This is a genomic window from Pseudomonas sp. NFX98 (genome assembly GCF_047784845.1).
Lineage (GTDB): Bacteria > Pseudomonadota > Gammaproteobacteria > Pseudomonadales > Pseudomonadaceae > Aquipseudomonas.
Genome location: NZ_JBLNNF010000003.1, coordinates 230,686 through 288,356, shown reverse-complemented (window position 1 = coordinate 288,356; position 57,671 = coordinate 230,686). Strand labels below are relative to the sequence as shown.

At 59.1% G+C, this 57,671-nt stretch carries 44 protein-coding genes and 1 tRNA gene (2 of these 45 only partly in view); 15 read left to right on the top strand and 30 right to left on the bottom strand.

What is annotated here, in order from left to right; translation table 11 throughout:
* The 4 genes from ACM110_RS05630 to ACM110_RS05615 form a co-directional block, all read left to right on the top strand.
* Positions 1–654, top strand: the 3' portion of a protein-coding gene (locus tag ACM110_RS05630) for a D-2-hydroxyacid dehydrogenase family protein (RefSeq protein ID WP_416126961.1). 294 nt of this gene lie to the left of the window's left edge; only the last 654 of its 948 coding nucleotides appear in the window; the start codon falls outside the window, past its left edge; it ends in the stop codon at positions 652–654.
* A 65-nt stretch (positions 655–719) separates the two neighbouring features.
* On the top strand, positions 720–2,006 hold the full coding sequence (locus ACM110_RS05625; protein ID WP_416126960.1) for an SLC13 family permease: 1,287 nt from the start codon (positions 720–722) through the stop codon (positions 2,004–2,006).
* Between the two features lie 191 nt (positions 2,007–2,197).
* Positions 2,198–2,461: a DUF2790 domain-containing protein gene (locus ACM110_RS05620; RefSeq protein ID WP_416126959.1), complete on the top strand. Its 264-nt coding sequence runs from the start codon at positions 2,198–2,200 to the stop codon at positions 2,459–2,461.
* Between the two features lie 50 nt (positions 2,462–2,511).
* A complete protein-coding gene (locus ACM110_RS05615) occupies positions 2,512–3,357 on the top strand; it encodes a LysR family transcriptional regulator (protein WP_416126958.1) in 846 nt (281 codons plus the stop codon).
* Between the two features lie 15 nt (positions 3,358–3,372).
* Here the strand turns inward: ACM110_RS05615 and ACM110_RS05610 are convergent, their stop codons facing one another.
* Together ACM110_RS05610 and ACM110_RS05605 are read right to left on the bottom strand one after the other, a co-directional pair.
* On the bottom strand, positions 3,373–4,506 hold the full coding sequence (locus ACM110_RS05610; RefSeq protein ID WP_416126957.1) for a CaiB/BaiF CoA transferase family protein: 1,134 nt from the start codon (positions 4,504–4,506) through the stop codon (positions 3,373–3,375).
* A gap of 191 nt (positions 4,507–4,697) precedes the next feature.
* Positions 4,698–6,143, bottom strand: a complete 1,446-nt coding sequence (locus ACM110_RS05605) for a mechanosensitive ion channel domain-containing protein (RefSeq protein WP_416126956.1) — start codon at positions 6,141–6,143, stop codon at positions 4,698–4,700.
* A gap of 219 nt (positions 6,144–6,362) precedes the next feature.
* Between ACM110_RS05605 and ACM110_RS05600 the strand changes: the two genes are divergently transcribed.
* Entirely contained in the window at positions 6,363–7,010 is a 648-nt protein-coding gene (locus ACM110_RS05600) for an MliC family protein (RefSeq protein ID WP_416126955.1), read from the top strand.
* 31 nt (positions 7,011–7,041) lie between these two features.
* Here ACM110_RS05600 and ACM110_RS05595 read toward each other — a convergent pair whose 3' ends face one another.
* The 8 genes from ACM110_RS05595 to fdnG form a co-directional block, all read right to left on the bottom strand.
* Entirely contained in the window at positions 7,042–8,121 is a 1,080-nt protein-coding gene (locus ACM110_RS05595; protein ID WP_416126954.1) for an AI-2E family transporter, read from the bottom strand.
* 98 nt (positions 8,122–8,219) lie between these two features.
* Positions 8,220–8,315: transfer RNA gene (locus ACM110_RS05590), tRNA-Sec, on the bottom strand.
* 6 nt (positions 8,316–8,321) lie between these two features.
* A complete protein-coding gene (gene selB, locus ACM110_RS05585; protein ID WP_416126953.1) occupies positions 8,322–10,229 on the bottom strand; it encodes a selenocysteine-specific translation elongation factor in 1,908 nt (635 codons plus the stop codon).
* Positions 10,226–11,656 (bottom strand): L-seryl-tRNA(Sec) selenium transferase, encoded by a 1,431-nt coding sequence (selA, locus tag ACM110_RS05580; RefSeq protein WP_416126952.1) that lies wholly within the window; start codon positions 11,654–11,656, stop codon positions 10,226–10,228. Before selA ends, selB begins: the two co-directional genes overlap by 4 nt.
* Before the next feature lie 51 nt (positions 11,657–11,707).
* Entirely contained in the window at positions 11,708–12,634 is a 927-nt protein-coding gene (gene fdhE / locus ACM110_RS05575; protein ID WP_416126951.1) for a formate dehydrogenase accessory protein FdhE, read from the bottom strand.
* A 3-nt stretch (positions 12,635–12,637) separates the two neighbouring features.
* A complete protein-coding gene (locus ACM110_RS05570; RefSeq protein ID WP_416126950.1) occupies positions 12,638–13,300 on the bottom strand; it encodes a formate dehydrogenase subunit gamma in 663 nt (220 codons plus the stop codon).
* Complete coding sequence (gene fdxH / locus ACM110_RS05565) at positions 13,297–14,232, bottom strand: formate dehydrogenase subunit beta (protein ID WP_416126949.1); 936 nt, start codon at positions 14,230–14,232, stop codon at positions 13,297–13,299. The genes ACM110_RS05570 and fdxH overlap by 4 nt, the downstream gene beginning before the upstream one ends.
* Positions 14,233–17,298: a formate dehydrogenase-N subunit alpha gene (gene fdnG / locus ACM110_RS05560; protein ID WP_416126948.1), complete on the bottom strand. Its 3,066-nt coding sequence runs from the start codon at positions 17,296–17,298 to the stop codon at positions 14,233–14,235.
* Between the two features lie 287 nt (positions 17,299–17,585).
* On the opposite strand from fdnG, the gene ACM110_RS05555 reads away from it, so the two are divergent.
* The 4 genes from ACM110_RS05555 (at position 17,586) to ACM110_RS05540 (ending at position 21,874) form a co-directional block, all read left to right on the top strand.
* The gene (locus ACM110_RS05555) at positions 17,586–18,740 is read left to right on the top strand and encodes a MalY/PatB family protein (protein WP_416126947.1); all 1,155 of its coding nucleotides are present in this window, start codon (positions 17,586–17,588) and stop codon (positions 18,738–18,740) included.
* A 201-nt stretch (positions 18,741–18,941) separates the two neighbouring features.
* Positions 18,942–19,799, top strand: a complete 858-nt coding sequence (locus tag ACM110_RS05550; RefSeq protein ID WP_416126946.1) for an SDR family oxidoreductase — start codon at positions 18,942–18,944, stop codon at positions 19,797–19,799.
* 86 nt (positions 19,800–19,885) lie between these two features.
* Entirely contained in the window at positions 19,886–20,497 is a 612-nt protein-coding gene (locus ACM110_RS05545; RefSeq protein ID WP_416126945.1) for a Yip1 family protein, read from the top strand.
* Positions 20,498–20,509: 12 nt separating this feature from the next.
* Positions 20,510–21,874, top strand: coding sequence for a cation:proton antiporter (locus tag ACM110_RS05540; RefSeq protein ID WP_416126944.1), 1,365 nt, complete (start codon positions 20,510–20,512; stop codon positions 21,872–21,874).
* Here ACM110_RS05540 and ACM110_RS05535 read toward each other — a convergent pair.
* From ACM110_RS05535 to ACM110_RS05520, 4 genes are all read right to left on the bottom strand, one after another.
* Entirely contained in the window at positions 21,852–23,774 is a 1,923-nt protein-coding gene (locus tag ACM110_RS05535; RefSeq protein WP_416126943.1) for a PAS domain S-box protein, read from the bottom strand. The two genes, ACM110_RS05540 and ACM110_RS05535, sit on opposite strands and share 23 nt — an antisense overlap.
* A 95-nt stretch (positions 23,775–23,869) precedes the next feature.
* Entirely contained in the window at positions 23,870–24,778 is a 909-nt protein-coding gene (locus tag ACM110_RS05530; RefSeq protein ID WP_416126942.1) for a zeta toxin family protein, read from the bottom strand.
* A 125-nt stretch (positions 24,779–24,903) separates the two neighbouring features.
* Positions 24,904–27,183 carry an ATP-dependent DNA helicase gene (locus ACM110_RS05525; protein WP_416126941.1) on the bottom strand — a complete coding sequence of 760 codons (2,280 nt, stop codon included), beginning with the start codon at positions 27,181–27,183 and terminating at the stop codon, positions 24,904–24,906.
* On the bottom strand, positions 27,180–28,847 hold the full coding sequence (locus ACM110_RS05520; RefSeq protein WP_416126940.1) for a VRR-NUC domain-containing protein: 1,668 nt from the start codon (positions 28,845–28,847) through the stop codon (positions 27,180–27,182). Before ACM110_RS05520 ends, ACM110_RS05525 begins: the two co-directional genes overlap by 4 nt.
* A 191-nt stretch (positions 28,848–29,038) precedes the next feature.
* Here ACM110_RS05520 and ACM110_RS05515 point away from each other — a divergent pair, with 191 nt between their 5' ends.
* A complete protein-coding gene (locus tag ACM110_RS05515) occupies positions 29,039–29,263 on the top strand; it encodes a YgdI/YgdR family lipoprotein (RefSeq protein WP_059407112.1) in 225 nt (74 codons plus the stop codon).
* A 135-nt stretch (positions 29,264–29,398) separates the two neighbouring features.
* Here ACM110_RS05515 and ACM110_RS05510 read toward each other — a convergent pair whose 3' ends face one another.
* The 11 genes from ACM110_RS05510 to ACM110_RS05460 all read right to left on the bottom strand — a co-directional run bounded on the left by ACM110_RS05510 (position 29,399) and on the right by ACM110_RS05460 (position 43,344).
* Positions 29,399–31,246, bottom strand: coding sequence for a polyurethanase (locus ACM110_RS05510; RefSeq protein WP_416126939.1), 1,848 nt, complete (start codon positions 31,244–31,246; stop codon positions 29,399–29,401).
* 186 nt (positions 31,247–31,432) lie between these two features.
* Positions 31,433–32,800 (bottom strand): TolC family outer membrane protein, encoded by a 1,368-nt coding sequence (locus tag ACM110_RS05505; RefSeq protein ID WP_416126938.1) that lies wholly within the window; start codon positions 32,798–32,800, stop codon positions 31,433–31,435.
* Between the two features lie 2 nt (positions 32,801–32,802).
* Positions 32,803–34,152, bottom strand: coding sequence for an HlyD family type I secretion periplasmic adaptor subunit (locus ACM110_RS05500; RefSeq protein WP_416126937.1), 1,350 nt, complete (start codon positions 34,150–34,152; stop codon positions 32,803–32,805).
* A complete protein-coding gene (locus ACM110_RS05495) occupies positions 34,149–35,924 on the bottom strand; it encodes a type I secretion system permease/ATPase (RefSeq protein WP_416126936.1) in 1,776 nt (591 codons plus the stop codon). Before ACM110_RS05495 ends, ACM110_RS05500 begins: the two co-directional genes overlap by 4 nt.
* 186 nt (positions 35,925–36,110) lie before the next feature.
* On the bottom strand, positions 36,111–36,530 hold the full coding sequence (locus ACM110_RS05490) for an AprI/Inh family metalloprotease inhibitor (protein ID WP_416126935.1): 420 nt from the start codon (positions 36,528–36,530) through the stop codon (positions 36,111–36,113).
* Between the two features lie 99 nt (positions 36,531–36,629).
* A complete protein-coding gene (locus ACM110_RS05485) occupies positions 36,630–38,087 on the bottom strand; it encodes a serralysin family metalloprotease (RefSeq protein WP_416126934.1) in 1,458 nt (485 codons plus the stop codon).
* Between the two features lie 902 nt (positions 38,088–38,989).
* Positions 38,990–39,448 (bottom strand): REP-associated tyrosine transposase, encoded by a 459-nt coding sequence (locus ACM110_RS05480; RefSeq protein WP_416126933.1) that lies wholly within the window; start codon positions 39,446–39,448, stop codon positions 38,990–38,992.
* Positions 39,449–39,540: 92 nt separating this feature from the next.
* A complete protein-coding gene (locus ACM110_RS05475; RefSeq protein ID WP_416126932.1) occupies positions 39,541–40,626 on the bottom strand; it encodes a polyamine ABC transporter substrate-binding protein in 1,086 nt (361 codons plus the stop codon).
* A 72-nt stretch (positions 40,627–40,698) separates the two neighbouring features.
* Positions 40,699–41,040: a cupin domain-containing protein gene (locus tag ACM110_RS05470; RefSeq protein WP_033054953.1), complete on the bottom strand. Its 342-nt coding sequence runs from the start codon at positions 41,038–41,040 to the stop codon at positions 40,699–40,701.
* A 30-nt stretch (positions 41,041–41,070) separates the two neighbouring features.
* Positions 41,071–42,477 carry an NAD(P)/FAD-dependent oxidoreductase gene (locus ACM110_RS05465; protein WP_416126931.1) on the bottom strand — a complete coding sequence of 469 codons (1,407 nt, stop codon included), beginning with the start codon at positions 42,475–42,477 and terminating at the stop codon, positions 41,071–41,073.
* 51 nt (positions 42,478–42,528) lie between these two features.
* Positions 42,529–43,344 (bottom strand): helix-turn-helix domain-containing protein, encoded by an 816-nt coding sequence (locus ACM110_RS05460; RefSeq protein ID WP_416126930.1) that lies wholly within the window; start codon positions 43,342–43,344, stop codon positions 42,529–42,531.
* Positions 43,345–43,606: 262 nt separating this feature from the next.
* Between ACM110_RS05460 and ACM110_RS05455 the strand changes: the two genes are divergently transcribed.
* Entirely contained in the window at positions 43,607–43,879 is a 273-nt protein-coding gene (locus ACM110_RS05455; protein ID WP_047538622.1) for a DUF1652 domain-containing protein, read from the top strand.
* A gap of 137 nt (positions 43,880–44,016) precedes the next feature.
* Here ACM110_RS05455 and ACM110_RS05450 read toward each other — a convergent pair whose 3' ends face one another.
* On the bottom strand, positions 44,017–46,491 hold the full coding sequence (locus tag ACM110_RS05450; RefSeq protein WP_416126929.1) for a UvrD-helicase domain-containing protein: 2,475 nt from the start codon (positions 46,489–46,491) through the stop codon (positions 44,017–44,019).
* A 279-nt stretch (positions 46,492–46,770) separates the two neighbouring features.
* Between ACM110_RS05450 and ACM110_RS05445 the strand changes: the two genes are divergently transcribed.
* Complete coding sequence (locus ACM110_RS05445; protein ID WP_416126928.1) at positions 46,771–47,466, top strand: pirin family protein; 696 nt, start codon at positions 46,771–46,773, stop codon at positions 47,464–47,466.
* A 116-nt stretch (positions 47,467–47,582) separates the two neighbouring features.
* On the opposite strand, the gene pgm is transcribed toward ACM110_RS05445, so the two are convergent.
* The 4 genes from pgm to ACM110_RS05425 all read right to left on the bottom strand — a co-directional run bounded on the left by pgm (position 47,583) and on the right by ACM110_RS05425 (position 53,845).
* The gene (gene pgm, locus ACM110_RS05440; RefSeq protein ID WP_416126927.1) at positions 47,583–49,229 is read right to left on the bottom strand and encodes a phosphoglucomutase (alpha-D-glucose-1,6-bisphosphate-dependent); all 1,647 of its coding nucleotides are present in this window, start codon (positions 49,227–49,229) and stop codon (positions 47,583–47,585) included.
* Positions 49,230–49,354: 125 nt separating this feature from the next.
* Positions 49,355–50,755 carry a PLP-dependent aminotransferase family protein gene (locus ACM110_RS05435; protein WP_416126926.1) on the bottom strand — a complete coding sequence of 467 codons (1,401 nt, stop codon included), beginning with the start codon at positions 50,753–50,755 and terminating at the stop codon, positions 49,355–49,357.
* A gap of 19 nt (positions 50,756–50,774) precedes the next feature.
* The gene (locus ACM110_RS05430) at positions 50,775–52,259 is read right to left on the bottom strand and encodes a hypothetical protein (protein WP_416126925.1); all 1,485 of its coding nucleotides are present in this window, start codon (positions 52,257–52,259) and stop codon (positions 50,775–50,777) included.
* Between the two features lie 563 nt (positions 52,260–52,822).
* Complete coding sequence (locus ACM110_RS05425; protein WP_416126924.1) at positions 52,823–53,845, bottom strand: zinc-dependent alcohol dehydrogenase family protein; 1,023 nt, start codon at positions 53,843–53,845, stop codon at positions 52,823–52,825.
* A gap of 269 nt (positions 53,846–54,114) precedes the next feature.
* Between ACM110_RS05425 and ACM110_RS05420 the strand changes: the two genes are divergently transcribed.
* The 3 genes from ACM110_RS05420 to ACM110_RS05410 form a co-directional block, all read left to right on the top strand.
* Positions 54,115–55,032, top strand: coding sequence for a LysR family transcriptional regulator (locus tag ACM110_RS05420; RefSeq protein ID WP_338580821.1), 918 nt, complete (start codon positions 54,115–54,117; stop codon positions 55,030–55,032).
* Positions 55,033–55,338: 306 nt separating this feature from the next.
* Entirely contained in the window at positions 55,339–56,592 is a 1,254-nt protein-coding gene (gene mexE / locus ACM110_RS05415; RefSeq protein ID WP_416126923.1) for a multidrug efflux RND transporter periplasmic adaptor subunit MexE, read from the top strand.
* Between the two features lie 15 nt (positions 56,593–56,607).
* Positions 56,608–57,671, top strand: the beginning of a protein-coding gene (locus ACM110_RS05410) for an efflux RND transporter permease subunit (protein WP_416126922.1). Its footprint extends 2,116 nt past the window's final position; only the first 1,064 of its 3,180 coding nucleotides appear in the window; the start codon lies at positions 56,608–56,610; its stop codon lies beyond the right edge, outside the window.

Genomic DNA, 57,671 nt, shown 5'->3' with positions numbered 1-57,671 from the left:
TTCTGCACCAGCGCGGGTGAATTCACCTTTGGCTTGATGATGGCGTTGATGAGAGAAATCCCATGGGTCGACAGCGCCGTCAAACGCGGTGAATGGCCAACGCCAATGACGCGCGTGCTGCGCGGGAAAACGCTGGGCATCGTGGGCATGGGCAATATCGGTCGTTACGTCACACAGGTAGCCCAAGTGTTCGGCATGAATGTCGTAGCGTGGGGGCCGAGGCTGACAGCGCAAGACGCTGCGGCGATGGGTGCCACGGCACTGGAGCTGGATGATCTGATGAGGCAGTCCGACATCGTCTCCGTTCATGCCACGCTGGCCCCCGAATCCCGAGGGCTGATTGACGCACGGCGCCTGGCCTTGATGAAGCCATCAGCCTACATCGTCAACACGGCCCGCGGCCCGATTATCGATGAAGCCGCGTTGGTGCAAACCCTTCAGGAACGTCGTATTGCGGGTGCCGCACTGGACGTGTTCGATCAGGAGCCTTTGCCTCAAGGGCACGCCTTGACGGGTCTGTCGAATGTCATCCTGACGTCCCATCTAGGCTGGCCGACTGATGAGATGTATGCGCAGTTCGCCGACGCCGCGGCTGATGCACTGCTGGGTTGGAAGCAAGGCGTAGATGTCCCGCGTTTCCTGCCTCATCACTGAGTACTCGCTCCTCCCCGGAGCCGATCGGCTCCGGTCTATAACAAGAATAAAAAGAGGAAGTTACGATGCTGACCCTATTGATTTTATTGGCGATCCTGGCATCCATCGGTGTCGGCTACTGGCTTGACATCAACACTGGATTACTGGCGATCGTATTCGCCTATCTACTCAGCGTTTCCATCCCCGGTACGTCGCTGAGCGAACTGATCTCACTCTGGCCTACCAAACTGTTCCTAATCATCTTTGGGGTCACGTTCTTTTTCGGTTTCGCTATCGCGAACGGCACACTTGAGCAAATAGCGAATCGGGTGGTCTATGCGACACGCAACCGTCCGGCCGCGATTCCTTTTGCCTTGTATGGACTGGTGATGCTGGTTTCTGGCGTGGGTCCAGGACACTACGCTGTATTTGTTTTTCTCTCTCCACTGGTGATGGCAATCGCGAGCAAGACCGGCATGAGCCGACTGCTAGGTGCTGTAATTGTCGTATGCGGCGGCATGGCCACCACTTTCAACAGCATCAGCCTTGGTGGTCGCGTAACTCAGGGGATCTTTGAACAAATGGGTTTCGACACCCTTACCGCGGGACTCTTTACACACCAATTGTTGCTGGATTCACTCATCGTCCAGACCGTGCTCTTTTTGGCTGCCTACTTGTTGCTGCAAGGCTACAAGACCAAATGCCTGGTGGCGGATGCTCCGCCCCCTTTAGACGATGTGCAGCGCAAAACGGTAATTCTGGTGCTCGTCATGTTGGGTCTGGTCATCGTACCCAGCCTACTGGCTGCGATCATGCCTGGACAAGCGTTACTGGTAAGTATCAGTTCAGCAGCAGACCCGACATTCATCTCTTTACTGGGTGTGGTCCTGGCGCTGATTTGCAAAATTGGAGATGAACGCAGCGCCCTGGCCAAGGTGCCGTGGTCGATCATCATATTGCTGTGTGGCATGGGGATGCTCATTTCCGTGGCAACGCGAGCGGGCACCATCGATGCCTTGGCTCACTGGCTGGGATTGCATGTCGGAGTCAATTCTGTGGTTTACGCCACCGGAGTCTGCGCGGGAGTCATGAGCTTTTTCTCAAGTACGCTGGGTGTAGTCATGCCAACGTTGTATCCCATTGTGCCTGGTTTGGCCGTACAGACCGGCGTGAGTCCAACGGTGCTATTTTCCGTCATTACTTCCTGCGCAATCATGACCGGGTTTTCACCATTCTCTTCGGCGGGTGCCATGGCGCTTGCAGGCGTTCAAGAAGAAACCGAGCGCAGTAGACTGTTCTATCAACTCTTCATGGTGCCGGTGCTAGGCATAGCAGTTGTATTCGCGCTGGCATTCCTGAGAGAGCTGGGCTGAGCAATGCCATCGAGTGCTAACACAGCATCAGCACAAATGGCGACGGCCAAGGCGTAAGTAACGTTGCGCTTGTGCAAAATTGCATAGAACGTGTGCGTGACCGGGGAATTTCAAGCATAGGGATGTTTCATCAGGCTGATCACAAGCCACCCAACCTGGTTGGCGATATTGATTAACTCTGGAGAAACATCATGAAATTCATAACCGCCCTTGGCACACTTCTGATCGCAAGCGTCAGCGCGTTTGCTTATGCAGATCAGGGCAGCGTACAACCGCCCGTTACCCCTTATAGCTACTCGATGAATCTCGACGTGGCCCACGTGGTCGCAATGGATGAACCTGATCCACCAGCGTGCCAGGTGGTCGAGGCGCATATGACTTACAGTACGACCGCGGGTAGCCTGAAACGGATCAGTTATCGCAAGTTCGCTCAATCATGCAGCGCCCAGAACTGATGATCGCCACGTGACAGGCAGTCACCCTGACTCGACGAAGGAGTTATGTGATGTTTGATTGGGAAGATCTGCGCTACTTCTCGGTGTTTGCCCAAGAACAATCGTTATCCGCAGCCGCTCGCAAGTTGAAGGTCGATCACGCGACGGTGGCGAGGCGAATCAGCGCACTGGAAGCTTCACTGAACCTGAAACTGGTAGACCGTCGCCCCAGGTCCTATGAGCTGACGGCGGACGGTGAGCGTATTGCCAAACTGGGCAGGCGCATGGAAGTCGAATCCTTCGCCGTGGAGCGTAGTGCGCTGGCAGGCCAGGCCGGGGCCGTCGGTGAGGTGACCGTCAGCGCACCACCCGCGCTGGCCTGCTCATTGATCGCGCCGCATCTGGGAAAACTTCGTCAGGAACATCCTCAACTGTCTTTGCAATTGTTGGGCAACCTTGGCAGCGCCTCCCTCACCCGTCGGGAAGCGGACGTTGCCATTCGCTTGAGCCGCCCCACAGAACCCGACTTTGTTGCCCGAAAAGTCGCGACCATTGCGTTTGCCTTATATGGTTCTGCCGACTACCTGGATCGAACACCTGCCGACCAACTGACCTTCATCGCTTATGACGAGAGCATGGAGCAAACCACTCAGCAGTCATGGCTGCTGAAACAGGCCGCTGATCGTCCAATCCTGCTACGCAGCAACGACCTGAACATTCAGGCCATGGCCGCGAAAGCAGGTGTCGGACTTGCAGCACTGCCCTACTTTCTCGGTGAACAATATTCACTGGTACCTGCCGCCATTTCCGGACCCGCGTTAGAGCGCGAAGTATGGCTGGTGACTCACAACGATATTCGTCATACCGCATCGGTGCAGGCTGTCATGACGTTCCTGGCCCAGTGTCTGGCCCGGTAATACCCGCCATCGATATCACTCGCTGACTATTTCTTTCGACTGCCAGACAGCGGCGAAATCATTGCCGTCGAGGACCGCCATGACCTGGGCCGTGTGCGCGCCGCGTGTGGGAATCGCCCCCGGCGTCGTGACCTGGCCATCGAACCGCGGCGCGGGACTGGTTTGCAGCATGCCGTCGCGCTCGAAGTACACGCCTCGCTCCACCATATGCGGATGTTGCGAGGCCTCACGCGGACTCAGCACTGGGGCAAAGCACGCATCGGTGCCTTCGAGCAGATCGCACCAGTGCGCGCGTGGCTGGCTGGCAAACGTATCGGCCAGCAGCCCACGCAGCTCTTCCCAACGGTTCACATCCAATTGTCTGGCGAAACGCGGATCGTCCTGCAAACCCAGTTTTTGCAGCAGCAGCGCGTAGAACTGCGGCTCCATCGACCCCAGCGCCACGTACTGGTCATCGGCGCAGCGATAAGTGGCGTAGAAGTGCGAACCATCGTGGACGCTCTTGCCGCGCTGCTCATTGAGCAGACCACGGCGGGTCAGTGACATCATCAATTGCATCATGTGCGCCGAGCCGTCGACGATGGCGGCATCGACGACGGTGCCTTTGCCAGTCTGTCGCGCACTGAGAACACCGGCCAGCACACCAACAGCGAGGTACAGCGCACCACCGCCGATGTCGCCAATCAGAGTGATCGGTGATGAAGGTGCTTCGCCGGCGGTGCCGCAGTGGTATAGCGCACCCGAGAGCGCGATGTAGTTGTTGTCGTGACCGGCGGCGCTGGCCAAGGGGCCGTTCTGGCCCCAGCCGGTCATGCGTCCGTAGACCAATCGCGGATTGCGTGCCTGACATTCCTGCGGACCGAGGCCAAGTCGCTCCATGACACCGGGGCGCATGCCTTCGATCACGACGTCGGCGCTCTCGATGAGCTTCAGGACCGCTTCGCGCCCTTCGGGGCTTTTCAGATCGGCCACTACCGATCGCTTGCCTCTGTTGAGTGGATTGGTCGGGACGTTGGCTGCACCGGTTACCGAGACTGACCCGGCACGCTCCACGGCGATGACATCCGCGCCCAGATCGGCCAGGTGCATGGCACAGAACGGCCCCGGGCCGATGCCACAGATTTCCACGATTTTGATGCCTGACAGCATGTGTTTTTTTCCTAGTTCGTCGTGAGCTGACAAAGGGGCTGCAATCGCCCGCGATGCGCGAAGCATGGCGAGTACGCTAGCAGAGCCCGCACGTCGAACTTGCCCCCCGGTATGGGGGGCTAAAGTCAGGAAAGGAATCGCGACTGTTGGTTTTCCGGTAAATGGAACCGAAGAGCCGAGCACTTTGCCGATTACATCCGGCTGCGCAGCCACTGCAGAAAACCCTTTTTCTCAATGATCTTCGCTTCTTCCTGCGTCATCGTCCTGGCAATTTGCAGACGGAATTCCAACAACGCCTTCATTGCAACGCCGATATCATGGCGGGCTTCCACGCACGGCCTGAAGAACTCTTTCTCGATCCGGTACAGATGGCAAAACGTCAGGGCAGTGAACTCCGCCGGCAACGCCGTACCCGAGACGATCCCGCCTTCGCCAATCACCTCGCCCGGCCCCATGCGCCCGGCTTCGAACTTGACGCCTGCACGGCTCAAAGCCACCGTCACCACCCCCGATTCGATAATGTACAGGTGTTCGCTGACCTGTCCGGCCGGCAAAATGACTTCGCCCGGCTCAAAGATTTGCCGGGTCATGTTCTGGCTGACGTCATCCTTCTCTTCCTCACTCAACGTGGTCGCGAAAATACTCGTGTTGTCCAGCAGCGAGCGTTGTTTTGACTGCGCCGGGGGTAGGCTCGATTCAACCGTCGACAACCAGTTGATCCCGGCCGCCTGCAAGTGCCGATACGCCAGATCGTACAGCTGATTGCGTACGGTGCGTTTCTGATCCATCGACACCACGAAACCACTGACTTCGTATTCCACGCCATTGCCACCAGTGCTTTTGATCGTCACTTTGGGGGCCGGTTTGGTCAGCAGAATGCGGCAGCCCTGGGATGCCCTTTCAAGCGCATCGAACACCCGGTTCGGGCGCACAAGCGGGCTGATGAGCAAACTGATCGAGACCCCGAACATATCGCTGGGTCGGCTGAAGTTGGTGATCTTGGCCTTGGCCGCCATCGAGTTGGGGATCACGATCATGCTGCCCTGGGACGTTTGCAGGAACGTGGCGCGCCAATCGATATCGGTCACCCGCCCTTCGGTGCCGTCTATGGCGATCCAGTCATCGATTTGATAGGGCTTGGTGGTGTTCAGGACGATTCCGGAAAACACATCGCTAAGCGTGCTTTGCAAGGCCAGACCGACAATGATCGCCAAGGCACCGGACGTCGCCAGAACCCCCTTGACCGGCAAATTGAGCACATAAGCCAGGGCGGCGATGACCGCGACCAGGAAAATCACCGCACCGAGCAAGTCCTGGAGTAGGCGCCCGGTGTGCCCTACCCGATACATCATCACGGCGCCGATCATCACCGTGAGGGTGCGCGCGCCGAACAACCACCACATGATCTGCAGCACCGTGTGCGCAAATTGCAGCGGTGCGTCATCGATCGCGGGCGCCGGCTCCCATGGACTCAAGCCTTCATGGAACAACAGCGCGCTGTACAACGAAAAAATGACCAGCCGCGCGAGCACTTTCCAGGTGTACCGGTGGGAACCGACGACACGCCACATCACCATATCGATCAGGATCAAGCCCAGACCGAAGATCAATGGACGTTCAGAGAACAAGGACAGCATCTGGAATCTCCAGCTCAGGCCAATGATCACCGCTCTGCCGCGGACCCGCTCCGTAAAAGCTAGCATGGTGTTTGCGCCAGCGCCTTCTGCCACCCAGCCGTCAGTCAACGTGGCAAGTTCTGAACACTGACTTACACTGCGATACACCCAACGCGAACGAATGACTATTCAAAGGATCGATAGGTCCCACAGCATTACGGTGATCCGGGTGACACCTACATGAAAACGGTCACAGCCTTTTTCACCACTGTGTTCGCTGCCAGCATCGGCATGGCGACGAGCACCTGTGCCATCGCTGCGTCCTTCACCACCAGCTACGACTGCGCCACGGCGACGGCTTCGGTCGAAAAACTGATCTGTCGCGACTCGCAACTGGCGCAGATGGATATTGAACTGATGCGTCTCTATCGCCTGGCGCTCACGGATCAACACTCGGTACCGCTCCCGGATAAAGTCCTGATCGACCAGCAATTCTGGGTCGAGGAGCGCAATCAGTGCGCTTCGCAGGCAGACATCAAGGCGTGCACGATCCGAAGTTATGCCAAGCGCGCGCACCAGTTGCGCCAAGGCTCGGCAATCGTCAGGACCAAAGACCCCAACAGACTCACCGAAGGCCCCTTGGCGTTTCGCTGCGCCGGGCTGAACGCGCTGCTGGCCGCCACGTTCTTTACCACGCAACCGGGTGTCGTTTACCTGACGTGGGCGAAAAGTGCGATCACGCTGAACCAGGTACCGAGTGATTTCGGCACCCAATACATCGGCAAGGATTTCCAGGGCAGCTACAGCTTCCGGCAGGACGGCAATACCGCGTTGTTCCAGAAGCCGGGCTCAGCGGGTATGAGTTGTACGGCTGAGCCGACCGGCTGATTTGCATGCCGTGCAGTGCTGTCACCGGACTTCATTGCACCGATGGTCGGTCCAGCACCCACTGCCAGAACAATTGGTAACCCACCGCAAGCACCACCGGGCCGATGAACAAACCGATAATCCCACTGGTGACCATGCCGCCGAGGGCGCCGATCAGCACCACCGGCATCGGCACATCGACGCCGCGGCCCAGCAGCAACGGCTTGAGCACGTTGTCCACCAGACCGGCCACGAACACGTAAATGGCAAACACAATGGTGATGGTGTTGGGACCTTCCGTTGCGAAGACATAGGCAATCACCGGCACGGTAATCAGTGTCGCGGGCAATTGCATGATGCCCAGCAACAGGATCGCCAGTGCCAGCAGGCCGGCGCCGGGAACGCCCTTCAACACAAAGCCGAGCCCCACCAGCAACATTTGTATGAAAGCGATACCGACTACGCCGAGCGCCACGGCGCGGATGGTCGCGGTGCACAAGGCGGCGACACTTGCGCCCTTTTCCGGCCCACTGATTCGCGAGGCAATCTGCACCGCCGAGCGGCTGCCGGCCTCACCATAGGCCATGAAAATCCCGGCGATGATCAGCGCGAAAATGAAGGTCAGGAAACCCATGCCGACACCGGCCAACTTGCCCAGCAAGCCGAGGCTGAGACCCTTGATTTGCGGTATGTATTTGGCCGTGAGCCCGGGAAGATCGGTGGCCGCTTGCTGCCAGAGTGCAAACACCTGATTGCCCACCAGCGGCCATTCAGCCACGGATGGCGCCGGTGCCGGAATTTGCACGCCCTCGTCCCTGACGACGCTCATGGCGTTTTCCACGGAGTCGGCGATCGATGTGCCCAGCAGGTAAATCGGCACCATCAGAATGATGATCGCTACCAGCACGATCACCGTTGCAATGCGTCCATCCTTTTGCCCCAACGGGCCTTTCAGTTTTTGTTGCAGCGGGTACAAGGTGATCGCCAGGATCACCGACCACAGCATCAGGTCACGAAACGGGCGGAATATTTCAAAACAGAACAGAACCAGAACGACGATCAGCCCGGCGCGAATCAGCACGTCAAGCAACCCGCGGGACAAGGCCTTCTCTGACAGCGGCATGGGCTCCATGGAGTTCTCCTGGCAGTTCACTGTGAAGGTAGGAAGCTGGTAAGCCCAGCATAGACGTTAAGTCTGTTTTCGCTTGTGATCGCGAGGGGTAACGGAAGTGGCGGAAGGTAGCCGGAGTCGAACCTGCCCGGGAACGGATGCCGTCCCCAACCGGGTTTGAAGCCCGGCCGCGCCACCGGGCGCGATTACCTTCCTTGAAGTCAGTGCTCTGTTCGCCGCGCCAGGGCGTTGTCGTGGCGAATCTGCCGGCGGTCGCCCACTCGCCGTGTCAGGCCGAGGCGGTCGAAGTATTCGAGAATCTGGATGCTGCGCTTGCGGCCCAGACCCACCGCATCGCGAAACGCCGCCACCTCGATCACCGGATTGTCATCGGCCAGTTGCAACAGCATAGCCGCCAAACGCTGGATCGTTGAGGCCGTGTAAAACAGGTCGCGGACCACTTGATGCAGCAAACCCAACCGGGCCATTTTGCGCAGTAATGCACGCACAGTGGCTTCGTCGTGACCCAACTCGCGCACCCACGGCGGATTGAACCCCGCCGCCTCGAACGCCGGTTGCAATGTTTGCCACAGGGCTTCATCCGCTTCACTCAGGCGCACTTGGTGATCGGGCAAATGCAGCCACGGGCCGCTCGCGGCGATGGCGCCACTGGCGAGTAAATCGTCGAGCAAACTCAGAAACGTCGAGCGATCGAGCGCGCTTGCGGAGAATCGTCGCAACCGATCGCGATCCGGCCCCATTTGATCCGGTTCCAGTTCATGAAAACGCGCCAGGTGTTGCACCACTTCGGCCTGCAAAGCCTGCCAACGGCCAGTGCTGAACAAGATCGGTGCCTGCCGGGTTTCGATCAGTTGCACGTCATCGGGCAGTACCCAGTTCGCCCGCGGGTAATTGAACTGGCGCTCCAGACGTTGCGGATCGAGCCCGATTTCGCTATTGGCCAGCAATACCGGCAACACATCTTCCAGGCGAGTGCTGACAGCCAATGCCTGTAATTGCGCCAAACGCTCAGGGCTGCGTCGATGTCGGCTGGGTGCGAACGGATCCAGGACCCGTCCACCGCCCAGCGTGCGCTGTGCGCTTTGGTCGCGAATGATCAACGGATCGCCCTTCACCGCTTGCACCGGCGCGTTCAACAGGATTTGCGCGAACATCCGCTCGCCCGGCGCCAGGCTCGACCCTTCCAGCAAAGCCACGCGCCCCGTCACATCCTGGGTCCCGATATGCACATGCACGGGCTGAAAATGCTCAAGGGCGCGCGGCTCACTCGGCAATAACCGCAAGTCGATGTCCAGGCGCTGGGTCGGCGCGTACAGCCACTCAGACGAAAGCCACTGACCGCGATGAATCTGCTCCAGCGCCAGCCGTTCGCCACTCAGGTTCAACGCCACGCGCTGCCCGGCCAGCGCGACTTCGGCGGCCTGATTCTGCGCGTGCAAACCTCGCACGCGCACGGTTTTGCCGAGCGGACCGAGCATCAGCGTATCGCCCACTGCAACCTGCCCGGACACTGCCGTGCCGGTGACAACGATACCCGCGCCGGCCACGCTGAACGCCCGGTCGATCGCCAGCCGAAAACCACCCTCAGGATTGCGTTGCGCAACTTCGTGTTGAGCTTGCAACAGAGTCCGACGCAAGGTGTCGACGCCCTGCCCGGTCACGCTCGACAGTTCAATCAGCGGCGCATCGGCGTAGGGGCCGGACTTCAACAATTCGCTGACCTGCTCGCGCACCTCTTCGGCCCGTGAAGGGTCGACCCGGTCGCACTTGGTGATCGCCACCACGGCACGTGGAATGCCCAGCAGTTTGACGATGGCCAGATGTTCCCGGGTCTGCGGCATCACGCCGTCATCGGCGGCCACCACCAGCAATACCAGATCGATGCCCTGCGCCCCGGCGAGCATGTTGTGGGTGAAACGTTCATGGCCGGGAACATCGATGAAACCGGTCAGAGGCGCGCCCGGTTCCAGCGCGGCGTAGAGATAACCGAGGTCGATGGTCATCCCCCGCTCACGTTCTTCCCGGCGTCGATCACCGGCCTGGCCGGTCAGTGCCTGGAGCAGCGCAGTCTTGCCGTGGTCGATGTGCCCAGCCGTGCCGACAATCACCCTGCCCGGCCCTCCACATTCAATTGATCAAGTTGCGCCAGCCACGCGGGTTCGTCGTCCAATTGCCGCAGATCCAGCCACAAGGTGTCGTCATCGATACGCCCGAGCACCGGAATAGGCAGCGCACGAAACGCAGCTTCCAGATCCAGCAATGATCGTCCGCGCAACCGCTTGCTGGTATTCGGGCGCAGGCACAATGCGGCGCTCGGCAGGCGCGCCACCGGTTGGCTGCCGCTGCCGATCATCCCTTGTGCCGGCAACGCGCTGACGCTCCAGTTTTCGCCCAACAGCTTGGCCAGCGACGGTTGCAGCCGTTCGGCCTGAGCAAGGATGTCGACCTGTGGCCGGGTCAGCAGACGCAGGCTCGGCAAACGTTCGGCCAGTCGATCCGGATTGCGGTACAAACCCAGCACCGCTTCAAGCGCGGCGAGGGTCAGTTTGTCGACCCGCAATGCGCGTTTGAGCGGGTTCTTCTTGATTTTGCCGATCAAGTCTTTGCGCCCGACAATCAACCCGGCCTGCGGGCCGCCGAGCAATTTGTCGCCACTGAAGGTGACGATGTCCGCGCCATCGAGCAATGCCTGACGCACCGTCGGCTCGGCGGGCAGCCCCCAGCGCGTCAGGTCCAGCAGGCTGCCGCTGCCCAAGTCTTCGAGCAGCGGCAAACCGTGCTGATGGGCCAATTGCGCCAGTTCGGCGGTAGGCACACTCGTGGTGAAACCCTGAATGCTGTAGTTGCTTGCATGCACGCGCATGATCAAACCACTGCGCGGGCCGATGGCGGCTTCGTAGTCGCGGGCATGGGTGCGGTTGGTGGTGCCGACTTCATGCAGTTTTACCCCGGCGCGGGCCATGATGTCGGGAATGCGGAAGGCGCCGCCGATTTCGATCAGCTCGCCTCGGGAAATAATGCCTTCCTTGCGTGCGCCAAGGCTGTTGAGGGTCAGCAGCACTGCGGCGGCATTGTTGTTGACCACCGTCACCGCTTCGGCGCCGGTGAGTTCGCGGATCAAACCCTCGATCAGATCGTCGCGGTCGCCACGTTTGCCGCTGTGCAGGTCGAATTCCAGATTCAGCGGATAGCGTGCGGCCATTTGCACCGCGTCTATGGCTTCATCCGGCAGTAATGCTCGCCCGAGGTTGGTATGCAGTACGGTGCCGGTGAGGTTGAACACCCGGCGTACATGGCTGCGGTGTTGAACCTGAAGTCGTTCGCCTACCCGCCCCGCCAGCACTTCAGGGCTGACTTCAATCGCCTGGACGAGCCCCTGTTGTACAGCTTCGCGTAACTCATCGAGCAATTGTCGCAACGTCGCCAGAAGCGCATCGCGCCCATAGCGCTCGGCCAAAGGCTGGCACGCCGGGTGCCGCAACAAACTGTCGATGGAAGGCAAACGCAGGTTTGGGCTGGCACCGCTGGCGGACATCTGGCGCTCCTGAATTCGAAAGACCGTCGCGCCAGAGTGTAGACGCTGTGGTCACTCGTCTCCCGGAGCCAGCAACAGATTCGGTGCCAGACGCTGATAGCCGTCCTGGGCCAGGCGCATGTCGAGCATCAGGCTGCTCAAGTCCGCCGATAGCGCTTCGGCGTGAGCGTCGTTCTCCAGATAGAGCAATTTCAGATAGCTGTTGCAGCTCGGGCACATTTCGGCCCGCAGCGGTGCCTGATTGGCCGCATGGCGATCATCTTCAAGGCTGAGGTATTCCAGGCCTTTGCTCTGCTCGCAGTACACGCATTTGACCCGCACCACATGCCATTCGCAGGCACACAGGGAACAGACCAGATAACGTAACCCGTTGTGCTTGCCGCGATTTCGAATCACCCCGGCCATGGCAGGCGAACCACAACACGGACATTGGCTGAGGCTGTCGCCGGGCTTGAGTTGCAGATTCGGCGTGCTCAGCAGCCAATGGCTCCAGGCTGCCTGCAAGGCTGCACCGAGAAACGGCACCAACGCCGCCGGCACCAGCGAATACTGGCCGCTGACCAGCGCCACGGCCCAGGCACGACGTTGACCCGCACTGGCGCCGCGCAACGTTGCCAATGCTTCGGTGACAGCGGGTTGAGACGGCATCGCATAGCGTTGCAGTAAGGCGTCGAGATAGCGCTGCCAGTCGTCCTCGCGGGTCAGGCTGTCGGCCGCAAACGGTGGCAAGCCGTGTTGCTGGCACAGTTCGATGCGTTGCGAGTCGAGCGGTTCGCTCAGCGGCGGATCGTCCAGGATCTGCTGCTGCACCCGGCACAAGCCTGCGATCAACAGCAGGTAGTCAGCCAGCGGGTGATCCACGGCCAGTTGCTCAAGGCGTTGTGCGCGCAGGGTGAACAGGTTATGCGGCGGCAGGTGCAGAAACGGCGGCGAACTGGCCGCCGCTTCGATTTGTCCGGGTTCGAGAATGGTTGGCAAGGGTCAGCCCTTTTTCGTGATCGGTCGCTTAGGAGTTTCGTCGCGAATCTCATCCTGGCTAACTTGGCGATACCAGAGTTCATGGTGTTTCTTCGCCCAGGCGCGGCTGACCCAGCCATGCATCATCGCGCTGACCGACCCCTTGATCCAGATGCCGGCGTAGATGTGCACGATGATGCTCAGGATCAGTACAAAACCTGCCAGCGCATGCAGCAGCATCGCCCAGCGAATGCTGGTGATGCCGAAATACGCACTGAAATAGGCACGCCAGATCACCAGTCCGCTGAACAGCAACACCAGCATGCACAGCAGTAAAGTCCAGAACAGCAACTTCTGCCCGGCGTTGTACTTGCCCACCGGTGGGACTTCTTCTTCATTGTTGGCCATCACCCGATCAATGCGTTTTAGCCACAGGCGATCATTGGCGATGAAGAAGTTGGCGCGCCAGAAGCTAAACACCAGACCAAGGAAAAACACGAACATCAGCACACCCATGAACGGGTGCAGAATGCGTGTCCACGGCCCGCCGCCGAACAGGTTGGTCAGCCAGAACATTGCCGGATGGAACAGTGCCAGCCCGGACAGACCCGCCATCAAGAACAGAATCGCCACCAGCCAGTGATTGGTACGCTGGTTGCTGGTGTAGCGCAGGATCGTCTTGTTCATGGCCTGCCCTCCCCGCGTGGATCAAAGGTGTGCACCGCCGGATCGACCTGATGCACCGACGTATCCGGTGGATCCGGGTGCTCATCCTCCTCGACCCGATTCGGTCCGATGCGCACATAGTGGAAGAACCCGGCCAGCACCGCCGCGCCCATGGCGAGCAGCGCCAAGGGTTTGCTGATGCCTTTCCATAGACCCACCAACGGGCTGATCACCGGATCGGCCGGCAGACCTGCATAGATTTTCGGCGTGTCGGCGTGATGCAGCACGTACATCACGTGGGTGCCGCCCACACCTTCGGGGTCGTACAGGCCGGCATTGTCGAAGCCGCGGCTCTTGAGGTCGACGATGCGCTCGGCGGCGTGTTCCTTCATGTCCTCCTTGGTGCCGAATACGATGGCGCCGGTCGGACAGGTTTTCACGCAGGCCGGTTCCAGCCCCACCGCCACCCGGTCCGAACACAGCGTGCATTTGTAGGCTTTGTGGTCCTTTTGCGAAATGCGCGGGATGTTGAATGGGCAACCGGTGATGCAGTAACCGCAACCGATGCAATGGTCCTGATCGAAATCGACGATGCCATTGGCGTGCTTGATGATCGCGCCGGGGCTGGGGCATGCCGCCAGGCAGCCGGGTTCGGCGCAATGCATGCAGCCGTCCTTGCGGATCAGCCATTCGAGGTTGCCGGCGTCGGTTTCGTGTTCAGTGAAGCGCATCAGCGTCCAGGTGTCGGCGGTCAGGTCGTGCGGGTTGTCGTAGGTGCCAAGGTTGTGCCCCACTTCGTCGCGCAACTCGTTCCATTCCGAGCAGGCGACCTGGCAGGCCTTGCAGCCAATGCATTTGGTGGTGTCGATCAGCTTGGCGACTTCCTCCACACCGCGCACCGACGGTGCGGCGGTGGTGGTGGCCGAGCGGGCAATGATGTCTTGGCTGGCCATTTAGACTTTCTCCACGTTGACCAGGAATGACTTGGATTCCGGGGTCTGTGTGTTGCCATCGCCGAGGAACGGCACCAGGGTGTTGGTCAGGTAACCGTGGCGCGTCAGCCCGGTAAAACCCCAGTGCAGCGGAATGCCGATCTGGTGCACCACCTGATTGTTGACCTGTAGCGGACGTATCCGCTTGGTCACCACCGCCACTGCTTCAATGAAGCCGCGCTTGCTGCTGACCCGCACCCGATCACCGGCAACAATGCCTTTTTCCTTGGCCAGCACCTCGCCGATTTCGACGAATTGTTCCGGTTGGATGATCGCGTTGAGCTTGCAGTGCTTGCTCCAGAAGTGGAAATGCTCGGTCAGCCGGTAGCTGGTCGCCGCGTACGGGTAATCCTTGGCCACGCCGAGGGTGACCCACACCGAATCGAAAATCCGCGCCGCCGGGTTGCTGGTGGCTTGCTTGTTGTTCGGGTGCAGCGGGTTGATGCCGATGGGCGTTTCGAACGGCTCGTAGTGTTCGGGGAACGGTCCTTCGTTCATCTTGTCGACGGCGAAGAATCGCGCCACGCCTTCGGGGTTCATGATGAACGGGTTCATCCCCGCTTCCGGCGGTACATCAGCCTTGTAGTCCGGCACATCGGTGCCGGCCCAGGCCTTGCCGTTCCACCACACCAGGCGTTTTTTCGGATCCCACGGTTTGCCTTGCAGGTCCGACGATGCACGGTTGTAGAGAATCCGCCGGTTGGCCGGCCAGGCCCAGGCCCAACCCTGATGCTGATGCATGCCGAACGGATCGTTGTTGTCGCGGCGGGCCATCTGGTTGCCCAGTTCGGTCCAGCTGCCACAGAAAATCCAGCAGCCGGACGCCGTACTGCCGTCGTCCTTGAGCTGGCCGAAACCGGCCAGTTGCGCGTTGGCCTTGATCGCCGCGCCCGTGGCGTCGGTGAAGTCAGTGGTGGCAGAACCGTTGATTTCCTTGGCCAGTTCCTCTGGCGAAGGTTCGTCGGGGATTTTGTACGGCCACGACAGTTTGAGCAGCGGATCCGCAAACTTGCCGCCTTTGGCCTGGTAACGCTCACGCAGACGCAGGAACAACTCGCTCATGATCCGCACGTCGGTGCGCGCTTCGCCAGGGCCGTCGGCGCCTTTCCAGTGCCATTGCAGCCAGCGGCTGCTGTTGACCAGCGAACCGTCCTCTTCGGCGAAACAGGTAGTGGGCAGGCGAATCACCTCGGTCTGGATGCCGGCGCTATCCACATCGTTATACGGGCCGACCTTCTGCCAGAACTCCGACGTCTCGGTGGCCAGCGGATCCATCACCACCAGCCATTTCAGCTTGGCCAGCGCCGCCATCACCCGGTTCTTGTCAGGCAGTGCGGCAATCGGGTTGAAGCCCTGACACATGTAGCCGTTGACCTTGCCTTGCCCCATCAAATCGAACACCTTGAGGATGTCGTACTGGGGGATGTCCAGTTTCGGCAAGTAGTCGTAGGCCCAGTTGTTCTCGACCGTGGCGTTGGCGCCATACCAGGATTTCATCAGGCTGACGTGGAACTTGCTGTAGTTCTGCCAGTAGGACAGTTGCCCCGGTCGCAACGGTTTTTGCGTGCGTTTGGTGATGTAGGCGGCGTAATCCTGTTCGGCATCGCCAGGCAGCGTCAGGTAGCCCGGCAATGAGTTGGACAACAGCCCCAGATCTGTCAGCCCCTGGATATTGGAGTGCCCACGCAAGGCGTTCACGCCCCCGCCCGGCATGCCGACGTTACCCAGCAACAGTTGCACCATCGCCGCGCTGCGAATAATCTGCGCGCCGATCGAGTGCTGGGTCCAGCCCAACGCATACAGAATGGTCATGGTCTTGCCCGGTTGCGAGCAAGTGGCGATCTCCTCCCAGATTTTCTGCATGGCATCGACCGGCATACCGCAAATCTGACTCGCCAGTTCGATGTTGTAGCGGCTGTAATGCTGCTTCATCAATTGATAAACGCAGCGCGGGTCTTGCAGGGTCGTGTCGACCTTGGCAAAACCGTCTTCGCCGAGTTCATAGCCCCAGCCGGATTTATCGGTATAGAGACGCTTGGCCGCGTCGTAGCCACTGAAAATGCCGTCCTCAAAGCCATAGCCGGCTTTGACGATGAACGACACGTCGGTGTAGTTGCGCACGTATTCGTGCTGGATCTTGTCTTCGGTCAGCAGGTAGTTGATCAGCCCGCCCATGAAGGCAATGTCGGTGCCGGTACGAATCGGCGCGTAATAGTCGGCCACCGAAGCGGTCCGGGTAAAACGCGGATCGACCACGATCAGCCGCGCCTTGTTGTGCGCCTTGGCTTCGGTCACCCATTTGAAGCCGCACGGGTGCGCTTCTGCTGCGTTGCCGCCCATCACCAGAACCAGATTCGCGTTGGCGATATCGGTCCAGTGGTTGGTCATGGCACCACGGCCGTACGTCGGGGCAAGACTTGCCACCGTCGGGCCGTGTCAGACACGCGCCTGGTTATCAAACCCCAGCATGCCGAGACTGCGAATGACCTTGTGGGTAATGTAGCCCGCTTCGTTGGACGCCGCCGATGCCGCGAGAAAACCGGTGGTCAGCCAGCGGTTTACGGTCTGGCCTTGTTCATTCTTCTCGATGAAGTTGGCGTCGCGGTCGGCCTTCATCAGGTCGGCGACGCGATCAAGCGCTTCATCCCAGGAGATTCGCGTCCATTCCGTGCTGCCGGGCTTGCGCACCTGCGGGTATTGCAGGCGACCGGGGCTGTGAATGAAATCCAGCAGGCCCGCGCCTTTGGGGCAAAGGGTGCCGCGGTTTACCGGGTGGTCGGCGTCGCCTTCGATGTGGATGATGTTTTGCGCGACATTCTTCGCGTCATCGCCCTGGCTGTACATGATCAACCCACAGCCGACCGAGCAATACGGGCAGGTGTTGCGGGTTTCATGGGTGTGGGCAAGCTTGAAGTGGCGCACCTGCTCGGCGAAGGCTGGCGTGGGGGCCATGCCCAACGCGCCCAGGCTCGAGCCCGCAAGGCCGATACCAGCGACCTTGAAGAACTGACGACGGCTGAGGTCCATCGTGCACTCCTGATCAGGTGGAGATCCGGTGCTTTGCCGGATTCTTCTGGACAATCACGGTTGCGGCAGACGGGCTGCCGACATGTGAATTCTAGACAAGGCTGTCGAATTCACCATGACAACCGACCGTCGGCCTTGGCCGCCCCCTGTAGGAGCGAGCCTGCTCGCGATGGCGTCAGCACATCCATAAAAGCCGACTGACACTCCGCTTCGCGAGCAGGCTCGCTCCTACAGGGGATTGGCGATTATCATGGTCGGCATTCCAACCCAGCCTTTTGAGACTGCGCATGACTTTCGATTTTGATCAGGTGTTCGACCGCCATAACACTGGCAGCACCAAATGGAGCCGCTACCCGGCGGACGTGTTGCCGATGTGGGTCGCCGACATGGATTTCGCCGCACCGCCAATGATCATCCAGGCCCTGCAAAAGCGTCTGGAACACCCGATGGTTGGTTACAGCGTTGCCCCGGACAACCTGCGCGAGGCCATCGTTGCCGATCTGTGGAACAAGTTCGCCTGGCGCGTCAAGCCGCAAGAGCTGATTTTCCTGCCGGGGGTCGAGTCGGGCTTCAACATGGCGCTCAAAGCGCTGGTCCAGCCGCAACAGAATGTCGTGGTGCAGGTGCCCAACTATCCGCCGCTGCGCCACGCGCCGGGCCATTGGGGCCTGAACAAGGTCGAGCTGAATTTTGATCCGCAAACCGACGGCACTTACATCACGCCACTGGATACCCTGAGCCAGTCGCTGCAAGGGGGCGGCGCCCTGCTGTTGAGCAACCCGCACAACCCGCTGGGCAAGGCGTTTCCGCGGGCAGAACTGCAAGCCATCGCCGACATCTGCCTGGAACACGACGCCTGGATCATCTCCGACGAGATCCATGCCGAGCTGTGCTTTGACGGTCGCCAGCACATTCCGATGGCGACCCTGAGCCCGCAGATCGCCCAGCGCACCATCACGCTGATGTCTGCCAGCAAGGCCTACAACATCGCCGGGCTGAAAACCTCGTTCATGATCATTCAGGATCGCCACCTGCGCGAGAAGGTCAACCACGCCCGTTGCGGCATGGTCGACAGCGTCAACCCGCTGGGCCTGGAAGCCACCCGCGTCGCCTACAGCGAAGCCGGACCATGGTTGGCCGAGTTGAAGGATTATTTGCAGAGCAACCGCGATTACCTGGTCGACGCCGTGCGCACCCGCTTGCCGGGCATCACCATGAACGTGCCGCAAAGCACTTACCTGGCCTGGCTCGACTGCACGGCGCTGGGGCTGGATAACCCGCAGCAATTATTCCTCGAACAGGCCAAGGTCGGTCTGAGCCCGGGGTTGGACTTTGGTGATGACTGCAAACAGTTCGTGCGCCTGAACTTCGGCTGCCCACGGTCGTTGCTTGAAGAAGGGATTGCGCGGATGGAGCGTAGTTTGCGTAACCTGAAGGCCTGATCCATTTCCCTTGTAGGAGCGAGCCTGCTCGCGATGGCGTAGTGTCAGTCAACATCCGTATTGGCTGAAATACCGCCATCGCGAGCAGGCTCACTCCTACAGGGGATTTGTGTTTTCCCTGCTTCAAAAATCCAACCGAACTCAAGCCAAAACGCCAGGGTCAACCCTTTGACTCCTCAGCCTTGAGAACGGAGATGGATGATGAACGACTACCCAAAACCACCCTTCCCCAAACAACAGCAACCCGTGCCCGGCTCGCAACGCAAGATGGACCCGTATCCCGATTGCGGCGAACAGAGCTACAAGGGCTCGGGTCGCTTGAATGACAAGATCGCCCTGATTACCGGTGCCGACAGCGGAATTGGCCGCGCGGTCGCCATTGCCTTCGCCCGTGAAGGCGCCGATGTAGCGGTTGCCTACCTCGACGAACAGGAAGATGCCGAGGAAACCGCACGCTGGGTCGAACAGGCCGGCCGCCAATGCCTGCTGCTGCCCGGTGACCTGGCGCACAAGGTGCATTGTCGGGCGCTGGTTGAAAAAACCGTCGAACGCTTCGGCCGTATCGATATTCTGGTGAACAACGCCGCGTTCCAGATGACCCACGAAACTCTCGAAGACATCCCGGATGAAGAATGGGTGATGACCTTCGACGTCAACATCACCGCCATTTTCAGGATCTGTCAGGCTGCGCTCAAGCATATGCCTTACGGCAGTTCGATCATCAACACCAGTTCGGTCAACTCGGACTTTCCCAATCCCACCCTGCTCGCCTACGCCACCACCAAAGGCGCAATCGCCAACTTCAGCGCCGGTCTGGCGCAAATGCTCGGGCCGAAGAACATCCGCGTCAACAGCGTCGCGCCGGGGCCGATCTGGACCCCGCTGATCGTCTCGACCATGTCTGAAGACAAAGTGCAGAATTTTGGTGGCAATACACCGATGGGGCGCCCAGGCCAACCGGTGGAAGTCGCTCCGATCTATGTGCTGCTGGCGTCGGATGAAGGCAGCTACATCACTGGCCAGCGTTTTGGCGTGACCGGGGGCAAGCCTATTCTCTGACGTATAAATGGAACCCTGGAGCGTTTGCAGCGCTCCACAGCTTATGGGCCCGGCGCTGGCGGGCCCTTCGATATCTGGAGGTCGCCATGTCCGCACCTATCGTCAAGTTGTTCACTCAACCGAACTACGCGTGGACGGATATCCGCAAGGAAGAGGAAGCCCATCCGCGCCACTACCTCGCCCATTTGATCCTGCTCGCCCTGATTCCGCCGGTATGCCTGTTCATCGGCACCACCTACGTCGGCTGGAGCCTGGCGGAAAACGAAACCGTCCGGCTCAGCGCCCGAAGCGCCCTGCACCTGTGTGCCTTGCTGTACGTGAGCATCCTCGTCGGCGTGGCTGTGATGGGACTGTTCATCCGCTGGATGTCGCGCACGTTCGACTCCCGGCCGACGGTCAATCAGTGCATCGGTTTTGCCGCCTATACCGTGACACCGTTTTTTCTGGCCGGTATCGCCGGTCTGTACCCGAGTCGCTGGCTGGCAATAGTCGTGTTGGCGGCAGCCTCGGCCTACTCGACGTTCCTGCTGTTCGTGGGGTTGCCGACATTCATGCACGAACGCAAGGAACAAGGCCTGCTCAATTCCGCCTGCGTCTGGGGCGTCGGGTTGCTGGTGCTGGTCACCATTCTGGTGGAAATGATCCTGGTCTGGTTCAACGTGCTGACGCCTGAATACATTCGCGCCACCGTCGGTTGACGACCCGAAGCCATGAGCTTCATTGCCTGGGTCGCGGTGCTGGGAGCCGTGCTGCTGACACTGGCACTGACCTCGTCGTACCTGCGCTGGATGCCGGTAACCACCTCGGCCGTGTGTCTGGCGCTGGGAGTGGCCATCGGCCCGGCCGGTCTGGGGTGGCTCAGGCTGGACATCAAGGATGCTGCGTCGTGGATGGAGCACCTGACGGAAGTCGCGGTGCTGTTTTCGTTGTTCGTTTGCGGGCTCAAGTTGCGGTTACCACTCAAGGACCGCAAGTGGCGAGTGGCCTACGGGCTCGCCGGGCCGGTGATGCTCCTGACCATCGTCGGTGTCAGCCTGTTGCTGCATTTTGTCTTCGAACTGGCATGGGGGCCATCGTTGCTGATCGGGGCGATTCTGGCGCCCACCGATCCGGTGCTGGCATCGCTGGTGCAAGTCAACGATGCCAAGGATGACGATCCGGTCCGTTTCGGCCTCTCGGGCGAGGCCGGGCTCAACGACGGCATCGCCTTCCCGTTTGTCATTCTCGGTTTGTTGTTTCTGCAACAGAGTCCCGATTCTTCCCTCGCCTGGCTCGATGACTGGGCGCTCAAACGCCTGTTGTGGGCAGTGCCCGCCGGTTTGCTCATCGGCTACTGCATGGGTCGCGGTATCGGCCGCCTGACCCTGTCGATGCGCATCCGCAACGCCGACAGCACCCTTTCCCCCAACGACTACTTGACGTTCGCCCTGATTGCGCTGGCGTATGTCGCCGCCGAATCCGTTCATGGCTATGGCTTTCTGTCGGTGTTCGCTGCCGGTCTGGGCTTGCGCCGGGCGGAGGTCAAAACAACGGGAGATTCGCACACCCCCGCCGAGGACCTGGTGCAGCCAGTGGTCGGTCACCAGAACGTCGAACCCGGTGCCGCCGTACATGGCGATGTGGAAAACCTGGAGGACACCCAGGTTGCTGCCGGAATAATGATGGGCGACATGCTGTCCTTCGGCAGTCTGGTGGAACGGGCCATGGAGGTGTTTCTGGTAACCCTGCTCGGGGTGGTGCTGGTTGGCCACTGGGATTGGCGTGCGCTTGCCATTTCCCTGGTGCTGTTCTGCGTAATTCGCCCCTTGAGTGTTGCCCTCGTGCCATGGGGGAGTTTGCTGACTGGCCCGCAACGACTGCTGATCGGCTGGTTCGGGATTCGCGGCATCGGTAGCTTTTACTACCTGTTCTACGCCTTGAACCACGACCTCCCCGTAGCGGTGGCCAGCGTTTGCACCGACCTTACGCTGTCGGTGGTGGCATTGAGTATCCTGCTACACGGCATCAGTACCCAACCGATGCTGGCGCGTTATGAACGACACAGCCGTCAGCTCACTTCATCGCCAAGGCAATGATTTCCACCAGATTGACTTGCGTAAACGGCTTGGGCAGGCGCGGTAGCCTGGCGGCAAAGCCTTCCAGGCTTTCGGCGTAACCGGTCGCCAGGACGATCGGCATCGCTGGCTTCAAGATTCGAATAGCCTGTGCCAGTTGCGCGCCATTCATTTGTGGCATGGCCATATCCGTGATGACCAGATCGAAATGTTGTTCGCTTTCGATCAACCGTAACGCCTGTGCGCCGGACTCGGCGATGCTGACACGATGCCCGAGGTCTTCCAACAGAAGACAAGTACTGGTCAACACCAGATTGTCATCATCGACCACCAGCACATTCAATCGCGGAACCTGTGGTACATCCGGTTCTTTGACTACAGATTCGGCCACCGATCCCGCCCGGGCCACGGGCAACCAGAGTTCGGCGGTGGTGCCTTCGTCTTTCTGGCTCTTGAGGATGAAACGCCCACCCATCTGTTCGATAAAACCATGCACCATCGACAGCCCAAGGCCCGTGCCTTTGCCGACGCCTTTGGTGGTAAAAAACGGATCCATCGCCGATGCCAGCGTGATCGTGTCCATGCCCTCCCCGGTATCGGTCACGCTCAGACAGACATAACGTCCCGGTGCCAGGGATGGCTGTGGCTGTTCAAGAACGACTTCGGTGCGAGTGCCGATAACGATCTTTCCGCCATTGGGCATCGCATCGCGGGCGTTGGTTGCCAGGTTGAGTACCGCCAGTTCCAGCTGATTGACGTCGGCCAGGACGGGTTCGGGCTCAGGTGAAAAGCAGGTTTCGATTTTCACCGTAGGCCCAAGGGAGCTGCGCAGCAGTCCGGTGATGCCTTGCACCAGAGCCGGAATTTCGACGGCTTCGGCCTTGAGCTCCTGACGACGGGCAAACGCCAGCATGCGCTGGGTCAGGGAAACACCGCGCAAGGCGCCTTGGGTGGCGTTTTCCAGTAAGCGGGCGATTCTCGGATCGTCCGGCATGCGCTTGCGGACAATTTCCAGGTTGCCGAGGATCACGGTCAGCAGATTGTTGAAGTCGTGGGCGATCCCGCCGCTGAGCTGGCCGATGGCCTGCATTTTCTGCGCCTGGAACAGTGCTTCGCGAGTTTGTTCAAGCGCCAGCTGCGCTTGAGTCGCTTCGGTGATATCGCGGGTGATCTTGGCGAAGCCGAGCAATGTACCGGTCTCGCCCCAGATCGGGTCCACCACGACATGGGCAAAAAAACGCGTGCCGTCCTTGCGCTGACGCCAGCCTTTGTTCTCGAAGCGCCCGTCACGCACCGCAATCTCCAGAGTGCGCTGCGGCTCGTCGGCGGCACGATCCTCCGCGGTATAGAACATGGAAAAATGCTGGCCGATGACTTCTTCAGGCCTGTAGCCCTTGATGCGCTGCGCCCCGGGATTCCAGTTGGTCACGCATCCATCCGGAGCGAGCATGTAGATGGCGTAATCCGTGACGCTTTGCACCAACAGGCGAAATTGCTGTTCGCTTAGCTTGAGGGTTTCTTCGGCCATCTTGCGATCGGTCAGGTCGCGGGTGATCTTGGCAAAACCGAGCAAAGTGCCCGACGCGTCGCGTATCGGATCGATCACCACGTGACACCAGAAGCGCGTGCCGTCCTTGCGCACCCGCCAGCCCTCGCCTTCGAAACGTCCTTCGTGAAGCGCCGTGCCCAGCGCCCTTTGGGGCAAACCGGCACGGCGATCCTCTTCGGTGTAGAACTGCGAGAAATGATGACCAAGAATTTCGGCCTCTTCATATCCCTTGAAGCGCCTGGCGCCAGCGTTCCAGCTATTGATGATGCCATTGGGATCAATCATGTAGATCGCATAGTCGACCACCGCATCAATCAGCAGGCGAAAGCGCGTTTCATCATTCACGTCCGGCCTGATTCGATCCACGCTCATTGGGTTCTCGCGTCATATTTGATTTCTGGAGTATGCGACAAACTGCCGATTTGGAAAGCCTGTACCTCGGCAGTTTGCTGATCAAATCGAGCCTGTTAACGATATACGTGTTTGACGATGTAGGCGTACAGGTCGTTGTAGACAAAGTCGGGAACCTGTTTGCCATAAGTCCCTGCTTTCAGCAGCGCCAGATGGCACTCCTTCACCATTTCGTCACGCTCCGCCATCGCGTAGATGTGGTTGTTGATGATGGCGCTGTAGGCACTGTACGAATACGGCTCCCCGGTAGAGGTTATGGTGAGTTCGCCATTTTCGGCCTTGGTGTAGGTGCTGTGACCTCGCAAAGTTCGTTCTTTCAACGCCCCCAGGCCGCGCTCGTATAAATAGAGCTGCGAGCCGCTGATAGCCTTGGCAAGCGTTTCGAACGCAAGAATGATCGCCTGGGCGTTGCTCATGCTCGCTTCCAGCGCCGAGTGGCTGACAAACCGTTCCAGCTCTTTTTGCTCCAGGCTTTTCAACGCCCTTTTGATGCTCGACAGGTGAGCGAACGCTTGATTGCAGCCTACGATATGAGCTTCCAGTTGATAGCCGGCGGGTTTGGCGTAAGTCCCGATTCCGGCAAAGTCGATGCTGTCGAACGCACACTCCATGATGATGTTGTATTTGCGTGTGAACACCTCGGTGAAGATTTTTGCGCCGAGCTCCCGGACAAAGTCCTCGGTGTGGGCATAAGCGTGCAGTACACCGAGTTTGATCATGTCGGCATATTGCGGGTGTTTTTCTCGATATTCGGGCAAATACAGGCGAACATAATTGGCGTAGCGCCCAGAGGGCAGCAGGCTTTTTTCCAGCAGGTAGGTTTTGCCTGAACCTTGCAATCCTGCGGTGATCAGCAATTTGGGCACGGCGTCGGCAGTTTTATCAGTGAAAAGCTTGGCCGTGATGTCATCAAACGCTTTGGTCACGTCGGCTTCGGTGTAGGAGTAATTCGGGGCTTGCGGCATGTCTTGATGTCCTTATCAAAGAGTTGGGAAGTGGTATCCAGCCCTTTCAATAAAGAGTGCTTTCGCCGATTGTTCAAATGAGCGTTTGCATCAAGTTATGTCACTGTTTTTAAAGGTAAATAATCCTACGGCGCTGAGGGAGAAAACGTCGGCTCGACCGACCACCAGCGCGGCAGCAATTGCCTGACTTTGCTCTCGCCAAAGCGGTCATCGATCAACATCACCACCCCTTGGTCATGCTGTGTACGGATCACCCGTCCTGCGGCCTGCACCACTTTCTGTACGCCGGGAAACAGGTAGGTGTAGTCGTAGCCGGCACCGAAAATCGCGGCCATTCGCTGTTTCAGCTGCTCGTTGACCGGGTTGAGTTGTGCCAGCCCGAGGGTAGCGATGAACGCACCAATCAATCGTGCGCCGGGCAAGTCGATGCCTTCGCCAAACGCCCCGCCCAGTACCGCGAAGCCGACGCCCTCGCCGCTTTCGGTGAATTGATCGAGAAACTGCTGGCGTTGCTCTTCTCCCATGCCCCGGGATTGCGACCACAGTTTGATTTGCGGATGCCGTTCGGCCAGTGCCTGAGCCACTTGCTGCAAGTAATCGAAGCTGCTGAAAAACGCCAGATAGTTGCCTGGCCGTTGGGCGAACTGGTTGGCGATCAGCTCTACGATCGGAGCTACGGAGGCCTGGCGATGGACGAAACGGGTAGAAATCCGGTCGACGATGTGCACTTGCAACTGGTCGGCGGCAAACGGCGATTCGACGTCGATGCACACGGTGTTTGTCGGCGTCCCCAACAGATCGGCGTAATAGTGGCGCGGGCTGAGCGTTGCAGAAAACAGCACGGTGCTGCGCGCTGCCGTCAGGCGCGGCCCGATGAAGGCGGCGGGCACCACGTTGCGCAGGCACAGTTGCGAGAGACTTTGTTTGCGCTCCAGGTCACGCTTGCTGATATCGAACAGGAAATTTTCGTCGAACAGCTCGGCCACCCGACTGAACTGCAACATGTCGAAGTAAAAGCCCTGCAGTGCGCTGTCCAGTCCTTGCGGGTGGTCGTTCAGGTAGTCGCCGATACTGGCGCTGCACGATGACAACGCCTGGAGCAGTTTATCCGGGGCCTTGTCATAAGCCTGATAGGTGGCCGGTTGCTGATTATGCAGGGTGTTCCATTCGCGATTGACCCTTTGCAGGGGCTTTTTCAGCGCTTCGGGGGCGGTTTTTCGTACAGCATTGAGGGTCGCTTGATCGAGGCTGGCGCTGTACATCTGACGACCGCGCTCCACCAGGTTGTGGGCTTCGTCCACCAGCACAGCGACTCTCCAATTGTTGGCTTGGGCCAGTCCGAACAGCAATGCGCTGAAGTCGAAGTAATAGTTGTAATCGGCAACCACCACGTCGGCCCAACGGGCCATCTCCTGGCTCAGGTAATACGGGCACACCTTGTGGTCGAGCGCGATTTGTCGCAACGCATTTTGGTTGAGCAGATTCAGTTCAGCCGCCGCCTGGCGCGCTGCCGGCAAGCGATCATAGAAGCCCTGGGCCAACGGGCAGGATTCGCCGTGGCAGGCTTTGTCCGGATGCTCGCAAGCCTTGTCCCGGGCGATCATTTCCAGAACGCGCAAGGGCGGTGCATCGGCGCTATCAAGGATCACCTGCGCGGCATCCAGTGCCAGTTTTCGCCCCGGGGTCTTTGCCGTGAGGAAGAACACCTTGTCCAGTTGCTGTGGCGCCAGGGCCTTGAGCATAGGAAACAGGGTGCCAACGGTCTTGCCGATCCCGGTCGGCGCCTGGGCCATCAGGCACCGACCGGTACTGACAGACTTGAACACCGATTCGGCCAGATGACGCTGCCCTGGCCGAAAACCGGCGTGGGGAAACGCCAATTGTTGCGCCGCCCGGTTGCGCCCTTCGCGATGAGCCATTTCCTGCTCGGCCCAGCGCAGGAACCGTGCGCAATGCTGCTCGAAGAACAGTTGCAGTTGCGGGGCACTGAAGGACTCGACCAGGCAGGTTTCCTTTTCGCTGACGATGTCGAAATACACCAGCGCCAAATTGATCTGCTCAAGATCCAGTTTGCGGCACATCAACCAACCGTAGATTTTCGCTTGGGCCCAGTGCAATTGTCGGTGGTTGGCCGGTTGCTTGCTCAAGTCGCCCCGGTAGGTCTTGACCTCTTCCAGGCAGTTTTGCGCGGGATCGTAGCCGTCCGCCCTGCCCTTGACGGTCAGGCTTTGGTAATGGCCTTCGAGGGCCACTTCACTCTGGTAGCCTTCGCTGCGCCGCGAGGCGACCGTACGATGGCCGACAATGCCTTCCAGGGCAGTCGGTGACGGGGTGAAACGCAGGTCGAGGTCGCCGACCTTGGCGGTGAACTCACACAGTGCCCGCACGGCGATGTTGTAGCTCAAGCGTCCTGCTCCGCCCACTGCACGTAGCACACGGCAATCGGCATGCGATGCTCATGGCAGAACTCCAGCCAGCGCAACTGGTTATCCTGAAGCCGATCCCCCGGCCCTTTGACTTCGATCATGCGGTAGGTCTTTTGCTCCGGCCAGAACTGGATCAGGTCTGGCATGCCGGCACGATTCGCCTGAATATCCAGCAACAAGCGATTGAACCAGTGTTTGAGGTGCTCGGCCGGCAAGCAGTCGAGGGCCTGTTCCAGCAGTTCCTCGCTGAGTACGCCCCAGAATACAAAGGGTGACTGCACGCCCCATTTCTCGGCATAGCGCTGGCGAATGGTCTGCCGATAACGCCCGTCGTCGAGTTGCCCGAGGCAGGTCTGGAACAGGTCAGCCCGGCGCACATGGAAATCTTCATTGAGCAGGTCGACCGGACCGCGCTGGAACGGGTGGAAAAACGCCCCCGGCAGCGGCGCGAAAATCGCCGGCCAGCACAGCAGGCCGAACAGCGAATTGATCAGGCTGTTTTCGACGTAATGCACCGGTGCCGACTCTTCCGACAAGTGTTCCTGAACGTAATACTCCACCGACATCACCGGATCGGTCCTGGGCAGTTGCAGGTCCAGGCGCAGCATTTCCCTAGGAGCCGCACGTTTCATCGCCGGCCCGCCCAGCTTGCGGCGCAACCGGGGCAACATGCGGAGCAATTGCTGTTGTTCAGCGGCACTTTGCGGTGATTGTTGCGCCTCAGTGGCCAGATCCAGTGCCAATTCGTATTCCCCGCAACGCTCCAGCACGCGGATCATTCGCGCGCGTGCGCCGGGATAGGCGCACTGGCGGTACAACGTCAGCGCTGTGGAGAAATCCGCAATGCGTTCGCAATGCTGGGCCATCTGGAACAGCAGTTTGTCGCGACGTCTTTGCAGCCAGGGGTTGATCAGCGTCAGACCGTGGATCCGTTCGACAATGTCAGCCACCGCTTCACCGGCCTCGAAGTGCTGCTGACATTCATGGAGGAACATGCAGGCGTCAACGTCCTCACGGCTGCGCAACCCCCGGGAATCAGCGCAGAACTCGACTTTTTCGTAGGAGTAGATACCAAGGTCGGCCAACACGAATTCGGACCAGTCCTGGTAAAGATTGCCGAAAAACATCAAGCGCAAGCGGTCGCACAGGCCCATGATGGTCAAACTGAACAGGCGATCTGCCAGCGAGGGACACCAGTCACCGAAGCTACGCGTCTCGGGAAACAGCTCGCACACCGTTGGCAGCCAATCAGCCTTCTTGCCTTTGGGCTGGTCGATGGCGCTGCCCAGGCACTGAATGATTTCGGCCTTGAGCAAAACGTCGAACAGGGTTTCGACCGACAACGGCAGTTGTTCATCGACCCACCCCAGCGCCACGAGTGGCTCGGCAGCGTTGGCGATGTCACCGATTTCCGTGTAATGCAATTTGCTGGCCCTGAAATGAATCCCCTTGCGCATGACCATCCTGACCAGCAACGCCCGTGACTCGCGCGGCAAGCTATTGAAATCGGCAATGAACCGTTGCTCCTCGACGCTGAGTACATCGGCATAGCGATGCTCAAGCCAATCAAGCACTTGCATGAAGTTATTCAGGTAATAGAACGGATCGTCGAGCGGGTTTGCAGTCACAGGAAAATGGGCCATGGCGAGCAAGTACTGGTTATGCGTACAGATACCAGCAAGCCCTGCCCGGCGCAATCGGAAAAGGATAGGCGGAAGCGCTGCCAGTAAATTTTTCGGCGCGTAGAACTTTCTGCCGATCCGTGGCACCAACCGCGTTAGAGGCGCTGTCGCGCTCGACAGTCGTGGCGTTTTTTGAAGGATGAGAGGTGGTTATGAACATCAAGACATTGGGTTTGCCTTTGGCGGTAGCGGCCTTTCTGGCCCTGGCCGGTTGCTCGACGCCCACGGTGGTGACCCTGCAGAACGGCACCCAGTATTTGACCAAGGACATGCCGAAAACCAAGACCAAGGATGGCTTCTTCGAGTTCGAGGACATTTCCGGGGCGAAGGTGAAGGTCAAGGCTGATGAAGTGAGCACGATTCGGCAGGAAGACTGAGGACCGCGTAGACGTTCATCGCGAGCGGGCTCGCTCCCACAATGGATGTATGCCACCTCAAAATTTGCGGTGAGCTCGGTCAAATGTGGGAGCGAGCCTGCTCGCGATGAGGCCCTCACGGGCGCCCCATCACCCTCAGGCAATAACGACCCCAGACAACTCGTCCAGTCCCACCCCAACCAACGTCACCGAATCATTGCCAAACGTCAGCACCGTATCCTGCCCCACCGCCGTGGCATGGGCCCGGAAATCATCGTTCGGCGTCACGCCCTGCACCCCGAGAAATACCAGTTTGTCGTTCGACTGATAACCCAGCACCCGGTCGTGGCCAAACGCGCCGTTGAACAGGAACGTATCGATCCCGCCCCCGGATTCCAGCAGATCGTTGCCTGCCCCGCCGACAAACACGTCGTTGCCTTTGCCACCGATCAAATGATCATTGCCGTCGAGGCTGAACAACCAGTCGCCGGTAGCCTGCGCCTTCAGCGTGTCGTTTCCTGTGCTGCCCTTGACCGACGACTCGTACTGCGTCAGTTGATTGCCGGACGCAAGACCGTTGGCGGTGACGCTGTGGGTCACGTCATCCTTGAACAGTCCCCATAAAAAGCCCGGTTCCTGGGTGACGATGCTGCCGATGTCGCGGGTGATGCTGAAACCGCCATTTGCATCGCGGATGTACAAGTTGCCGGCGCCGTCGTTGGCAAAGTCGAAATTCTTCACCGACTGCTGCAAGTCGAGCACGTTGTAGCCCTTGCCTCCCAGCAGGATGTTGTAGCCACCCCCGTCGCGAAAGGTGTCGTTACCGTCGCGCCCTTCCAGATAGTCGTTGCCCTTGCCGCCATGGATCAGGTCGTTGCCATCGCTGCCGATGATGAAAGTACTGCCCTTGTGGGTGTCGGCATTGCGGTTCAGGTCCTGAACCCAGGTATTGGCCCGTGCCGGGTCCGAGAGGTTGGCGACGATAATGGTCGAGTCTTTGCTGGTGAGATCGTAGAACCTCGATTCAAGCACGCGGGTCATGCCGTCGCCGTACCCGGTGGGCAAGTGGGAAATCCAGGTCGGGATGTTGAGGATGGAAAACGGCAGCAGATTCCACGCGGTCGACGCGTAGTGGTCGTTGAAACTGACGATGTTATTGGTGGCCGAGGCTTGATCGGCATCATGCACGCCGACCGATGACAAGTTGAACGCCGAGCCGTCGAGCGCGCGGAATACCGGGTCGTTTTCATAGCCGACGTTCAGCACCTTGTCGCTGCTGCTCTGCGTCGGCGAGGCGTAGGCAATGTAGTTGGAATCCTCGAAGAAGCCACCCCACTTGTCACCGCTCAAATCCGCCAGGCTGTTGACCGCCAATCCGCCGAGGCTATGGCCGCTGATCAGCACATTTTTGCCGGATAAACCATTGGCCTGGGCAAACGCGGCGACGTCAGCAAGCAAGTTGCCGAACGCTTCGCCCACATAGTTTTTCGCGTAATCCTTAGGGCCCAGCGCCGCCAGCAGATCATTGATCACATCGCCGATGGAGTCACCGATCAGATCCTCCCGAGGACCGCTGGTGCCACGAAAGGCAATGCCGATTTCCGTGAGCTGCCCTTGGGCGTCGTATTTGCCGAGGATTTCCACTTGGGCGCTGGTGTAGCCGGCCTTTTCGCCGAAGAAGGTTCCCCGGGCGTCGACTTTGCCGTCATAGCCCAGTTGCGTGGCGGTGATGGGTGTCCAGCCGGCTTTCTGCACGGCGTCCAGTGCGGCTTTTTCCGAATCAGGGTTCCAGGGAATACCGGGAATCACCCCTTGGGAATCGCTGCCGCCAATCAACGCTGTCACCACGGTTGCCGGCAGGCCGGGGCCGAAGCCGTTGTGCTGGTAACCGGTGGCGAAGCCGTTATCGAGGTTGTGATAGGAATACAGCGTGATTGCCATTGCGTCGGTAAACAACGCTTTGGCGTCCGTCGTGCCAAGGTTTTTGTAGTCGTACACACCCATGGGTATTGCCTCTCTCTTTGTTGGAATTGTCAGAGATAGCTCACAACCGAAGCGCCGCGATCAGGGGCACCCCAGAGCCCAAGTTGGAACTGCCGCAGGCTGTGATCTTTTGATCTTAGTTTTTCAGTGCCCTTGAAGGCGCCACGGATCAAAAGATCGCAGCCTGCGGCAGCTCCTACAGGGGGGTTATCGAGTTTTAGGGCCTTGGCCGAACGCTTCGTCAACTCTCGCCAGATCCTGTTCACTCAAGGTTCCGGCGTAGTAATGCAATTTGGTCCAGGCCATCAAATAGTCGTAGCGGGCCTGAGCGAGGTCGCGGCGGGTGGTGTAGAGCTGCTGCTCGGCGTTCAGTGCATCGAGGTTGACCCGTTCGCCGCCCAGAATGCTTTGCTTGGTCGACACCACCAGCGCTTCGGCGGAGATCAGGGCTTTCTGGTACGCGCGCAATTTGCTCACCCCCGACAGGCAGGCGCTGAATTGCCGACGCAACTCGATCAGGGTTTCCCGGGTCTTGCCGTCCAGTTCGTATTCAGCCTGCTCCATGGCGCGGCTGGCCTGGCGGGTCGACGCCGAAACACCGCCACCGGCATACAGCGGCACGTTGACTTCGATGCCGATGGTGTTGGTGTCGTAGCGCTGGTTGTAGGTGTTGCCGCTTTCCGATTCGTTCTGGCGCACCGTGGCGTAGGCGCTGACCTTGGGCAAGTGCCCGGCCCGATTGCGTTCGACCTCGTAACGCGCCACGTCCAGCGCCTGACGCTGGGAAGCCAGGGTCGGGTTGTTAGCCACGGCCATTTCATGCCAGGTATCGTAATTGGCCGGTTGCAGCGTGAAGGTCTGGAAGTTCTGGTCCAGCGGCGCCAAGTCGTTGATGTCGACCGCTGGCACGCCAATCAGCGCACCGAGTTCGCGCAGGGATGCATCCTGCTCGTTGCGCGCCTCGATTTCCTCGGCGGTGGCCAGCTCGTAGCGCGACTCGGCTTCAAGGATGTCAGTGCGCGTGCCTTCGCCTTGGCGGAACATCTGTTCGTTTTGCTGAAACTGCTGCTCGAAGGCCTTCTTTTTGGCCAGGGCGATGTCGATCTGGTCCTGGGCAAACAATGCGTTGGTGTAGTTTTCCAGCACCCGCACCAGCAACTCCTGGCTCTTGCCGCGAAAGTTTTCGTCGGCAAACAGCGACTGCGCCACGCCTTTGCGGTATGCCGCGTAGGCCTCGTAGTCGAGCAACGGTTGTTGCAGGGTCAGGCTGGAGCCGTAACTGCTGTAGTTGCGGTCGTCACTCTGATTTTGCCCGCGCTCGTTGAGGTACGTAACCTTAGAGCTGTTGCGGCCCTTGTTGTAGTTGTAACCCAGTTTCGGCAGCAGTCCGGCACGGCCGATCGCGCGGTTTTCCAGGCCCGCATCACGTTCCTTGATGGCGCCGAGGAACACCGGATCATTACGCAGTGCCTGCTCATAAACGTCGAACGGCCCCATGGCCGCGACTGCCGGGCTACCCGTGAGCAGCATCATCACCGCCCCAAGTATGGAAAGCTTATTCATACAGCCGAACATCCTTATTCCTCGGTCAACGCGGAGCCTGCCCGGTCGAGCAGCGGTTTGAACAGATAGTTGAGGAGTGAACGTTCACCGGTGCGCACGAACATTTCCGCCGGCATGCCGGGCTTGATCACCAGGCCATTGAGTTTTTCCATGGCCTGATCGCTGACACTGCTGCGAAGCACGTAATACGGCGCGCCGGTTTTCTCGTCGACCATCTGGTCGGCGGAGATCAGGCTGACTTCACCGGGAACACGCGGGGTGCGGCTCTGGTTGAACGCGGTGAACAGGATGTCGACCGGCAAATGCGGCCCGACCTTGTCGATCAGGTTGACCGGCAGGCGTCCTTCCACTTCCAGGCGCGTGTCCTGGGGCACGATCTCCAACAGGTTTTCGCCCTGACGCACCACCGCGCCGACCGTGTGAACACTGAGGTTGACTGCAATGCCATCGGCCGTGGCGATGATTTCGCTATGTTGCAGGTCGAACCCGGCGGAGGTCAATTGCTCCTCAAGGGTCACGCTCTTGAGTTGCGCGTCGGCCAGTTGCGTGCGCACTTCTTTCTGGTATTCCTCGATGTGCTGTTGCAGCTTCAAGCGCGATTCGACAATGCCCTGCTCCACCCGGCCGCTTTCACCGAGGTTTTCCGCCAGTTGTTGCTGCACTTGCGACAGTTGCCGCTGGTACTCCATCAAGCGGTTGCGCGGGATGTAGCCGTTTTCCGCCAGTGGCGTCAGATTGCTCAGCTGTTGCTGCAAGGAATCTGCCTGAGCGCTCAAGTCGGTACGGGCGCGGCGCATACCGGCCAGTTGCGCACCCGCGCCTTCAATACTGGCGCGCAAGGCTGCCTGCTCACGGGCGAAAGCATCGCGGCGACTGCTGAACAACTGGCGCTGGCCTTCCAGCACCAACGCCAGTCGCGGGTCTGGATCGTTGCTCAGCTCGGCGGGGAAATTCACTTGCTTGAGGTTGTCCCGTTCGCTCTGCCAGCGAGCGAGGCTGGCCCAGGCCATGCGGTATTGCGCTCGCAGCGACTGGACGTCCGCAGCGACCTGGGTCTGGTCGAGTTGAAACAACGGCTGGCCTTGTTTCACCACTTGACCTTCACGCACCAGAATCTGGCTGACCACGCCGCTGCTCATCGACTGCACGGCTTTGCGTTTGCCAGATACCACCACCGTGCCTTGCACCGGGATGCCCTGATCGAGCGGCGCCAAACTGGCCCAGGTAAAGAAACTGCCGGCACCGACCAGCGCCAGTATCCAGCCCAACCGGACGAAATAACGGGCATCGCGTTCCGGCTGCTGGGCAAGGTAGTCCTGTTCCATCGCCACTTCATTACGCGCGTTCATCTGTGTGCCGCTCATACGCCGCTGTTCCTTGTCGTGGGCTGAGACTGTCGGCTCATGCTGAGCCCGCCCGGTGCCTGTGCGGCCTTTTCATGCTGGGCTTGCTGAGCCCCCGCGAGCGCCTTGAGTACGTCCTGGCTCGGACCGAACGCTTGCAGGCGTCCGTCGTTGAGGACCAGTAACTTATCGGCCTGGGCCAGTGCGCAGGAGCGATGGGTCACCAGAATCACGCTGGTGCCCTGGACTTTCAATTGTGCGATCGCGCTAGCCAGCGCCGCTTCGCCCACGGTGTCGAGGTTGGAGTTCGGTTCATCCAGCACCACCAGGCTCGGCTGGCCATACAGTGCGCGAGCAAGTGCCACGCGCTGTTTCTGTCCGCCGGACAGGCCGCCGCCATCTTCGCCAAGCATGGTGTCGTAGCCTTGCGGCAGACGCAGGATCAGTTCATGAACCCCGGCCTGCTGCGCGGCGGCGACGACTTGTTGTGGATCGGCTTCGCGGAAACGCGCGATGTTTTGCGCAATGCTGCCGCTGAACAACTCGATGTCCTGCGGCAGGTAGCCGATGTAGGGACCGAGGTCGTCGCGGTTCCAGCGATGGATATCCGCGCCGTCCAGCCGCACCGTACCGCCGAGGGTCGGCCAGACGCCCACGAGCACCCGCGCCAGTGTCGATTTGCCGGAACCCGAAGCACCGAGCACGCCCAGTACTTCCCCTGCGGCAAGACTGAAATTGACCATGTGCAAGGTCGCCGTGCGTTGCCCCGGTGGGCCCGCGCTGACTTGCTCAAAGCTGATCTGGCCCTTCGGTGCCGGCAGCGCCATGGCTTCGTCACTCGGCGGAAAGGATTGCAACAACGCGTCGAGGCGCTGATAAGCGAGTTTCGCGCCGCTCCACTGCTTCCAGACGGCAATCAACTGATCGATGGGGCTCAGCACGCGGCCCATCAGGATCGAGCCGGCAATCATCATCCCGGCGGTCATGTTGCCCTTGATCACCAACAATGCGCCGAGGCCCAGAACCAGCGATTGCAGGCACAGGCGCAGGGTTTTGCTCAAGGAACTGATAGCGGCACCGGTATCGCTGGCCTGGTTCTGCAGGCCGAGGAAGCGCGAATGCACCTGGAACCAACGGCTGCGCAAAGCCCCCAGCATGCCCATGGCCTGAATGGTTTCGGCGTTGTGCAAATGACTGGAAGCCAGTTGGCTGGATTGTTGGGAGTAGCCGGCGGCTTCACCCAGGGGCTTTTTGGTCATCGACTCATTCAGCCACGCCAGTGCTATCAGCAGCAGCGCGCCTGCGGTGGCAAAAACGCCGAGCCAGACATTGAACAGGTAGATCACCAACAGATACACCGGGAACCACGGCGCATCGAAGAACGCGAACAACGCAGGGCCGGTGACGAACTGGCGAATATGCGTCAGATCTCCCAGCGACTGCCCGGCGTTGCCTTCGCCTTTGAACAGGTTGCGCTCGAATGCGGCCTGATAGACCCGTAGATTGAAACGTCGCTCCAGCTGACTGCCAATCCGGATAACGATGAAACTGCGGACCGCTTCCAGTAAACCGATAAAGGCAAAGAAACCGACAATCATCAGCGACAGCATGACCAGCGTTGTCTCGTTCTGCGAAGACAGGACGCGGTCATAGACTTGCAGCATATAAATAGAGGGCGCCAACATCAGAATATTGATCAGGGCGGTAAAACAACCGACGCTGATCAAGATGCTTTTATACTCCCCCAGTGCCTTGATTAACGGTGCGGTGGCTGGGGCCTTCGCCATCTTCATGGGTTTTTCCTGAGCTGTCATTCATCGCCCTGTATCGGCGAGGTTTCAATTAACTGTCCGCACACGGGTCGAGACATTCTTTTTCCCGTCATCGTTTATCAATGAGTAATAACTCATCGTGCTTGATAACAGTTCGGGGGTTATCGATTAACCGCCGATACGGGCCATACACCATCGGCAAGTCGTTTAGGCAGGATTCGTCTGGCGCTTTAGGGTAATCCTCTGACCCGACTGCAAAGTGCCTTGATAAAGCCCTTCATGCTGTCGGCTGAGGAGCAGGATTCTTGAGCCTTCTTTACCCGTGATTGCAATGCCGTCCGGTTCGGGGAACCAGCCGCTTGGAGGCTCGCCCAGCCAGATGGCGAGGCAGTCCGCTCCATCGCCCAGGGTCTGGTTCGGCTGAAGCTCAATCGGGCAAGTGTGCGACGGATCGGCCGGTGCTTTGTGCGTCTCTTGCGCAGCATTCAGCGTGACCAGCCAATGGCCGGCCAACTCCGATGGATCCGCCAGTTTCAGGCTGCTTGCCATGGTTGTATCTCCAAAAAACATCGTCAGCACGGTCAGTAGCCACGCGCTGGTCTTGCAGGAAAAGACGCTGTGCGTCATAGGTTTTTTACTCCGGGGCCGCAGCCTTACTTACTGTCAGCATCGTTGCAAGGACAAAAAGCGGCGCCATCGGGCGCCGCCCTCCTATTTCACTTCAGATCAAGCAACGATGTCCGAGTAAGCGGCCTGGCCCACGGTACTGACCAGGAAATCCGCCACGCCATGCCCGGAGAAGTCGATCGATAACAGGCTGTTACCGCCCGACGTACTCAACACCGCATCGCCTATCGCCCCGGTAAAGGCGCTGACAAAATGCAGCCCGCTGCCGTTGGTGATGCCCGTCAGGTCGATCTTGTCCAGACCGCTGACGAAGTCGAGGATCTGGTCGGCCGTGCCCGGCCTGGAGTCGCTGCTGGCCGCGAACACGAAGGTGTCTGAACCTGCGCCGCCCCACAATTTGTCGGCACCACCGGCGCCGTAAAGAATGTCGTTGCCAGCACCGCCCTTCAGCTCGTTGGACACGCTGTTACCAATCAGCAGATCGTTGCCGGAACCGCCAATGGCATTCTCGACCGTGACGCCCTTGGCGATGGACACATTACCCACCAGGCCGCCGACGTCGGAGAACGAGGCTTCATTGAGGTTGATCTTCTGGTTCTGGGTAAAACCGGAGAAGTCCAGGGTGTCCTTGCCGCCGGCATCCCAGACCGAAAACACTACTTTATCCGCCGACGACGACGCACTGAGGAAATCGCGCCCTGCATTGGAGTTGAAGCCGTAGGTGGTATCGCCAGTACGGGTGGTGGTGTTGGCGCCGTAGAGTTTCTGGATGGCAGCAATGTCGTCCATCAACGGGCCGGACGAATAAGCTTCTACGCCGCCCTTGCTGAAGTTCTGGCTGGTATTGCTTTCACTCCAGTAACTCATGACGCTGTAGCCGCGGGTGTCTTGACCGTAGGAGGCGTCGTTATAGGTCGGTGCGCCCTCGCCCGCGTTGTAGTCGCCGGGGTGAGCCAGGCCCAGGGTGTGGCCGATTTCGTGGGTGAGGGTTTGCCGGCCATAGTTGTTCAGGTCCGGGGTTTTGTTGGGCGTGTAGCTGCTGTTGATCAGGTACCAGGATGTCCCGTCGTAACCCGCGCCGGTGCCCGGCAAATAAGCAAACGCCGCCGCGCCGTCCTGGCCGCCGCTGTAGTTGCCGAAGGTCATGTGACCGTCGCCGCCGCTGGCTTTCTCGGTGAAGGTAACATTGGCCACGTCAGCCCAGGATTGCATCGCGAGCACCGCTTGGGTTTTCTGCTGCGCGCTGAACTGACTGAACCCGGTAATACCGTGTTTGTACATCGTGCTCGACGATGCCGAAGTCAGGAACGTATAGGTCAGTTCAATTTTGCCGCTGCCATCCTTGTCCTGGTAAGCAGCGCCGTCGCGCACTAATTGGGTGGCTGCCTGATCGACGGAGAACGAGGGTTTGCCATTGACCGTGAGGTTGCCGCCGCGATCATATTGATGGCTGAAGCTATTGATCTGATTGAATGCAGAACTGCTGGCCGCTAATGCTGGCACCGGCAGCGCCGCCTGTTCGGCGGTATCAATAGCGAAGTCTTGTACTTTCGACATAAACACACTTCCTTGTTTAGCTATGGAACAGTTCTTGTCAGATAGAGACAATCCCTGGCGAGATCGTCCTATCACTCGCCCAATGAAGGCGAAAGAAAACTGACACATGTTGAAATCAAACGTCCACTACTTTTTTGACGTCAAAATGTGATCTTCCAGAAATAGCCCGGAAACAATGGGTGTGATGTGAAAGTAATTTTCTGTAAATACGTGCGAATAAATAATTGTCTAACAATCGACAATTTAATTATTAAATAGAAGTAAGTTCTTTGTATTAAAACAGTCTGACTTTTTGTGTTTAGTTTCTGCACTTACATAAACAAAGCTAAACATTCAGTGAGTAGTTTTTGGCTAATTACACCCATGGCACGCAGTCCTGTAGCCGCTGCCGCAGGCTGAATTCAACTGCGCAGTAGGCGCCGGGCAGGTATGTATTTAGCCTAATGGGAATTTGGAGGGCTGGATTACGACCGCTGCGCGGCCGAACGCAGGCTTCGCCAGCTGCTACAAAAACCAAGTCGTCCGCAGCTCTGTAGCAGCTGCCGCAGGCTGCGTTCGACTGCGCAGCAGGCGCCGGGCAGGTATGTATTTAGCCTGACGGGAATTTGGAGGGCTGGATTACGACCGCTGCGCGGCCGAACGCAGGCTTCGCCAGCTGCTACAAAAACCAAGTCGTCCGCAGCCCTGTAGCAACTGCCGCAGGCTGCGTTCGACTGCGCAGCAGACGCCGGGCAGGCAGTGTATTGAGCCTGACGGAAATTGGAGGGCTGGATTACGACCGCTGCGCGGCCGAACGCAGGCTTCGCAAGCTGCTACGAAAACCAAGTCGTCCGCAGCCCTGTAGCAGCTGCCGCAGGCTGCGTTCGACTGCGTAGCAGGCGCAACTCTGTAGTCGGATACACTCAGAGCCAGCATGCATCCCACAGCGGATAATCATGAACTCGCTGAACCAGCCCCGCCCGAATTGGGTTGGCAACAACATATCGAGCAAGATTTTTTATGTCCTCTTCTCGACGAACTGCACGATCGTGGTAGCCCTTCTGCCATAGACGTCCTCGCCGCCCCAGCGCCTGATTAACAGCAAGACTACTGCGCGATTTGATCCGGCACATCAGCTCGGCCAACGTTTTATGCCGCAGTTGTACCAAGCAGTGCATGTGATCAGGCATCACGATCCACGTCAGAAAATCAGCCCATTCTTCTTTTTGCGCTTTGTGCAATTCCAGCGCCACCAGCCTGCCCAACCGCCAATCGGAAAAAACCGGCTGTCGCCGATGGACCACTGCTGTCAGTAGATAGATGCGTCCAGGTTCTGAGAAACGACCAATGCGTAGATGACCGGCATTCGTACAGACAGGCATTCCATTGCCTCCTTATCCGCTGAAAGGAGGCCCGGAATCTACGGTGTAGCGACTCGGGGTGGCAGGTGCTTATCGCTACAAAAAATGACCAATTAGCTGCCCGTCCGAATCTTGTTCCAAACCCGCGTACGAATCCGGTCGATGTTCAGTGGCATCGCTTCCAGGGCGAACAATTTGCCCATCATGTCCGGACTTGGGTAGACCTTGGTGTCGTTCTTGATCGCCGGGTCGATGAGGCTGTCCGCCTGTTCGTTGCCATTGGCGTAGTGCACGTAGTTGCTGATGCTGGCCATCACGTCCGGGCGCAGGAGGTAGTTCATGAACGCATAGCCGGCCTTTTCGTCCGGGGCATCGACCGGCATGGCGACCATGTCGAACCAGATCGCAGCGCCTTCCTTGGGAATCGAGTAGCCGATGTCGATGCCGTTCTTGGCTTCCTTGGCACGGTTTTCCGCTTGCAGGATGTCGCCGGAGAACCCGACCGCCACGCAGATGTCGCCGTTGGCCAGGTCGCTGGTGTACTTGGACGAGTGGAAATAGCTGACGTATGGACGGACTTTCAGCAGCAGCGCTTCGGCCTTCTTGTAGTCTTCGGGGTTTTTACTGTGGTGCGGCAAGCCCAGGTAATTCAGCGCGGCAGGCAGCAGTTCGGGGCCATTGTCGAGGATGGCCACGCCGCACTTCTGCAGTTTCTGCATGTTTTCCGGCTTGAAGATCAGGTCCCAGGAATCCACGGGGGCGTTGTCGCCAAGCACCGCTTTGACCTTGGCGATGTTGTAGCCGATGCCGGTGCTGCCCCACAGATACGGGAAGCCGTGCTCGTTGCCCGGATCGTTGGTTTGCAAGGCCTTGAGCAATACAGGATTGAGATTCTTCCAGTTCGGCAACTGGCTTTTGTCGAGCTTTTTCAGCGCCCCGCCTTCGATCTGCCGGGCCATGAAGTGGTTGGACGGGAACACCACGTCATAACCGGATTTGCCGGTCATCAGCTTGCCATCGAGGGTTTCGTTGCTGTCGTAGACGTCGTAGGTGAAGGCGATGCCGGTTTCTTTCTGGAAGTTCTTCGTGGTATCCGGCGCGATGTAGTCAGACCAGTTGTAGATTTTGACGGTTTCAGCCGCCTGGCTGATTGAAGCGACGAGCATCAGCGGCGCCAGGGTCAGGGTCTTTCGGATCATGAGTCGATTCCTGTATGGGTTTGTTTTTGTTGGCAGGCAATCAAGGGATCAGCTTTTAGTTTTTTAGAGATTTCAGAAAATCAAAACGTAGGTCTTGCGCACGGTTTCCTGGATATCCCAGATACCGAGGCTATTGGCCGGCAACATCAATGCGTCACCCGCTTCTATATGCAAGGTTTCACCGTCGTCCGGGGTGAACGTGCAGCGGCCCTGGATGAAGTGACAGAATTCCTGGGCGACAATCTGCCGCCGCCAGCGGCCGGGCGTGCATTCCCAGACGCCGGTTTCGACGCCGTCGTCGCGCTCGACACTCGTGGTCGACGCCACCGCCACGGGCGTACCCAAAGGCACGGCGACCGGATTGGACTCTTCCAGCTTCAGGGTTGCGGTGTTCTTGAATTGCGTGATGCTCATGGGAATACCTGTCGAAAAAACGTCGTTTATTTAGTGCATGAAACCTTCCATGAACCCCGCGACCCCACTGGCGAGCTTGCGCCGCCAGGGTGCAGTGGCCGGGTTGGCCAGGGTCTGGTCTTCGTGGACGAAGCTGCGGATGATCGCGTTGTAACCGAGCCAGCGGCAGGGTTCGGGCTCCCACGCCCTGAGCGCCTTGAGGCCGCTCTGTGGAATGACCCACGGTTGATGGACCAGCTCGGTGTCGCGTTGCAGGATCAGATCGGCCAAGGTTCGCCCGCCCAGATTGCTGGCGCCCACGCCCTCCCCGCCATAACCGCCGGACAGGGCAATCCCGCTGGCGCGGTCGCAAAGCATGTGCGGTTTGAAGCGCCGGGACATGCCCAGGTTGCCGCCCCAGCCGTGAGTGATCTGCACGTTCTTGAGTTGCGGGAACAGTTCGCCGAACAGATAGCGGCGCAGCTCGATTTCGCTGCTGGTCAGGTCGAAGTCATGACGCAACCGTCCGGCAAACCGGTATCCACCACGAGCGCCGAAGATCAACCGATTGTCGGCGGTGCGCTGGCCGTAAGTGACCTGACGACTGCTTTCGCTGAAGGCCTGGCCGCGACTCAGGCCGATCTCGTCCCAAGTGGCGGCGGACAGTGGCTCGGTAGCGACGATCAGGCTTTGTACCGGCAACTGATAGCGGCCCAATGGCGGCAACGTCACCGAGTAACCTTCCACAGCCGGCACCACCCAATGGCTGCGCACCGAGGCTTTGGCTGTGCGCAGGCCGCCCGACTGCCATTGCGTCACCGGGCTGTTTTCATAAATCCGTACACCCATGCGCTCGACCGTGCGCGCCAGTCCGCGTACCAGTTTCGCCGGGTGAATAGTCGCTACGTGCGGGGCATAAATGCCGCCATACGGTTTGGCAACGCGAATTTGCTGCGCCAGCTGTTCCGGGCTCAGCCAGCGGTAATCGCTTTCGTTGAGACCTTGTTTGTAGAGCTTGTCCAGATACTGGCGAAGGCTGGTTTCCTGTTCGGGATACCGCGCGGCGCAGTACAGCGCTCCACCTTTGCGATAATCACAGTCGATGCCTTCACGTTCGAGGACAATTTCCACTTCATCGGGGATGTTGTGCAGCACGTCGTAAGAGGCGCGGCGCTGCTCGGGGGATGAATCTGCAAGCAGGCGATCTTCGCCCAGCAGATTGCCCATCAACCAGCCACCATTACGCCCCGAGGCGCCAAAACCGGCGGTTTGCGCCTCGATGATGGCGATGTTCAGCTCGGGCGCCTGACGCTTGAGGTAATACGCGGTCCACAGCCCGGTATAACCGGCGCCGATGATCGCCACGTCGATATCCAGATCCTGTACCAGCGCCGGACGCGCCTGGAGCGGCTCGTCGAGTTGGTCCATCCACAAACTGATAGTGCGCCACGCCGGCATGCAAGACTCCGCCACTCAAAACTTCGATGGCGTTGATCCTAGTGCGTGGGCTTAGACGGTGTCTTGCGCGCGTGCACGCAAAGAAATTTGTTTGGCGTAGGCCTTGGGCGACAGGCCAGTGTGCTGGCGGAAACAGCTGTAGAACGCCGACAACGAATTGAACCCGGCGGCGAACGCCAGCTCATCGATGCGCAGCGGCGGCGTGGCTTTATCCAGTGCGTCGAGCAAATGTTGCAGGCGGGCCTGGTTGACGTAGCGATAGAAGCTCTGGCCGAGCACCTGATTGAGCAGATAGGAAATCTGGTTGCGGCTATATCCGCATTCCTTCGCCACCCGTTGCAGGTCGAGTTCAGGGTCAAGATAGGGTTGCTGGCGCTGAAAGTACTGCTGCAGGTCGTCTGCCATGAAACTCAGCTGGCGCGGTGACAAGCCGAGGCGACTGACGGCCGGACGCTGATTGCTGGCGACTTTGCTCGCGGGTTGTTCATGCACCAGTGAAGCATATTCGTTGACCCGCCAGATCAATCCATCCTTGACCGTGATCGCCTCGCTGGCGCGAAACGAGACCAACCCTTCGCCGCCGCGCAGGGTAATGCGGTACTGAATGAACGCCGTGTTGCCATCCAGGCGAATGCGGTCGGAATGCTCCAGCGCCTCATCCGGATCACGGGGCATGCTGCTGCGCACGTATTCACGCAATTCGTCCAGGCCCATCACCCGGTTCTGGAAAAAATCGCTGTACTGGATCTCGGGGTGATACAGCGCCATGACGCCGTCCAGATCCCGGTGTTTCCAGCGCAAGTGGTAGCGCATGACCGTCTCGCCCGTGGCCTGGGTTTGCTGTGGGCCATCATCCTCGGCGTGCATAAAGGTCTCGACGAAAAAAACCGAGCTTGCCCAACTTCTGCGGCTGCTTCAACGATTAAACCTGTATCGGCTTTTTTCCGAAAACGTTTGCGCGTGACAGTACGAATAAAAAATGCGAAGCAATCGCCAAACGGCCTGAAAATTCCACATTTTTTTCACATCCAGGTGCTACTTTTAAAGTCTGTCACTGGTTGAGCCATTGAAGGTTCTTCCCTCCTAACGTGAGCTAAAGGAAGCGCTCGATGAAGAAGGCGGGCAACACATGAATAAAGGGTTCAGCAAGGTCACTTTTCCAAATGCCTGCCAGCTGATGCGCTGGCATTTTCATCCCATGGGTTTCGAGGCGAGCATGGATGCCCCGGGCAGCATGATTGCCCGTCTGTTTGACCGAGCCACTGGCGAGACCATGATCGCCATTGCCGGGATCCCTTGCGCGACGGTCATGAATGCCGCCGATGTCGAACGAATAATTGAAGCTGTGGAGGATGAGCTTGAGACATTCATTCCCCCCGTAGCCCTCAGGAGTTATGCCTGAAGGCCGAGTGATCGCAAAAAGCCCACGTCATGTGGGCTTTTTCTTGGGTAAAGGTCAAAAGATCGCAGCCTTCGGCAGCTCCTACATTGGAATGCATATCCCTGTAGGAACTGCCGAAGGCTGCGATCTTTAAAGATTTACGCCGAAGCTTTGCCCTGTCGATGATCGGCGAAGAACGCCTTGCCCTTGCCGATCCGGTCCGAAGCCTTGGGGCTGTTCACCGCCTGATTGTCCTGCCCATCGACATACCAATAGCAATGACTCACGGCCCGGGTGATCCCCACGTAGGCCAGGCGCAGGATTTCGTCCTTTTGCGCGTTGTCGTACGGATCGCTGTCGCCGGCCTTGCCCAATCCGGCCATTCGATAGACCTGATTCTTGTAAGGTGAACTGGTCAGGTGCTGGCAATCGCCGAGCAGGAAGACAGCATCGGCCTGCAAGCCCTTGGCGCTGTGGTAGGTCAATTGTTTCAGGCGTCGAGACTCGTACGGCAAGCTAGAATCAACATTAACTACAGTCTGAATATGCTCTTCTATCAATAACTTATCGCTACTTTTTCGATAAAGCATCAAGATCGAATCGCCCTTTCGGTAATGCTCCATCAGGCGCTGGGCCATCCCCGCGTCGTCGCGATCCAGCACATTCACCGGCAGCAGATCCTTCGTCTCGCCGCTGGCCTTGGCCTTCTTGCCGGCAATCGCCGGCGCGGCACGCACGATGTGTTCCGCCGCGTCGATGATGTGCTGGTGGCTGCGGTAGTTGTCGCTGAGCATCACCTTGGTGGTGCTCGGCGAGGAGAACTCCTTGTTGAACTCCATGAAGTAGCTCGGCGAACTGCCGCGCCAGCCGTAAATCGACTGCCAGTCATCCCCGACGCACAGCAACGATGAGCGCTGGGCGCCTCGCCCTACGTGCATCGCCGGGCCGCGACTGCGGATTTCGGCCAGGCTGGCGCGAATCCAGGAAACAATCTGCGGCGATACGTCCTGAAACTCATCGATCATCAGGTGCGACAGCGGCCGCAGCAACTCATCACTCAGCAGCTTGAGGTTTTCCGGTGAGTGCTCGCTGAACAAGGCGAACATCCGGTTGTAGGTCATGATCGGTGGCTTTTGGTCGAGCAAATGATCTTCCAACGCTCGCCAGTACAGACTCAAGGCTTCGAAGAAAAACCGATCGGGGTCGTCCTTGCCAAAACTCATCTGGCCCACTGCCGTCGGCACATCCAGACCGAGGTTTTCGATGAACCCGGCAGCAGCGGCAAAACAGTCGAGTAACGGTGCGGAGGCGAGTTCGCCCTTGACCTTGTAATCGAAGCCCGGACCGGCACTGGCGTCGCCAGCCAAGGAAGCCAAAACACGCTTCGATGATTCGTAACTATCAAGCCATATCAATGGCTTACGACAGAAAGCTTGAAACAGGGTGCGCTTTACCGCCCACTCTGCACGCACCGTCAGCTTGGCGTTCGGACGGGTGACCTGTGGGTTTTCCCGAGGATCGAAGCCCAATACCACCCAGGCATCCAGGGACGGAATATAGCCGTGGCAATGGAATGTCGAACCGTTGATATCGAAGGACTGGCGCTTTTGTTCGATGCCTTTGATTGGCCAGGCCTTGGCCCGAAACCACAAATCCTCAATCGTGTCGCAGAGTTCATCATCGCGCTTGGCGGCCAGTTCAGTCACGGCCATGCGCTTTTGCACGTCCGGGTGATCGCGTTCCAGCTCCTTGAGCTGCAAGGCGTGACGCGACAACGGCTTGATCAGTTCGCGGAAGCGTTCATCGCGGGTGTGCAACGCGTGGTAACAGGCATTGAGTTGTTGGCGTTGGGCGTCGTTGATGCGCAGGTCGAACGGATTGCTGTCCGCCTCTTCATTGCCATTTTGCGCACGCAGACTTAGGTTTTCGAAAGCTTGCAGGCGTTCGAAGCCCGGCAGGCTGCGAACCATCGGTAGAATCCGCGAGTGGAAGGTGCGCACCAGATCCCGCGCCTCCTTGAAACTGAGCGCTCGCCCCCAGAGCGCGAACAGTTCAATCAACTTGTTGATGAAGTCCTTGCGCGACTCGCGGGTGAACGTCACCACGGTCATCGAACTCAACTCGAATCCCAGATAGTGCGTCAGCAACACGATGCGCAGAACAAGCGTCGTCGACTTGCCCGCACCCGCGCCGGCGATCACCGATGTTGAAGGCGTGTCGCTGAAGATCATCTTCCACTGCGCGGCGCTGGGTTGTGCGTGGGCCGGCAGCAATCGAGCGACATCGGCTTTCATGCGCTTCTTTAATTCAGCGTTCAGCGGCAGGCGCCAATCGTCGAACAAATGATCATCAATGTTGGGTGGCCGATGTTCGGTGCTGCGCGAGTCGCGGATCAGCAGGACCTGTCGGCCTTCTTCCAGTCCCTCGAGCTTGCCTTCCTTATAGCCATATTCCACGCCGGCCGTGTGGCCGCTGCGAAAGCCATCCGCCTGGCCATGCAGCCAGGATGCGCGGTGTTGTGCGCGCAGTCGTGTCAGGCCATGACCAAAGAAACGGGCGGCCAGACGCTTGAGCAGCGGCATCTCGGCCAGAGGACGAAGTTCAGGCGGAAGATCGGGGGTGTGTTGCGACACGCGGACGGACTCCAGGGTGTGAGGCTGTTGCGGGCTATGGTGTCTGCATTTGTCGTTGAGTTCTAGTGAAATGCTTATGACTCATTGGCTTATGCGCTGAACTGAAGGCTGGGTGAGAATGTTTCGAGGTTATTTCATATCTAACAATTCGATGCTTATGAGGCATTTTTTACGCTTTTTATCGATTGTTGGCTGAAGGATGATGCCCGTCATCAACCACCGGTCTCGCTTCATGGCCCAGGCGCCCCGCCCCATGACGAACCTTTTCAGGAGACGATCATGCTTGAACTCAGACCTTTCAACTCGCTCGGCGGCGCACACCACGGCTGGTTGGATGCCCATCACCATTTTTCGTTCGCCGAGTACCACGATCCCAAGCGCATGAACTGGGGCAACCTGCGGGTGTGGAACGACGATGTGATCGCCCCCGGCACCGGTTTCCCGCAGCACCCGCACCGGGACATGGAAATCATCACTTACGTGCGTGAAGGTGCGATCACCCACCAGGACAACCTTGGCAACAAGGGCCGCACCGAGGCGGGTGACGTTCAGGTCATGAGCGCCGGCACCGGTATTGCTCACAGCGAATACAACCTGGAAGCGACGCCAACCAAGATCTTCCAGATCTGGATCATCCCCAATGAATCCGGCCTGGCACCGTCCTGGGGCGCCAAGCCGTTCCCGAAGGGTGACCGCGAAGGTTTCGTGACCCTGGCGAGCGGCAAGGAAGGCGACGATCAAAGCCTGCGCATTCGTGCCGATGCACGGCTGGTCGCGGCGAATCTGAAGGCTGGCGAGTCCGCCGAGTATCACTTGGACAACGGTCGCCGCGCTTATCTGGTTCCGGCTACAGGCGTCATTGAACTCAATGGCTTGCGCGCACAAGCTCGAGACGGCATTGCAGTTGCCGATGAGCAGGTGTTACGAGTGACGGCGATTGAGGACAGTGAAATCGTTTTGGTGGATCTGGCTTGATCCGATAGTTTTCGGGCAAAAAAAGGGGCGACCGGTAATGGTCGCCCCTTTTTATTCAGCGGTGTTTTGACTGACGCCATCGCGGGCAAGCTCGCTCCCACAGGGTTACGCGAAACTCACTTCCCGGAAATAGCACCATCCACCAACGTCTGAGCCTCTGCCACCAATTGCTTGAGGTGGTCATCACTCACGAAGCTTTCGGCATAGATCTTGTAGATATCCTCAGTGCCCGACGGACGTGCCGCAAACCAGCCGTTCTCGGTCATGACCTTCAGGCCGCCAATGGCCTGGTCGTTGCCCGGTGCGTGGCTGAGGATGCTCTGGATGGCTTCGCCGGCCAGTTCGGTCGAAGTGACCTGCGCCGGCGACAATTTGCTGAGTAGCGCTTTCTGTTCCGGGTTGGCCTTGGCGTCGACCCGAACGGAGAACGGTTCGCCCAGTTCGTCGGTCAGGGCACGATAGGCCTGGCTTGGGTCACGACCGGTGCGGGCAGTCATTTCAGCGGCCAGCAGCGCCGGAATCAAACCGTCCTTGTCGGTACTCCAGACGCCGCCGTCCTTGCGCAGGAACGAAGCGCCGGCGCTTTCTTCACCGCCAAAGCCCAAAGAACCGTCGAACAAGCCATCGGCAAACCACTTGAAGCCGACCGGCACTTCGTACAGGCGACGACCCAGGCGCTTGGCCACGCGATCGATCAGGCCGCTGCTGACCACGGTTTTACCCACGGCAGCATCGGCGCGCCACTGCGGACGGTTCTGGAACAGGTAATCGATGGACACCGCGAGGTAGTTGTTCGGGGCCAGCAGGCCACCGGACGGGGTCACGATGCCATGGCGGTCGTGGTCAGGGTCGCAGGCAAACGCTACGTCGAAACGCTCTTTGAGGCCGATCAGGCCCTGCATGGCGTGAGTGGACGACGGGTCCATGCGAATCTGGCCATCCCAGTCGACGGTCATGAAACGGAAGGTCGGATCGACCTCTTTGTTCACCACGTCCAGGTCGAGGCGGTAATGCTCGGCAATCGCCGACCAGTAGCGCACCCCTGCTCCGCCCAGTGGATCGACACCCAGACGCAGCTTGGCGTCACGAATGGCGTCGAAGTCGATCACGTTGATCAGGTCGGCGACGTAGGTGTTCACATAATCGTGACGATGGGTGGTGCTGGCCTTCAGCGCCTGCTCGTAGCTGATGCGCTTGACGCCGGCGAGCTTGTTGCCCAACAGTTCGTTGGCCTTGGCTTCGATCCACTTGGTGATGTGGGTATCGGCTGGGCCACCGTTGGTAGGGTTGTACTTGTAGCCACCGCTTTGCGGCGGGTTGTGCGACGGGGTGATGACGACGCCGTCCGCCAGGCCCGAGGTGCGGCCGCGGTTGTAGCAGAGAATCGCGTGGGAAATCGCCGGGGTTGGCGTGTACTCGTCGCCTTCGGCAATCATCACCGTCACGCCGTTGGCCGCCAGCACTTCCAGGGCGCTGGCGCCGGCCGGCGTGGACAGCGCATGGGTATCGATGCCGACGAACAACGGGCCATCGATTCCCTGGGCTTCGCGATAAAGGCAGATCGCCTGGCTGATCGCCAGAACGTGCCATTCATTGAAACTCAAGTCGAAGGAGCTGCCTCGGTGCCCGGACGTGCCGAAGGCCACGCGTTGGGTGGAGATGGCGGCATCTGGCTGGCCGGTGTAGTACGCCGTTACCAGTCGCGGGATGTCGACCAACAATTCTGCCGGTGCCGGTTTACCCGCAAAATGACTGAGTGTCATGCAAAACCTCTGGAATAGAGTGGTTCAGGAATTGGAACGCAGTTTACTGGCAGTTTGACCGCAGCGCGACGTTATCGATCCCGGCTGAACTCACGCTCAATGTTATAAATCCCCGGCCGCCCTCCTCAGTCGATAGACGCCCTGCGCAATGCGTCCCCCAACAGACCCAGCGCGGAGGCGAGATCGTGGTCACTGCCGACGCTGTGGCTCAAGCGCAGATGTTGCGTGTGCAATCCCTGAAGACTGAACAGCTCTCCCGGCGCGATCACCACCTGTTGCTTGAGCAGACGCTGAAATACCTCACGTACATCAACCCGCGGCAATGTGCGCATCCAGACCGTTGCGCCACCTTCGGGCTCGACGAATTGCAGGGCATCACCCAGCCGCTCGCACAGTAATTGGGTCATTTGCTCCTTGCTGTCCTTGAGCCTGCGCCGCAGCAATTGCAAGTGCTGGTCGATGCGTCCGTTGCTGTACAGCCGGGCAAGGGCCTTCTGGCGAATCGGTGACAGGCGAAAGGCGCGCAATAGAAAGTGCCGCTGCCATTCGACGGCAAAATGCCGCGAAAGCAAGTAACCGTAGGGCGCTTCCGGCCCGACGATTTTCTCGAACGTTGAAAACACGATCAGGCGTTCGGGTGCCAGCAGATCACGAAACCGCAGGCCTTCGGATTCAAAAGCTAGTTCACCGTAACAGTCGTTTTCCAAGAGCCAGCAGTCATACCGTTCCAGCAACTGCGCGATGGCTCGCCGGTTTTCCTCCGGCGGCTGACTGCCGCGGGGCATGTTCAGTCCGGATGAAACCATCACCAGGCGCACTGGCTCGGTTTCAAGCAATTCCTTGAGGTGCTCGCGATCAAGGCTGCCATCGGCCCGGAGCGGCCATTCGATCACCCGCACACCCGCCGTCTGAAGCAGGCGCAAAATCCCCCAGTCGCAAGGTGATTCGATCACCACCGTGGCGTCCTTAAGGTCCAACACAGCGATCAGTATTTCCAGCACCCCACGAAGGTCTGCGCCGATGTACACATCATCGGCGTGCCAGCAACGCACCGGCGAGGTGGTGTAGCGTGCGGCCAGCGCCATACGCAGCTCCAGTTCGCCACAAGGTTGCGAGTTCGGTTGCGGTTGGCGCGGATACTGGCGCAGCAACTCTCTTTCCAGCAGTAACAGCGGGCTGTCGATCGGCTGCAACAATGCAGGCTCATCGCCACTGAGGACCAGCATGCCTGGGCGGCGAGCGTTGACATAGACGCTTTCGAGCAAATCGTTGCCACTGTAGAGCGTATTGATGGCGGGAGCCGGCGGCGCGTAGTAACCGGATTTGGCCACCGAATACACCCGCCCTTCTTTCTCCAGCAGCGAGTAAGCGTACTGAATGGTCGAGATCGACACGTTCAGACGCTCGGCCAATTCACGCAACGAAGGCAGGCGCACCCGCGTATGGCTGACGGTTTCACCGATCAGGCCGGTGAGGTAACGGTAAACGGCCTGGTAGGCGAAATCCGTTTCGCGAGGACGTTTCATGGCAAGCAACCGTGCACGGTTAACGACCTGCTGACCATTCACCCGCCACCGAGATTTCATCATCCGCCGCTTCGGTGCCCAGGTCCGGTTCGTCAGTTGCCGGCTCCAGCGCCCTGCCCTGACTCATAGGCACCGGGCCGAGATTATAGAGCTTGCCAATCAGACTGACCGGCAACCCACTGACGTCGACCATCCATTGCATGATCTGGTCCGCGACCGGTTTCCCCTGCATGGCTCGGTGCAAATCCGGCATGGCTACCAGCATGCCGGGATGGCACTGGCGCAGAAAACGTTCAAGGTTCGCAGCGTTGTCACTGAACGGGGCGAACAACAGGCATACCAGTTGAGCCTCGGTCAGGCCAAGACTGTGTTGCGCCTCGGTTGCCGTGCGTGTGCGCAATTGCGCCAGTGTCGCCGGGTTGCCGAACACCTCCTCCGCCTGCTCGCACAAGCGCTCCGGCAGTTGCTTGCGGCGCATCATCACCAGGGCCCGTTGCAGGTATTCGGCGACGCCCGCCTCGTAGCTGCGACCCTGCACGAAACAGGCTTGCAGTCCTCGCAGGTGTGCCGAAACCGAGAGACTGACGTACTCGTTATCACTGAGCTGCGCGGCCAATTCGTCTGCCTGGAATCCGAGAAACTCGGTAAGCAGCGGCCAACGCTCTTCCAGGTTACTGACCAACATGTCGTGGATGTCGATCAGCGTCGAGCGACGACAGGTTTCGAACTGTTCGGCCGGGCGCCACGACGCCAGGCCATCCTCGGCGTAACACCGCCGGAAGTCTTCGCGACCCAGTTCGTCCAGCAAGCTGAATAGCCCGGCGTAGCCTGGCTCATGGCGGTTCGAAGGGTGAAATCCTGCCTTGTCGGCCGCTCGTTTCAATCCCTCCATGAACAGTTTCTGCTGGCGCGGAGTGTCACTGATGACCAAGGCATCGACGCCATGGTTCCAGCGTGCGATTTGCCCGTAGAACTCACCGGTGGCCAGATAGGCGTCATCCCACAGGTGCAGCGGTCCGTCGCAATCACGGCGATGGCCCAGCATCAGCAGATTTGTCCGATTGGCTTCGCTGCCGGCTGGGGAAATCGGTGCGGCATGGTCGAACGGCAGGACTTCCCGGTTATCGACCATCAGAACTTCAACCCGTGGATCGTCGTAGAGAAACAACGCGCTGCAGGTGCGATGGATGTTTTCCAGCGCTGTCGGGTTGCTGCCGTTCAAACGCAAGGTCGCCACCCGCAACTGGAACGTTGCCGGCGCGCGGCTGGCGATCGTCAGTTGGGCGGCGCGCAGCAGCGCCAGGGTGTAGCAACTGTCACGGGAGCCCGACTGGATCGCCAGCACCTTGTAATCGCCTATGCGCTCCATGCCTCCGGCTGCAACGCCCAGGCGTTGCATCAACAACTGCAATGCCGTGCGTTCGGCTCGGGAAAAGAAACCCACCAATCGTTGCAGTATTTGTTGATAAACGTAGTTCATCGCTTGGTCATGGATGTTGGTCATCTTAATTTACCTGATGCTTATAAGCTCGATATTGCGCAAACAACTGCGCACACAGCGCAGGGAATGGCCTGAACAAGATTTGAAGTTGAACGTTATTGCCGAATGCTAGCACTTAAGTTTTCAAGCCGACATTCTGGCGGCTGGGCGGCGCCGAAGGCGGCGCACGCTTGACGCAGGCTGGAAGCCCCGCGCTGAAGGGTTTGCAGCGGGTTGCTCTCGACATCCTAGGAAATGTCCGACAACGTCCCACAGACGTTTAATACATAAAATAAAGAAAGAACTAGCGCGCGATAGTTTGGCAATCGTGTAAGAGCGCGCTACTTTTTGAGTATGTATCCCCGCAGCGCATCGAAAAGTATCGAACTGATACCCGTCCATGACTCATTCCTTGAGATGAAAGTAATCATCCAATTATCAGTGCTTAGTTGCTGATTAGAAGATACAGATCGAGAGCAAAAACCAGTTCAGTTGCTGAACGGTCCCATCGACAATTCGATGGGATGTCTCATGTAGGAAAGTGCTGAAAGCAAAAGAGTCCGTGGGTACGGACTCTTTGAGGGGGGTTACGCCGGTTCGACCTGCAGGGCGACCCTTTCGCGGCATGGGCATTCGTCCATGTAGCGGTGGGCTTCGACAAACTCGGTAAAAGGAAACACCCGAGTCTTGAGCGGCAGCAGCACGCGGTCAGCGGTCAGCTGGTTGATGTCGCGCAAGGCACGTTGCAGTGCAACCTGGTCCTGGATGATGCCCAGTTCCGGCTTGCCGGTGAAGTTACCGATGCAGTGCACGAAGAACTGAATATTTTTCTGGAATGCTGCACAGGCCGGGAATGGCGTCTGGTTGCCGCCTTGCAGGCCGTACAGGACCAGGCTGCCACGCGGTGCCAGCACGTCGCCCAACAGCGACATCTGCGGGCCGCCCAGACCATCGAACACCACGTCCACGCCGCGATTGTCGGTGATCTTGTTGATCCGCATCAGCAGATCTTCTTCCTCGGTGACAATCACTTTCTCGGCACCCAGCGACAGCAGGTACTCACGTTCGTCCGCTGACTTGGTCGCGGCAATCACCCGTACACCCAAGGCCTTGCCCAGTTGCACAAACGAGGGGCCGGCGCAGTGGCTGGCGTCAGTGACCAAGGCAAATTGCCCGGGTTTGACCCGTGCCAGATCGGCGTAGCCGAAATAAGCGATCAACAGCGGCGTGTAATGCACGCTGGCCTCAATCGGGCTGAGTACATCCGGGTAACGGGTCAGCGACGAGCGCGGCAGCACAATCAACTCGCCATACACCGGATAATCGTTCGGGCTTTGAGCCGGAAAACTGGCGACCTTGTCACCTATCGCCAGGTCATCGACACCCTCGCCGACCGCCGTGACGACACCGGCCATTTCCTGACCAAGGCCGGATGGCAGTTGAGCGCGGGACGACGCCAGGTTTTGACGCCAGAGCGTGTCATACCAGCTGATGCCAATGGCTTCGACGCGCACCTGCACTTCACCCGGTGCAGGCAGAGCGGCCGCATGCTCTTCGCATTTGAGCACCTCGGCTGGACCAAACTTGTGAAAACGGATCGTGCGGGACATCGCAAACCTCGCCAAATGAACCTCTAATGCCATGAACTCTAGCTGGGCTTTCAACCCAACACTATCAGTGGCTATTAATAGTCGACATGCCTGTCATTGATTCCGCATGAGCGGCAACGTCGTCAAATGTCGTAAGAAACCAAAGCAGCCTTTGTAGGAAAACTGAATTACTCGGTGCAGAGTACCAGCCTTTCCCCGTAATATTCCTGCTGGCCATTGTTCTCATATGGCCGCTCACGTCAAGTTTGCTGACTCTGCCAGGACTCCAGATGAATCGTAATGACCTGCGGCGTGTCGACCTGAACCTGTTGATCGTATTCGAAACCCTGATGCATGAACGCAGCGTGACCCGCGCTGCGGAGAAGCTGTTCCTCGGCCAGCCGGCCATCAGCGCGGCGCTCTCGCGCCTGCGCGGGCTGTTCGATGACCCGCTGTTTGTACGCACTGGCCGCAGCATGGAGCCGTCCGCGCGAGCCGTGGAAATCTTCGCCCTGCTCTCCCCGGCACTGGATTCGATTTCCACTGCCGTCAGTCGGGCGGCCGAATTCGACCCGGCCACCAGCACCGCGGTGTTCCGTATCGGGCTGTCGGACGACGTTGAATTCGCCCTGCTGCCGATGCTGCTCAAGCGTCTGCGCGCAGAATCCCCGGGGATCGTGCTGGTGGTGCGGCGGGTCAACTACATCCTGATGCCGGGATTGCTGGCGTCCGGCGAAATCTCCATCGGCGTCAGTTACACCACCGATCTGCCGGCAAACGCCAAGCGCAAAGTCTTGCGCCGCAGCTCGCCGAAGCTATTGCGCGCCGACACCGTGCCGGGACCATTGAGTCTGGATGACTTCTGCGCACGTCCCCATGCGCTGGTGTCATTCGCTGGCGATTTGAGCGGCTTTATAGATGAAGAGCTGGAAAAGCTCGGACGCAAACGCCACGTGGTGCTCGCCGTGCCGCAGTTCAACGGACTGAGCACGCTGCTGAGCGGCACCGACATCGTCGCCACCGTGCCGGACTACACAGCTGAGGCGCTGACGGCGGCTGGTGGGGTGCGAGCGGAGGATCCACCGATGCCGGTGCAAAGCTTTGAATTGCACATGGCGTGGCGCGGGTCACAGGACAATGATCCGGGTGAGCGTTGGTTGCGGTCGCGGATTCAGATGTTCTTTGGGGATCCGGATAGCCTGGCCTGACAAATGCGTGAAGGCTACTGGCGCTATCGCGGGCAAGCCTTGCTCCTACAGGATCACACTGAGCAAAGTAGGAGCAAGGCTTGCCCGCGATGGCTTCACCTCGATTTCGAGCCTGATTAATGCTTTTTCAGCAAGACAGAATTGCCCTCGACCCAATTGATAGGCCACTAACCAAAGGTGCATGCTAGAGGGCTGAATCGGGTCTTATATCATTCCGAATGATAGTTACCTTCGCCTCATTCGATTCGTGCGATACCCACCCGCCGAGCATCATTCGCCAATCTCAACACATTGGCGGATGCATCCATGGAACAGTCACTCAAACATTTGCGCTTCCCGTTGGCCATGTTGGCCGTACTGGTGATGAGCGCCTGCGGCAAGGCCCCGGAAACTGCCGCCACGATGCCGGCAGCGAAAGTCAGCGTGGCCAAGGTGCTGGAGCAACCGGTCAACGAGTGGGACGAATTCACCGGGCGGCTTGAAGCGCCGGAAACCGTTGAAATTCGTCCACGGGTCTCCGGCCAGATCGACGAAGTCGCCTTCACTGAAGGCGCACTGGTCAAGAAAGGCGACCTGCTGTTCCAGATCGACCCGCGTCCATTCCAGGCTGAGGTCCGCCGCCTCGAAGCGCTGGTAGCCCAGGCTCGCGCCAATGCCACTCGCAGCGAAAACGAAGCCCAGCGCGGTGAGCGCCTGCGCACCAGCAACGCGATTTCCGCCGAATTGGCTGACTCGCGGACCAGCGCATCGCAAGAAGCTCGCGCTGCTGTCGGCGCCCTGCAAGCGCAACTGGACCTGGCCAAGCTGAACCTGAGTTTTACCCGCGTCACCTCGCCAATCAGCGGTCGCGTCAGCCGTGCGGAAATCACCGCCGGCAACCTGGTCACCGCCGATACCACCCCGCTGACCAGCGTGGTCTCCACCGACAAGGTCTACGCCTACTTCGACGCTGACGAGCGTGTGTTCCTCAAGTACACCCAGCTCGCTCGCCAAGGCAAACGCGGCGCCACCACCCCGGTTTACATGGGCCTGTCCAACGAAGACGGCAACCCGCACCAGGGCGTGATGAACTTCGTCGACAACCAGGTCAACCCGAAAACCGGCACCATCCGCGGTCGCGCCGTGTTCGACAACAGCGACGGCAGCTACACCCCGGGCCTGTACGCACGCTTGAAACTGGTGGGCAGCGGCACTTACAACGCCATGTTGATCAATGACGAAGCCGTCGGCACTGACCTGGGCAAAAAATTCGTGCTGGTCATGGATGCCGACAACAACACCGCGTACCGCGCGGTCGAGTTGGGTCCGAAAATCGAAGGTCTGCGCATCGTGCGCAACGGCCTGAACAAGGACGACACCATCATCGTCAAGGGGCTGCAACGGGTGCGTCCAGGCTCGCCAGTCACCCCTGAAGTGATCCCGATGGCCAGCGAACAAACCCTCGCGGCCCTTGCACAACAACGACAAGCGCTGGAAGCCAGCAACCTGCCACAAGTCGCGCCTGCCAAGGTTGCGCCGGGCACGGCTGTGAAACTGGCTGCAGCGACCCCACGCGGTTAAGGGATAACGACTCCGATGAATTTTTCCCAATTCTTCATTTCACGGCCGATCTTCGCAGCGGTGCTGTCGCTGCTGATCCTCATCGCCGGCGCGATCTCGCTGTTCCAGTTGCCGATCAGCGAATACCCGGAAGTGGTGCCGCCGACCGTTGTGGTCCGCGCCAACTTTCCGGGTGCCAACCCTAAAGTCATCGGTGAAACCGTGGCCGCTCCGCTGGAGCAAGCGATCACCGGCGTCGAGAACATGCTGTACATGTCCTCGCAGTCGACCGCTGACGGCAAGATCACCCTGACCATCACCTTCGCGCTGGGCACTGACCTGGACAACGCGCAGGTGCAGGTGCAGAACCGCGTGACCCGGACCGAGCCGAAACTTCCCGAGGAAGTGACGCGCATCGGTATCACCGTGGACAAGGCATCGCCCGACCTGACGATGGTCGTGCACTTGACCTCGCCGGACAAACGCTACGACATGCTTTACCTGTCCAACTACGCAATCCTGAACATCAAGGATGAGTTGGCGCGGCTGGGTGGTGTCGGTGACGTGCAACTGTTCGGTATGGGCGATTACTCGCTGCGTGTGTGGCTCGATCCGAACAAGACGGCGTCGCGCAACCTGACCGCCAATGATGTGGTCACCGCAATTCGTGAACAGAACCGCCAGGTGGCTGCCGGTGCCTTGGGTGCGCCCCCTGCCCCGAATGCCCAAAGCTTCCAGCTGTCGGTCAACACTCAGGGCCGTCTGGTCAACGAGGAAGAGTTCGAGAACATCATCATTCGCTCCGGCGACAACGGTGAAATCACTCGCCTCAAAGACATCGCTCGCGTTGAACTGGGTTCCAGTCAATACGCCCTGCGTTCCCTGCTGAACAACCAACCCGCCGTAGCGATCCCGATCTTCCAGCGTCCGGGTTCCAACGCCATCGAAATCTCCAACGAAGTGCGGTCGAAAATGGCCGAGCTGAAGAAGAGTTTCCCCGAAGGCATGGATTTCAGCATCGTCTATGACCCGACAATCTTCGTGCGCGGCTCCATCGAGGCGGTGGTTCACACCCTCTTCGAAGCCCTGATTCTCGTGGT

Bases quoted from the DNA above. Each gene is read 5' to 3' on its own strand.
- ACM110_RS05625 (WP_416126960.1), top strand. From the start codon at position 720: ATGCTGACCCTATTGATTTTATTGGCGATCCTGGCATCCATCGGTGTC.
- ACM110_RS05620 (WP_416126959.1), top strand. From the start codon at position 2,198: ATGAAATTCATAACCGCCCTTGGCACACTTCTGATCGCAAGCGTCAGC.
- ACM110_RS05615 (WP_416126958.1), top strand. From the start codon at position 2,512: ATGTTTGATTGGGAAGATCTGCGCTACTTCTCGGTGTTTGCCCAAGAA.
- ACM110_RS05610 (WP_416126957.1), bottom strand. From the start codon at position 4,506: ATGCTGTCAGGCATCAAAATCGTGGAAATCTGTGGCATCGGCCCGGGG.
- ACM110_RS05605 (WP_416126956.1), bottom strand. From the start codon at position 6,143: ATGCTGTCCTTGTTCTCTGAACGTCCATTGATCTTCGGTCTGGGCTTG.
- ACM110_RS05600 (WP_416126955.1), top strand. From the start codon at position 6,363: ATGAAAACGGTCACAGCCTTTTTCACCACTGTGTTCGCTGCCAGCATC.
- ACM110_RS05595 (WP_416126954.1), bottom strand. From the start codon at position 8,121: ATGGAGCCCATGCCGCTGTCAGAGAAGGCCTTGTCCCGCGGGTTGCTT.
- selA (WP_416126952.1), bottom strand. From the start codon at position 11,656: ATGTCCGCCAGCGGTGCCAGCCCAAACCTGCGTTTGCCTTCCATCGAC.
- ACM110_RS05570 (WP_416126950.1), bottom strand. From the start codon at position 13,300: ATGAACAAGACGATCCTGCGCTACACCAGCAACCAGCGTACCAATCAC.
- fdxH (WP_416126949.1), bottom strand. From the start codon at position 14,232: ATGGCCAGCCAAGACATCATTGCCCGCTCGGCCACCACCACCGCCGCA.
- ACM110_RS05555 (WP_416126947.1), top strand. From the start codon at position 17,586: ATGACTTTCGATTTTGATCAGGTGTTCGACCGCCATAACACTGGCAGC.
- ACM110_RS05550 (WP_416126946.1), top strand. From the start codon at position 18,942: ATGAACGACTACCCAAAACCACCCTTCCCCAAACAACAGCAACCCGTG.
- ACM110_RS05545 (WP_416126945.1), top strand. From the start codon at position 19,886: ATGTCCGCACCTATCGTCAAGTTGTTCACTCAACCGAACTACGCGTGG.
- ACM110_RS05540 (WP_416126944.1), top strand. From the start codon at position 20,510: ATGAGCTTCATTGCCTGGGTCGCGGTGCTGGGAGCCGTGCTGCTGACA.
- ACM110_RS05535 (WP_416126943.1), bottom strand. From the start codon at position 23,774: ATGAGCGTGGATCGAATCAGGCCGGACGTGAATGATGAAACGCGCTTT.
- ACM110_RS05530 (WP_416126942.1), bottom strand. From the start codon at position 24,778: ATGCCGCAAGCCCCGAATTACTCCTACACCGAAGCCGACGTGACCAAA.
- ACM110_RS05520 (WP_416126940.1), bottom strand. From the start codon at position 28,847: ATGGCCCATTTTCCTGTGACTGCAAACCCGCTCGACGATCCGTTCTAT.
- ACM110_RS05515 (WP_059407112.1), top strand. From the start codon at position 29,039: ATGAACATCAAGACATTGGGTTTGCCTTTGGCGGTAGCGGCCTTTCTG.
- ACM110_RS05510 (WP_416126939.1), bottom strand. From the start codon at position 31,246: ATGGGTGTGTACGACTACAAAAACCTTGGCACGACGGACGCCAAAGCG.
- ACM110_RS05505 (WP_416126938.1), bottom strand. From the start codon at position 32,800: ATGTTCGGCTGTATGAATAAGCTTTCCATACTTGGGGCGGTGATGATG.
- ACM110_RS05500 (WP_416126937.1), bottom strand. From the start codon at position 34,152: ATGAGCGGCACACAGATGAACGCGCGTAATGAAGTGGCGATGGAACAG.
- ACM110_RS05495 (WP_416126936.1), bottom strand. From the start codon at position 35,924: ATGAAGATGGCGAAGGCCCCAGCCACCGCACCGTTAATCAAGGCACTG.
- ACM110_RS05490 (WP_416126935.1), bottom strand. From the start codon at position 36,530: ATGACGCACAGCGTCTTTTCCTGCAAGACCAGCGCGTGGCTACTGACC.
- ACM110_RS05485 (WP_416126934.1), bottom strand. From the start codon at position 38,087: ATGTCGAAAGTACAAGACTTCGCTATTGATACCGCCGAACAGGCGGCG.
- ACM110_RS05480 (WP_416126933.1), bottom strand. From the start codon at position 39,448: ATGCCTGTCTGTACGAATGCCGGTCATCTACGCATTGGTCGTTTCTCA.
- ACM110_RS05475 (WP_416126932.1), bottom strand. From the start codon at position 40,626: ATGATCCGAAAGACCCTGACCCTGGCGCCGCTGATGCTCGTCGCTTCA.
- ACM110_RS05470 (WP_033054953.1), bottom strand. From the start codon at position 41,040: ATGAGCATCACGCAATTCAAGAACACCGCAACCCTGAAGCTGGAAGAG.
- ACM110_RS05465 (WP_416126931.1), bottom strand. From the start codon at position 42,477: ATGCCGGCGTGGCGCACTATCAGTTTGTGGATGGACCAACTCGACGAG.
- ACM110_RS05460 (WP_416126930.1), bottom strand. From the start codon at position 43,344: ATGCACGCCGAGGATGATGGCCCACAGCAAACCCAGGCCACGGGCGAG.
- ACM110_RS05455 (WP_047538622.1), top strand. From the start codon at position 43,607: ATGAATAAAGGGTTCAGCAAGGTCACTTTTCCAAATGCCTGCCAGCTG.
- ACM110_RS05445 (WP_416126928.1), top strand. From the start codon at position 46,771: ATGCTTGAACTCAGACCTTTCAACTCGCTCGGCGGCGCACACCACGGC.
- pgm (WP_416126927.1), bottom strand. From the start codon at position 49,229: ATGACACTCAGTCATTTTGCGGGTAAACCGGCACCGGCAGAATTGTTG.
- ACM110_RS05435 (WP_416126926.1), bottom strand. From the start codon at position 50,755: ATGAAACGTCCTCGCGAAACGGATTTCGCCTACCAGGCCGTTTACCGT.
- ACM110_RS05430 (WP_416126925.1), bottom strand. From the start codon at position 52,259: ATGACCAACATCCATGACCAAGCGATGAACTACGTTTATCAACAAATA.
- ACM110_RS05425 (WP_416126924.1), bottom strand. From the start codon at position 53,845: ATGTCCCGCACGATCCGTTTTCACAAGTTTGGTCCAGCCGAGGTGCTC.
- ACM110_RS05420 (WP_338580821.1), top strand. From the start codon at position 54,115: ATGAATCGTAATGACCTGCGGCGTGTCGACCTGAACCTGTTGATCGTA.
- mexE (WP_416126923.1), top strand. From the start codon at position 55,339: ATGGAACAGTCACTCAAACATTTGCGCTTCCCGTTGGCCATGTTGGCC.